58 protein-coding genes and 1 riboswitch (1 of these 59 cut by a window edge) are annotated in these 54248 nt (G+C 65.6%); of the genes, 25 read left to right on the top strand and 33 right to left on the bottom strand.

What is annotated here, in order from left to right; translation table 11 throughout:
• Positions 1-375, bottom strand: partial view of a glycoside hydrolase gene (locus F8G81_RS21635; protein ID WP_267276682.1) — the beginning only. 774 nt of this gene lie to the left of the window's left edge; 375 of the gene's 1149 nt are visible here — the first part of the coding sequence; its start codon is at positions 373-375; its stop codon lies beyond the left edge, outside the window.
• 110 nt (positions 376-485) lie between these two features.
• Complete coding sequence (locus F8G81_RS21630) at positions 486-3965, bottom strand: DEAD/DEAH box helicase (RefSeq protein ID WP_267276681.1); 3480 nt, start codon at positions 3963-3965, stop codon at positions 486-488.
• Between the two features lie 162 nt (positions 3966-4127).
• Between F8G81_RS21630 and F8G81_RS21625 the strand changes: the two genes are divergently transcribed.
• The 3 genes from F8G81_RS21625 to F8G81_RS21615 are packed head-to-tail and all read left to right on the top strand — an operon-like array spanning position 4128 to position 6747.
• Positions 4128-4922, top strand: coding sequence for an ABC transporter permease (locus F8G81_RS21625; protein ID WP_267276680.1), 795 nt, complete (start codon positions 4128-4130; stop codon positions 4920-4922).
• Positions 4915-5763, top strand: a complete 849-nt coding sequence (locus F8G81_RS21620) for an ABC transporter permease (RefSeq protein WP_267276679.1) — start codon at positions 4915-4917, stop codon at positions 5761-5763. Before F8G81_RS21625 ends, F8G81_RS21620 begins: the two co-directional genes overlap by 8 nt.
• Positions 5764-6747 (top strand): ABC transporter ATP-binding protein, encoded by a 984-nt coding sequence (locus F8G81_RS21615; protein WP_267276678.1) that lies wholly within the window; start codon positions 5764-5766, stop codon positions 6745-6747.
• A 34-nt stretch (positions 6748-6781) separates the two neighbouring features.
• Here the strand turns inward: F8G81_RS21615 and F8G81_RS21610 are convergent, their stop codons facing one another.
• The 5 genes from F8G81_RS21610 to F8G81_RS21590 all read right to left on the bottom strand — a co-directional run bounded on the left by F8G81_RS21610 (position 6782) and on the right by F8G81_RS21590 (position 11389).
• Complete coding sequence (locus F8G81_RS21610) at positions 6782-7405, bottom strand: DUF305 domain-containing protein (protein ID WP_267276677.1); 624 nt, start codon at positions 7403-7405, stop codon at positions 6782-6784.
• A 186-nt stretch (positions 7406-7591) separates the two neighbouring features.
• Entirely contained in the window at positions 7592-8131 is a 540-nt protein-coding gene (locus F8G81_RS21605; RefSeq protein WP_267276676.1) for a hypothetical protein, read from the bottom strand.
• Between the two features lie 106 nt (positions 8132-8237).
• Positions 8238-10376, bottom strand: a complete 2139-nt coding sequence (locus tag F8G81_RS21600; protein ID WP_267276675.1) for a heavy metal translocating P-type ATPase — start codon at positions 10374-10376, stop codon at positions 8238-8240.
• A 58-nt stretch (positions 10377-10434) separates the two neighbouring features.
• Positions 10435-10854 carry a heavy-metal-associated domain-containing protein gene (locus tag F8G81_RS21595; RefSeq protein WP_267276674.1) on the bottom strand — a complete coding sequence of 140 codons (420 nt, stop codon included), beginning with the start codon at positions 10852-10854 and terminating at the stop codon, positions 10435-10437.
• Positions 10855-11086: 232 nt separating this feature from the next.
• Entirely contained in the window at positions 11087-11389 is a 303-nt protein-coding gene (locus F8G81_RS21590; protein ID WP_267276673.1) for a hypothetical protein, read from the bottom strand.
• 335 nt (positions 11390-11724) lie between these two features.
• On the opposite strand from F8G81_RS21590, the gene F8G81_RS21585 reads away from it, so the two are divergent.
• Positions 11725-12576, top strand: a complete 852-nt coding sequence (locus F8G81_RS21585) for a DMP19 family protein (protein ID WP_267276672.1) — start codon at positions 11725-11727, stop codon at positions 12574-12576.
• Positions 12577-12638: 62 nt separating this feature from the next.
• On the opposite strand, the gene F8G81_RS21580 is transcribed toward F8G81_RS21585, so the two are convergent.
• A complete protein-coding gene (locus F8G81_RS21580) occupies positions 12639-13232 on the bottom strand; it encodes a DUF5655 domain-containing protein (protein WP_267276671.1) in 594 nt (197 codons plus the stop codon).
• 144 nt (positions 13233-13376) lie between these two features.
• Here F8G81_RS21580 and F8G81_RS21575 point away from each other — a divergent pair, with 144 nt between their 5' ends.
• The 3 genes from F8G81_RS21575 to F8G81_RS21565 all read left to right on the top strand — a co-directional run bounded on the left by F8G81_RS21575 (position 13377) and on the right by F8G81_RS21565 (position 15509).
• Positions 13377-14015, top strand: coding sequence for a protein tyrosine phosphatase (locus tag F8G81_RS21575; protein WP_267276670.1), 639 nt, complete (start codon positions 13377-13379; stop codon positions 14013-14015).
• Positions 14016-14143: 128 nt separating this feature from the next.
• The gene (locus F8G81_RS21570) at positions 14144-14722 is read left to right on the top strand and encodes an RNA polymerase sigma factor (RefSeq protein WP_267276669.1); all 579 of its coding nucleotides are present in this window, start codon (positions 14144-14146) and stop codon (positions 14720-14722) included.
• Complete coding sequence (locus F8G81_RS21565; RefSeq protein WP_267276668.1) at positions 14715-15509, top strand: hypothetical protein; 795 nt, start codon at positions 14715-14717, stop codon at positions 15507-15509. The genes F8G81_RS21570 and F8G81_RS21565 overlap by 8 nt, the downstream gene beginning before the upstream one ends.
• A 79-nt stretch (positions 15510-15588) precedes the next feature.
• Here the strand turns inward: F8G81_RS21565 and F8G81_RS21560 are convergent, their stop codons facing one another.
• The gene (locus tag F8G81_RS21560; RefSeq protein WP_267276667.1) at positions 15589-16140 is read right to left on the bottom strand and encodes a hypothetical protein; all 552 of its coding nucleotides are present in this window, start codon (positions 16138-16140) and stop codon (positions 15589-15591) included.
• A gap of 163 nt (positions 16141-16303) precedes the next feature.
• Between F8G81_RS21560 and F8G81_RS21555 the strand changes: the two genes are divergently transcribed.
• Together F8G81_RS21555 and F8G81_RS21550 are read left to right on the top strand one after the other, a co-directional pair.
• The gene (locus tag F8G81_RS21555) at positions 16304-16804 is read left to right on the top strand and encodes a sigma-70 family RNA polymerase sigma factor (RefSeq protein ID WP_267276666.1); all 501 of its coding nucleotides are present in this window, start codon (positions 16304-16306) and stop codon (positions 16802-16804) included.
• Positions 16801-17463, top strand: coding sequence for an anti-sigma factor family protein (locus F8G81_RS21550; RefSeq protein ID WP_267276665.1), 663 nt, complete (start codon positions 16801-16803; stop codon positions 17461-17463). The genes F8G81_RS21555 and F8G81_RS21550 overlap by 4 nt, the downstream gene beginning before the upstream one ends.
• 22 nt (positions 17464-17485) lie before the next feature.
• On the opposite strand, the gene F8G81_RS21545 is transcribed toward F8G81_RS21550, so the two are convergent.
• Entirely contained in the window at positions 17486-17980 is a 495-nt protein-coding gene (locus F8G81_RS21545) for an SRPBCC family protein (protein WP_267276664.1), read from the bottom strand.
• 42 nt (positions 17981-18022) lie between these two features.
• On the bottom strand, positions 18023-18865 hold the full coding sequence (locus F8G81_RS21540) for a DUF1206 domain-containing protein (protein ID WP_267276663.1): 843 nt from the start codon (positions 18863-18865) through the stop codon (positions 18023-18025).
• A 255-nt stretch (positions 18866-19120) separates the two neighbouring features.
• On the opposite strand from F8G81_RS21540, the gene F8G81_RS21535 reads away from it, so the two are divergent.
• Both F8G81_RS21535 and F8G81_RS21530 read left to right on the top strand, forming a co-directional pair.
• Positions 19121-20701 carry a hypothetical protein gene (locus F8G81_RS21535; RefSeq protein ID WP_267276662.1) on the top strand — a complete coding sequence of 527 codons (1581 nt, stop codon included), beginning with the start codon at positions 19121-19123 and terminating at the stop codon, positions 20699-20701.
• A 74-nt stretch (positions 20702-20775) separates the two neighbouring features.
• Positions 20776-21222, top strand: a complete 447-nt coding sequence (locus tag F8G81_RS21530; RefSeq protein WP_267276661.1) for a hypothetical protein — start codon at positions 20776-20778, stop codon at positions 21220-21222.
• Positions 21223-21224: 2 nt separating this feature from the next.
• Here the strand turns inward: F8G81_RS21530 and trmB are convergent, their stop codons facing one another.
• From trmB to soxR, 3 genes are all read right to left on the bottom strand, one after another.
• On the bottom strand, positions 21225-22148 hold the full coding sequence (trmB, locus tag F8G81_RS21525; RefSeq protein ID WP_267276660.1) for a tRNA (guanosine(46)-N7)-methyltransferase TrmB: 924 nt from the start codon (positions 22146-22148) through the stop codon (positions 21225-21227).
• 132 nt (positions 22149-22280) lie between these two features.
• The gene (locus F8G81_RS21520) at positions 22281-22685 is read right to left on the bottom strand and encodes a hypothetical protein (protein ID WP_267276659.1); all 405 of its coding nucleotides are present in this window, start codon (positions 22683-22685) and stop codon (positions 22281-22283) included.
• Positions 22686-22868: 183 nt separating this feature from the next.
• On the bottom strand, positions 22869-23357 hold the full coding sequence (soxR, locus tag F8G81_RS21515) for a redox-sensitive transcriptional activator SoxR (RefSeq protein WP_267276658.1): 489 nt from the start codon (positions 23355-23357) through the stop codon (positions 22869-22871).
• A gap of 118 nt (positions 23358-23475) precedes the next feature.
• On the opposite strand from soxR, the gene F8G81_RS21510 reads away from it, so the two are divergent.
• On the top strand, positions 23476-24885 hold the full coding sequence (locus tag F8G81_RS21510) for an MFS transporter (RefSeq protein WP_267276657.1): 1410 nt from the start codon (positions 23476-23478) through the stop codon (positions 24883-24885).
• Between the two features lie 112 nt (positions 24886-24997).
• On the opposite strand, the gene F8G81_RS21505 is transcribed toward F8G81_RS21510, so the two are convergent.
• A complete protein-coding gene (locus tag F8G81_RS21505) occupies positions 24998-25723 on the bottom strand; it encodes an SAM-dependent methyltransferase (RefSeq protein WP_267276656.1) in 726 nt (241 codons plus the stop codon).
• Positions 25724-26127: 404 nt separating this feature from the next.
• On the opposite strand from F8G81_RS21505, the gene F8G81_RS21500 reads away from it, so the two are divergent.
• The gene (locus tag F8G81_RS21500) at positions 26128-28062 is read left to right on the top strand and encodes a DEAD/DEAH box helicase (RefSeq protein WP_267276655.1); all 1935 of its coding nucleotides are present in this window, start codon (positions 26128-26130) and stop codon (positions 28060-28062) included.
• 203 nt (positions 28063-28265) lie between these two features.
• Here F8G81_RS21500 and F8G81_RS21495 read toward each other — a convergent pair whose 3' ends face one another.
• Positions 28266-28916 carry an MBL fold metallo-hydrolase gene (locus F8G81_RS21495; RefSeq protein ID WP_267276654.1) on the bottom strand — a complete coding sequence of 217 codons (651 nt, stop codon included), beginning with the start codon at positions 28914-28916 and terminating at the stop codon, positions 28266-28268.
• 103 nt (positions 28917-29019) lie between these two features.
• On the opposite strand from F8G81_RS21495, the gene F8G81_RS21490 reads away from it, so the two are divergent.
• Positions 29020-29955: an ABC transporter ATP-binding protein gene (locus F8G81_RS21490; RefSeq protein ID WP_267276653.1), complete on the top strand. Its 936-nt coding sequence runs from the start codon at positions 29020-29022 to the stop codon at positions 29953-29955.
• Positions 29952-30749: a hypothetical protein gene (locus tag F8G81_RS21485; RefSeq protein ID WP_267276652.1), complete on the top strand. Its 798-nt coding sequence runs from the start codon at positions 29952-29954 to the stop codon at positions 30747-30749. The genes F8G81_RS21490 and F8G81_RS21485 overlap by 4 nt, the downstream gene beginning before the upstream one ends.
• On the opposite strand, the gene F8G81_RS21480 is transcribed toward F8G81_RS21485, so the two are convergent.
• The 6 genes from F8G81_RS21480 to F8G81_RS21455 all read right to left on the bottom strand — a co-directional run bounded on the left by F8G81_RS21480 (position 30746) and on the right by F8G81_RS21455 (position 34778).
• Positions 30746-31762, bottom strand: coding sequence for an aldo/keto reductase (locus F8G81_RS21480; RefSeq protein WP_267276651.1), 1017 nt, complete (start codon positions 31760-31762; stop codon positions 30746-30748). The two genes, F8G81_RS21485 and F8G81_RS21480, sit on opposite strands and share 4 nt — an antisense overlap.
• Positions 31763-31874: 112 nt before the next feature.
• Positions 31875-32501, bottom strand: a complete 627-nt coding sequence (locus F8G81_RS21475) for a nucleoside/nucleotide kinase family protein (RefSeq protein ID WP_267276650.1) — start codon at positions 32499-32501, stop codon at positions 31875-31877.
• Positions 32502-32573: 72 nt separating this feature from the next.
• Positions 32574-32951, bottom strand: coding sequence for a DMT family transporter (locus F8G81_RS21470; RefSeq protein WP_267276649.1), 378 nt, complete (start codon positions 32949-32951; stop codon positions 32574-32576).
• The gene (locus tag F8G81_RS21465) at positions 32951-33274 is read right to left on the bottom strand and encodes a DMT family transporter (protein WP_267276648.1); all 324 of its coding nucleotides are present in this window, start codon (positions 33272-33274) and stop codon (positions 32951-32953) included. Before F8G81_RS21465 ends, F8G81_RS21470 begins: the two co-directional genes overlap by 1 nt.
• A gap of 9 nt (positions 33275-33283) precedes the next feature.
• Positions 33284-33349: riboswitch (guanidine-III (ykkC-III) riboswitch) on the bottom strand.
• A 146-nt stretch (positions 33350-33495) separates the two neighbouring features.
• Positions 33496-34026 (bottom strand): ferritin, encoded by a 531-nt coding sequence (locus F8G81_RS21460; RefSeq protein ID WP_267276647.1) that lies wholly within the window; start codon positions 34024-34026, stop codon positions 33496-33498.
• Between the two features lie 68 nt (positions 34027-34094).
• On the bottom strand, positions 34095-34778 hold the full coding sequence (locus F8G81_RS21455; protein ID WP_267276646.1) for a HutD family protein: 684 nt from the start codon (positions 34776-34778) through the stop codon (positions 34095-34097).
• Between the two features lie 136 nt (positions 34779-34914).
• Here F8G81_RS21455 and F8G81_RS21450 point away from each other — a divergent pair, with 136 nt between their 5' ends.
• Together F8G81_RS21450 and F8G81_RS21445 are read left to right on the top strand one after the other, a co-directional pair.
• Positions 34915-35511 carry a phosphoribosylanthranilate isomerase gene (locus F8G81_RS21450; protein WP_267276645.1) on the top strand — a complete coding sequence of 199 codons (597 nt, stop codon included), beginning with the start codon at positions 34915-34917 and terminating at the stop codon, positions 35509-35511.
• Positions 35512-35620: 109 nt separating this feature from the next.
• Positions 35621-36022, top strand: coding sequence for a YccF domain-containing protein (locus F8G81_RS21445; RefSeq protein WP_267276644.1), 402 nt, complete (start codon positions 35621-35623; stop codon positions 36020-36022).
• 36 nt (positions 36023-36058) lie between these two features.
• Here the strand turns inward: F8G81_RS21445 and F8G81_RS21440 are convergent, their stop codons facing one another.
• The 3 genes from F8G81_RS21440 to F8G81_RS21430 form a co-directional block, all read right to left on the bottom strand.
• A complete protein-coding gene (locus F8G81_RS21440) occupies positions 36059-36478 on the bottom strand; it encodes a VOC family protein (RefSeq protein ID WP_267276643.1) in 420 nt (139 codons plus the stop codon).
• Positions 36479-36595: 117 nt separating this feature from the next.
• Positions 36596-37465, bottom strand: coding sequence for a DUF4031 domain-containing protein (locus F8G81_RS21435; RefSeq protein WP_267276642.1), 870 nt, complete (start codon positions 37463-37465; stop codon positions 36596-36598).
• Positions 37466-37525: 60 nt separating this feature from the next.
• Positions 37526-38860 carry an FAD-binding oxidoreductase gene (locus tag F8G81_RS21430; protein WP_267276641.1) on the bottom strand — a complete coding sequence of 445 codons (1335 nt, stop codon included), beginning with the start codon at positions 38858-38860 and terminating at the stop codon, positions 37526-37528.
• Between the two features lie 179 nt (positions 38861-39039).
• On the opposite strand from F8G81_RS21430, the gene F8G81_RS21425 reads away from it, so the two are divergent.
• The 5 genes from F8G81_RS21425 (at position 39040) to F8G81_RS21405 (ending at position 42991) form a co-directional block, all read left to right on the top strand.
• Positions 39040-39450: a TOBE domain-containing protein gene (locus tag F8G81_RS21425; RefSeq protein ID WP_267276640.1), complete on the top strand. Its 411-nt coding sequence runs from the start codon at positions 39040-39042 to the stop codon at positions 39448-39450.
• Positions 39447-40280: a molybdate ABC transporter substrate-binding protein gene (modA, locus tag F8G81_RS21420; protein ID WP_267276639.1), complete on the top strand. Its 834-nt coding sequence runs from the start codon at positions 39447-39449 to the stop codon at positions 40278-40280. Before F8G81_RS21425 ends, modA begins: the two co-directional genes overlap by 4 nt.
• Positions 40277-41161, top strand: a complete 885-nt coding sequence (locus F8G81_RS21415; RefSeq protein WP_267276638.1) for an ABC transporter permease — start codon at positions 40277-40279, stop codon at positions 41159-41161. Before modA ends, F8G81_RS21415 begins: the two co-directional genes overlap by 4 nt.
• A complete protein-coding gene (locus F8G81_RS21410) occupies positions 41158-42222 on the top strand; it encodes a sulfate/molybdate ABC transporter ATP-binding protein (protein ID WP_267276637.1) in 1065 nt (354 codons plus the stop codon). Before F8G81_RS21415 ends, F8G81_RS21410 begins: the two co-directional genes overlap by 4 nt.
• A gap of 91 nt (positions 42223-42313) precedes the next feature.
• A complete protein-coding gene (locus F8G81_RS21405; RefSeq protein ID WP_267276636.1) occupies positions 42314-42991 on the top strand; it encodes a hypothetical protein in 678 nt (225 codons plus the stop codon).
• Positions 42992-43311: 320 nt separating this feature from the next.
• Here the strand turns inward: F8G81_RS21405 and F8G81_RS21400 are convergent, their stop codons facing one another.
• Positions 43312-43647 (bottom strand): YciI family protein, encoded by a 336-nt coding sequence (locus F8G81_RS21400; protein ID WP_267276635.1) that lies wholly within the window; start codon positions 43645-43647, stop codon positions 43312-43314.
• Between the two features lie 205 nt (positions 43648-43852).
• Here F8G81_RS21400 and clpB point away from each other — a divergent pair, with 205 nt between their 5' ends.
• A complete protein-coding gene (clpB, locus tag F8G81_RS21395; RefSeq protein ID WP_267276634.1) occupies positions 43853-46510 on the top strand; it encodes an ATP-dependent chaperone ClpB in 2658 nt (885 codons plus the stop codon).
• Between the two features lie 8 nt (positions 46511-46518).
• Here the strand turns inward: clpB and F8G81_RS21390 are convergent, their stop codons facing one another.
• Positions 46519-47448 (bottom strand): septum formation family protein, encoded by a 930-nt coding sequence (locus F8G81_RS21390; RefSeq protein ID WP_267276633.1) that lies wholly within the window; start codon positions 47446-47448, stop codon positions 46519-46521.
• 274 nt (positions 47449-47722) lie between these two features.
• Here F8G81_RS21390 and F8G81_RS21385 point away from each other — a divergent pair, with 274 nt between their 5' ends.
• Positions 47723-47956: a DUF3073 domain-containing protein gene (locus tag F8G81_RS21385; RefSeq protein WP_267279321.1), complete on the top strand. Its 234-nt coding sequence runs from the start codon at positions 47723-47725 to the stop codon at positions 47954-47956.
• Positions 47957-48279: 323 nt separating this feature from the next.
• Positions 48280-49059: a VOC family protein gene (locus F8G81_RS21380; RefSeq protein ID WP_267276632.1), complete on the top strand. Its 780-nt coding sequence runs from the start codon at positions 48280-48282 to the stop codon at positions 49057-49059.
• Between the two features lie 184 nt (positions 49060-49243).
• Here the strand turns inward: F8G81_RS21380 and F8G81_RS21375 are convergent, their stop codons facing one another.
• From F8G81_RS21375 to uraD, 6 genes are all read right to left on the bottom strand, one after another.
• Complete coding sequence (locus F8G81_RS21375) at positions 49244-49537, bottom strand: hypothetical protein (RefSeq protein ID WP_267276631.1); 294 nt, start codon at positions 49535-49537, stop codon at positions 49244-49246.
• A gap of 437 nt (positions 49538-49974) precedes the next feature.
• The gene (purM, locus tag F8G81_RS21370; RefSeq protein WP_267276630.1) at positions 49975-51141 is read right to left on the bottom strand and encodes a phosphoribosylformylglycinamidine cyclo-ligase; all 1167 of its coding nucleotides are present in this window, start codon (positions 51139-51141) and stop codon (positions 49975-49977) included.
• Positions 51138-52820 (bottom strand): amidophosphoribosyltransferase, encoded by a 1683-nt coding sequence (gene purF, locus F8G81_RS21365; RefSeq protein WP_267276629.1) that lies wholly within the window; start codon positions 52818-52820, stop codon positions 51138-51140. Before purF ends, purM begins: the two co-directional genes overlap by 4 nt.
• 69 nt (positions 52821-52889) lie before the next feature.
• Entirely contained in the window at positions 52890-53204 is a 315-nt protein-coding gene (locus F8G81_RS21360) for a hypothetical protein (protein ID WP_267276628.1), read from the bottom strand.
• A gap of 90 nt (positions 53205-53294) precedes the next feature.
• Positions 53295-53633 (bottom strand): hydroxyisourate hydrolase, encoded by a 339-nt coding sequence (gene uraH, locus F8G81_RS21355; protein WP_267276627.1) that lies wholly within the window; start codon positions 53631-53633, stop codon positions 53295-53297.
• Entirely contained in the window at positions 53630-54127 is a 498-nt protein-coding gene (uraD, locus tag F8G81_RS21350) for a 2-oxo-4-hydroxy-4-carboxy-5-ureidoimidazoline decarboxylase (protein WP_267276626.1), read from the bottom strand. The genes uraH and uraD overlap by 4 nt, the downstream gene beginning before the upstream one ends.
• Positions 54128-54248: the final 121 nt, after the last annotated feature.

Below are 54248 nucleotides of genomic sequence, written 5' to 3'. Positions count from 1 at the left end.
CGATCTCGCCACGCCTATTTCCGTGCCGTGCACCCACTCGACGCCGGTCAGGCCGGGCGCAGTCGCTCGGCGCTGCGTGTAGAACAGGACCCAGTCGCCGGTGAGGTGGTCCGGGACCAGGATGGGATCCGTGGGGCCGTCCCAGCGGGGATCACGATAAGGGACTGTGAAAGCATCGGGGCGCAGGGGAGTGAGCGGCTGGGCCGGTGCCGAGGTTTCCCCCTGTCCTGAGCTGTACGAACGCCCCTGGCCCGCAAAAGCGCTGCGGGCCCCCACCGCTTGAGCGGGGCCGGACCGCTCATACGCTGAGCCGCCAGGGAGGAGGGGAAGTGTATGGGTGGCGGGGCCTTCTTCGGATGGCTGGTGCTGGGGCACGTCTTCTCCAACGTTGTAGTTTCGGGCTGACTACAGCATAGGGGCGATTTGGTGTGCCGGCGATGGGTGCGCCGCTACGTCCACCCGCAGTTCCTACGCCTTGTCAGGGGCTATTCCTTGAACAGGCCCGCCAGGTCTTCGGCGGTGATGGCTCCACCGGAGAGGGCGTCGCCTTCCATCACATCCGCGAACAGCTGAGACTTCCGTGCCTTCAGAGCCATGACCTTTTCCTCGATGGTGTCCTTGGCCACCAGCCGGTACACCATCACGTTCCGCGCCTGCCCGATCCGGTGGGTTCGGTCCACGGCCTGGGCCTCGGACGCCGGGTTCCACCACGGATCCAGCAGGAACACGTAATCGGCTTCAGTCAGGTTCAGGCCAAATCCGCCGGCCTTGAGCGAAATCAGGAAGACAGGCGCAGAGCCGTTCTTGAACTCATTGACCACGTCGGTACGGTTCCGTGTACTGCCGTCGAGGTAGCAGAACTCGATGTTTTCCTCCACCAGCCGCTCGCGCACCTTGCCCAGGAACCCGGTGAACTGGCTGAAGATCAAAGCCCGGTGGCCTTCCGCTACGAGGTCCTCCAGCTGCTCAAAGAGCACGTCCAGCTTGCTGGACCGAACACCGGAAAGCGACGGATCCACCAGCGAGGCATCCAGGCTGAGCTGACGGAGCAGGGTCAGCGACTGGAAGATGGTGAAGCGGTTCTTGTTAACGTCCTCGATCAGGCCCAGGATTTTCTGCCGCTCGCGCTGCAGGTGGGTCTGATAGACCTTCTGGTGCCGCGGATTCAGCACCACTTCAAGGATCTGCTCCTGCTTGGGCGGCAGGTCCTGGATAACCTGGTCTTTGGTGCGGCGCATCATCAGCGGACGGACCCGACGGCGGAGCTTCTCCAGCTGCCCCTTGTCGCCGTTCTTTTCCACCGGCTTCTGGTAGTACTCGGCAAACCGCTTGGGGCTGGCGAAGAGGCCCGGCGCCACGATGGAGGTCAGCGCCCAGAACTCCATCAGGTTGTTCTCCAGCGGAGTGCCGGTGATGGCCAGCTTGAATGCTGCCGGCAGTTTCCGGGCGCACTGGTAGGCCTTGGACTGGTGGTTCTTCACAAACTGGGCTTCGTCCAGGACCAGCCCGGCCCACGTTTTGGACGCGTAGGAGTCGTAGTCGATCCGGAACAGGGCGTAGGAGGTGATCACGATGTCCACGCCGGCCAGCGCCAGTGCGGCATCCTTGCTGTTCTTCGCGAACGTTTCGCCGATGGTTTTCACCGTCAGGCCCGGGGCGAAACGAGCCGCTTCGGCTGCCCAGTTGCCCACCACGCTGGTGGGGGCCACCACCAAAAAGGGAGTGCCGCCGTCGGACGCTGTTTCCGGTGAAGGGCCTGGATCGTCAGCATCAGCGTGACCCGAGGAAACGCCGGCAGCGTGCTCCTTGGCCGCGCACATCAGGGCGATGGCCTGAACGGTTTTGCCCAGGCCCATGTCGTCCGCGAGGATCCCGCCCAGGCTGTGCCGGTACAGGAACGTGAGCCAGTTAAAGCCTTCCAGCTGGTACGGACGCAGCTCGGCGTTCAGGGAGTCAGGCAGCGGCAGTCCTTTGACGCCGCCTTCCAGCAGTCCACCCACGGCCGAGCGCCAGGCAGCGGCCTGCTCATCCACGATGCCCAGCTGGGCCAGCTCGTCCCACAGGCCGGCCTGGAAACGGCTGATCTGCAGGGGCGCGTCCTTGTTGTCCTGCAGCGAACGGGCCTCTTCGATCAGTGCGCGCAGCTGGTGCAGCTCAGGCAGGTCGAGTGAGAAGTAGGCGCCGCTGGGCAGCAGCATTTTGGTCTGCCCGGCCGCCAGGGCGGAAAACACCGCGGCGAAGGAGACCGGCTGGCCCTCAAGCGAGATCTGGATTCCGAGGTCGAACCAGTCGCGCTGCTCGGTGGCCTTGGTGGAAATGGACACCACCGGGGCTTCCTCGGCTTCGCGGTAGTCGGCGATGTCGCCGGAGGTGTCCACCACAACGTCCGGGGTGCGGCGGAGCATGGGCAGCACGTCCTCGGTGAACGCCAGGGTGTCCAGACCGCCCAGTTCGGCCGAAGCCGCCAGCCGCGGAGTGCCCCAGCCGCCGGTAGCGGACTCCCCGAGGGCAGGGACCAGGTCCCAGGGCTGGCCAACGCCTTCCAGGATCCGGGCCTCGGCGAGGTCATCACGGTAGCCGTGGTCGCCGGGGTGCCGCCACAGGGGCTGCGCCGTTACCAGGGTGCCGGACTTGTAATGCCATTCCCAGTGCAGCCGGACCTTGTGGTCGGCCCCGTAGTTGGCCAGCAGCGAGAGTGTGGGGACAGCCAGCGTGGGCAGCTCCACGGACTCATCCTTGGCCGTGACCCGGGCGGCCTGCTTGAGCTTGGGGTAGAAACCGGTGAGGAAACGAGTCTCGTCCTTCGCGGGGATGTGCAGGGTGCTGCCTGCGGTGACGAAGGTCAGCAGTTCCTCGCTCAGCCCGTTCTCCAGCGGCGCCAGGGTGATCACATTGTCCGCGGCAACACCGGGCAGGGCCTCCCCTCCGGTGGTCAGGAAGATGCCGTGCGCGGGCCGGCCGATGGTCCCCACCGCTGCGGGGTCAACCTCCACCCCCTCAACGGTGATGGTGGGAGCGAGCTCCAGCCCGCCGCCGTCGTCCGTCTTTTCAGTGTCAGCGGGCGGGCCGTCTGCGGCATTTCCGTTGGCCGGGGAGCCGTATCGGCTCAGATTAAGCCCGACGGCGGCGGGGGACTCTGCGAGCCGCACCGGCTCACTGCCGCGGCTGTGGACCAGGGCCAGGCCGATCTTTTGGGCATCTGCCAGCAGGCCCCACATGTTCTTTCCCGCGAAGGTGTTCAGCCCCAGCCAGAGGGCGGACGAGTTGTGCAGGCGGTTGGCGGCGGCGGTGTGGGCGGCCAGGAACGTCTGCATCCACTCCACGTGCGCCTCATTGCATTCGCGCCGGAAGTTCAGGTAGCTCAGGGTGTTCCACGAGACGTCGCCGCGGATCCACTTGCCCTTGGTGCCCATGATCACGGGCCGGGCCTTGAGCTGGCGGACGCTGCGGAGCGGGTCGCGGCGGCCTGTGTAGGAGAAGTGCGGGGCCGGTTCTTCAATCTCGAACTGCAGTGCCAGGGGGATGCCGTTGGTTGACTGGGTGATGCCGGGCTGGGAGATGAGCGGGCTCAGGGCCTGTTCCCAGTCGGCCAGCTCGAACGTGGCGGGCTGGCGGGAGAGGCGCGAAACCTCCGCCGGTGCCAGCAGCTGGACGCGGGTGGCAGGGTTGTCCTCCGCCGCGAAGAGCAGCGCGGCCACGTGCTTGCAGTCCTTGCGTACCGGGCAGCTGCACACACCAACGGTGCAGCTCCAGCCGCCGGCCTTGCGGACCAGCTTGGCGGTGGTGGAATAGGGAACGTCAGCGCCTCCCCGCACCTTGCCCAGCATGAGGCCGGTGGTGGCGTCGAACGAGATCCCGGAAACGCGGCTTCCCATGGCATAGGCCAGTCCGGCCGCGAGCGAGCGGTCGTTGATGGCGGGAGTCTGTATTGCCAGTGCCGCACTCTCGTCCGGTTGGGATGGCATGGTGTGCGCGCTACTTTCAGCAGGCCACGGCGGGGCCGTGTCCGATCGGAGGTTATCTGATCCATCTTAGTTCGCCCGGCGAGGGTCCGTGGCCCGGCGACCTCGCAGCGTTCCCCCGAATTCGACGGCGGCAGGAACCAGGTGCCCGGGTAGACTCGACCGGTGCGCGCGTATTGGGAGCTGGCCAAGTCATCCTTCCGCCGCCATTCCACGTACCGCCTGGCCGCGCTGTATGGCGCTTTCACCAATACAGTCTTCGGCCTGATCCGGGCCTCCCTGCTGCTTTCGGCCATTTCGACGGCGGGCGGCGCCATCGGGGGCTACTCGGCAATTGAGGCGGCAACCTATGTGTGGCTGGGGCAGGCGCTCCTGGCCCCGCTCGGGCTCTTCGGCAGCGCGGAACTGGCCGGCCGGGTCAAAAGCGGGGACATCGCCGTCGACCTTTCCCGGTCCGTGAACCTGACCGCCTCCTACTGGGCGCAGGACATGGGGCGGGCGGCCTTTGACGTCCTGCCCCGGGGAGTTCCGCCGCTGATCGTCGGGGCCATTGTCACTGGGCTCTCCCTTCCCACCGATGCCGGCCCGTACGTGCTGGGCTTCGTCTCCATCATGGCCGCCATCACCCTGAATTTCCTGGGCTTTTTTATGATCAACCTGCTGGCGTTCTGGGTGGTTGAAATCCGCGGCTACTGGATGCTGTACATGGTGGTGATGAACCTGCTGTCCGGATTCCTGGTTCCCGTGACGTGGTTCCCGCAATGGATGCTGGACTTCGCCCGCGCCACCCCGCTCCCCTCCATGCTGCAGACCCCGGTGGACATTCTGGCCGGAAGGACCGACGGCGGAGAGAGCCTTGCGCTGGTGGGTGTCCAGCTCCTGTGGCTGGCGGTGCTGCTGGCCGGCACCCAGCTGATGGTCCGGTACGGCTCGCGGAAGCTGGTGGTCCAGGGTGGCTGAAACTGAAACTGCCGGAGCGCCGGCACTGGACAGCACTCCGGTGACCAACGCCAAGCTGCTGCGGCTCCTGGTGTCTGCACGGTTGCGCTCGCAGACGGCGTACCGGGGAAGCTTTGCCGCCGACGTCGCCGGCCAGGTGATGCTGGCCCTCACCGAGTTTGTGGAGCTGTACGCCATCGTGCATAACGTCCCGGCCTTCGGGGGCATGACCTTTGCCCAGACCCTGCTGGTGTTCGGCTTCGCGTCGGTGGGCTTCTCCGCCGCGGATCTGCTGCTGGGCGAAACCGACTCCATGAGTGATGCCATCCGGATGGGAAAGCTGGAGGTCCTGCTGGTCCGGCCGCTGCCTGTCCTGCTGCAGCTGATGACCTCCGACTTCCAGCTACGGCGGGTGGGCCGGCTGGTCTTCGCGCTGGTGGCCCTGGCTGCGGCCCTGTTCCTGACAGACATTCAATGGGATCCGGGGAAGGTCGCCTTGTTCATCACAACGCCCCTGGCCGGTGCCGGGATTTTTGGGGCGCTGTTTGTCGGGGCGGGGGCGCTGCAGTTCTGGCTCCTGGACGGACGGCAGTTCGCGAATGCCTTTACCTACGGCGGCCGGTATGTGGCGTCGATGCCCGGCGCCGCACTCTTCCTTCCCTTGCAGGTCTTTTTCACGTTCGTGATCCCTGCGACTCTCGTGGCGTACGCCCCCAGCCTGGTTCTGCTCGGGCTTGACGGTCCGGCCGGAATACCCAGCTGGACGGGCTGGCTGGGACTGCCTGCCGCCGTCGTTCTGTGGGCGATTACATTGCTGCTGTGGCGGGCGGCCATCAAAAAGTACACCGGAGCAGGAGGCTAGATGATCATCGAAGCGGAGCAGCTGAGCCGGAACTTTACCGTCGCCGAACCGGGGACGGGGCGTGGGCTCAAACGGCTCAAACGCCGACGGCGGACAGTGCACGCCGTCCGGGACGTGAGCTTCACGGTGGAGCAGGGGGAAGCCGTGGGCTATATCGGCGCCAACGGAGCCGGGAAGTCCACCACCATCAAGATGCTCACCGGCATCCTGGTGCCTTCCTCAGGGCGCGTCTCTGTCTGCGGACTGCAGCCGGTCCCTCAGCGCCAGGCTTTGGCCCGAAAGATCGGCGTGGTGTTCGGGCAGCGCTCGCAGCTCTGGTGGGACCTGCCGCTCCAGGATTCCTTTCCCATCCTGGGGGCCATGCACCGCCAGCCGGAGAGCCGCTGGCGGCCCCGGTTCCAGGAACTGTCGGCGCAGCTGGCCCTTGAGCCGTTTCTCGGGACCCCCGTCCGCCAGCTGTCGCTGGGGCAGCGCATGCGCGGAGAGGTGGCGGCGGCGCTGCGGCACAGGCCCGAGCTGGTCATCCTGGACGAGCCCACCATCGGCCTGGACATGATCAGCAAGGAGAGCCTGCGCCGGTACCTGGATTTCGAGCGCCGCGAACACGGCACCACGCTGCTCCTGACCACCCACGACATGAGTGATGTCCAGCGGCTCTGCCAGCGCGTGCTGGTAGTGGACGACGGCGCCATCGCCTTCGACGGTCCCCTCACCGGGCTCGCGGAAGTTGCGGAGGCCCGGCGCACCATGGTGGTCGACTTCAGTTCGCCATTGCCAGCAGACGGCCTGGTCCTGCCCCACGGCGCCACCCACCTCGGGACTGAGGCGGAGGACATCCGGCACCGCATCACCTTCGACCCCCGCCAGCTCTCGGCCGCGGCGCTGCTGACGGCAGTTTCGGCAACGGCTGCCGTGGCCGACTTATCGCTCCACGAACCGGATATCGAAGACTTGGTGCGGCGGCTGTACACCGCGGCGCGGTAGAACCGGGGATTCCAGACGTTGAGCCAGGCCCGTCTCAGAGGGTGCCCAGGAGCTCCTGCATTTTTTTGATTTCGGCTTCCTGTGCGGTCACAATCTTTTTGCTCAGGTCTACTGCTTCGGCATTCTTGCCCTCACTTGTTTCGGCCTTGGCCATGGTCACTGCCCCTTCGTGATGGGCAATCATCTGGGTGAGGAACAGCCGGGCGGCATCGGTTCCCTGGGCGGCCTGAAGTTCCTTCATGGCCGCCTCGTCCATCATGCCGCTCATCCCATGGCCGCTCATGGAGTGGCCGGACGCCATCTCTGTGGGCTCATTCCAGCTCTTAAGCCAGCCGGTCATCGTGTCGATTTCCGGGCCCTGTGCTTCCTTGATCTTCGTGGCAAGGGTGGTGACGGAGGCGGGAATTTCGGTTTTGGCCAGGATCATGTCGCTCATCTCCACAGCCTGCGCATGGTGCGGAATCATCATTTGCGCGAACTTCACATCTGCGGCGTTGTGGTCGGCTGATGCGGCAGGCGCGGAGCTGCCATGGCTCATCCCGGAGCCGCCGTGGCTCATCCCTGGCACCGGTGTGGAGCCGGAATCGGCGGCGCAGCCCGCCAAGGTGACAGCGGCGGCGAAGGCGGCTGCTGAAAGGGTCAGGAGTTTTTTGTTCATGGAAAATCAGGTCCTTCAAGTTGTTCGGCCGCAAGGGGCCGGGGGTGAGCTTGTCATCGGGAATGCGGCAGACCGTGCCACACGCGGGACGCATGTCGGCGTGTGGGGTCAGCAAGGAGTACCAGGAGGAATTGCAGTCTGGCGGCCGTCCTAGCGCCGTCGCCGCGGTTGTTTATGTCCGGCTGTTTACGTCCGGCTGATGGACAGCTCACCGGGAGAAGGACCCTCCGGCAGGTAGCCGTAAGCAGCGGTGGGTGTACTGGAGCTTCCATGGCCCGTGTTGAAGGCCAGGGCCGCGGTTCCGGGGTGCGGTGCCGCCAGCGAGCCTGTTTTGGCCGAAGGGACGCACTCCATGCCCATGGCGTGGGCGCCGCTGCACTCTGTCTGGCACGTGCATTCTGTCGAGTAGGTGTAGGACTGAGGTTCCGACAGCGACGAGTGCTGGAATTCGGATCCGGTTGCCGTGTCATGGGCTGCTCCATGGGCACCCGGATGAATGTCTGCCGTGTCGTGGGTGTCTGCCGTGCTCTTGGCTGCAGCAGCTGGGGCCGGGGCCACAGTGGGGGAGTGCCCGGCATGATTGCCGCCGGTCATGACATGCATTCCGAAGATCCCCGCCGCGATGGCCAGAACCACAGCGATCAGGAAACCCCGTTGGAGCCAGGTTCGCTGAAAGCCTCTGCGTTGTAGGAAGGTCATCATGAGCCGGCGCCCAGCTGTGGTCATGCTGCTTCCCCTTCCGTTCGCTTGCTGTTTATGAGGGTACCGGCCGGACGTCCACCCGGCCGGTACCGCTCGATCAACGCTTGATTCTTTCAACCCGCAGTGGAGTTCAACTGACTGTGGAGGGATTTAGCCGTATCCTCCGCAGGAGTTGGGCGTTCAGGGCCACCACGATGGTTGACACGGACATCAGGACAGCGCCGGCAGCCGGAGACAGTACTATTCCAGCAAAGGCGAGGACACCAGCTGCCAGCGGAATGGCCAGGACGTTATAACCGGTGGCCCACATGAGGTTCTGCCACATCTTCACGTAGCTGGCCCTGGACAGGTCCACCATCGAGAGGACGGCCCGCGGATCATTCCCGGCCAGGACAACCCCTGCCGATTCCATCGCCACGTCGGTGCCGGCTCCAATAGCGATGCCCACCTCGGCCCTGGCCAGCGCGGGCGAGTCGTTTACGCCGTCGCCCACCATAGCCACTTTCAGGCCACGCGCCTGAAGTTCTGCCACCTTCTTGTCTTTGTCCGCAGGAAGGACCTCGGCGAAGACCTCATCGATGTTCAGGTCTTCCGCGACTGCCTGGGCCACCTGCCGGGCGTCGCCGGTGATCATCGCTACCTTGACACCCCGGTTCTGCAGGGCAGCCACCGCCTGGCGGGATTCAGGCCGGACAGCGTCTTCCAGGCTGACTGCGCCCAGGACCCTGCCGCCGTCGATGACGTGCAGCACCGCGGCGCCCCGGTTAATCCAGGCGTCGGTGGAGCGGGCAAGCTCATCAGGTTCGGCGGTGCCAAGCTCGCGCAACAGGGCAGGGCCGCCCACATGGACGGTCCGGCCGTCCACCTCGGCACGCACGCCGCGGCCAGTCAGCGAGCTGAAACCGGTGGCGGACGGGACGGTCAGGTTGCGTTGCCGGGCGGCGCGAACGACGGCACGCGCCACAGGGTGTTCACTGTCGGACTCCGCGGCCGCTGCCAGTGCCAGCAGCGAATCGGCATCAACACCCGGGGCAGCGGCGACGTCAGTCAGCTCGGGCTCGCCCTTGGTCAACGTGCCCGTTTTGTCGAAGAGGACGACGTCAACGGTGCGCATGCGTTCCAGAGCCATCCTGTTCTTGATGAGCACTCCGGCCCGGGCGGCCTGCTCCGTGGAAATGGCGATGACCAGGGGAATGGCCAGGCCCAATGCATGGGGGCAGGCGATCACAAGCACAGTGACCGTGCGGGTAACTGCCTCAGGGACACTGCCCAACAGGGTCCAGGCCACAAAGGTGATGATGCCAGCGGCAGCCGCGAGGTAGAACAGGAACGCCGCAGCCCTGTCAGCCAACGCCTGTGCCTTCGATGAGGAAGCCTGCGCTTCGGCGACGAGACGCTGGATTCCCGCCAGCGCGGTGTTCTCGCCGACGGCGGTCACACGCACCCTGACGCTGTTGTCCGTGGCCACCGTGCCGGCCACCACGGTGTCTCCGGCGCCCCGGGGCACTGTCTTGGATTCTCCCGTGATCATCGACTCGTCAAACTCGGCCTGCCCGCCCACGATGGTGCCGTCCGCCGGCATCCTGGCGCCGGAGCGGACAAGGACGGTATCGCCTTCGCGGAGGTCCGCGACCGGAATGATTTCGGTGCTGTCCCCCAAGATCCGCTCGGCTTCATCGGGCAGCAGGGCCGCCAGGGCATCCAGGGCTCCCTGCGCTGAGCCAAGGGCGCGCATTTCGAGCCAGTGGCCCAGGAGCATGATGGCAACCAGCAGGGCCAGCTCCCACCAGAAGTCCAGGTCGAACCCGCCGATGCCCAGGCTTGTGGTCCAGGATGCTGCGAACGCGACAGTGATGGCCATCGCAATCAGCAGCATCATTCCAGGGCGCCTGGCCTTCAGCTCCCGAAGGCCGCCAGTGAGGAACGGCTGTCCTCCATAAACGAAGATCGCCGTTCCGAGGACTGGCGGAATCCAGGCCGACCCAGGGAACGTGGGGGCCATGTAGCCCAGCAGGTGGCCCACCATGGGGCTGAAGTAGACGACGGGAACTGACAGGACGAGCGTCAGCCAGAACCGGTTCTTGAACATGGCGGTACTGTGCCCGGCATGCTGACCCTGGGTGTGGACTGCGTGGTCATCCTGGCCGCCGTGGCCGCCGTGCTGATGAAGGTCCGGCACGGTGTTTGCTGCAGGCGCCGGCGTATGCCTTTCAGTGACGGTCCCGTGACTGGCAGTGTGGTTGTGGTGATGGGGGTTGTGGTCTTCCATGATCAATCCTCAGGCGCGGCCTGTGACGGGCACCATGACCGTGGCCAGGCCGTAGTAGTCAGTGGCTGATGAGGGTGTATCCGGCTGCTGTGACAGCCTGGTTTATGTGGTTTATGACTGCTTCATCCGGTGTTCCGGCGATGACCAGCCGTGAGCGTCCACTTGGGACTAGTTCAACCGAGGCGGCTTCCACGCCTTCCACTCGGGTGACGGCCTTTTCCACAGTCTGGACGCAGTGCCCGCACGTTAGGCCCTCAAGGCCGAACTCAGTTCGTTCGGCAGCTACAACATTGGCAGCTTCAACATCGGCTGCCTTGACCTCAACGGCCTTCTCCTCGCCAGCTTTCATTCCGCCAGGTTTCAGCTCGTCAGCTTTGAGCTGGACAGGCTTGCCGTGTCCGCCTCCACTGTGCGGGGAGCAGCAGCTCTGGCCGGCGGTGGCCAACGGCAAGGGGGTCAGGTGTTCAAATCCACGCATGTCAGTTCCAATCCTTGAAGAAGGTGATGGGTGCTGGGGTTGAACGGCTGTGATGGCGGTGCAAGGCATCGCCGGGACATACCACTTCACTGACAACACTGAAAAATATACCCCCAGGGGGTATGCAAGTCAAGGGAACGGAAATGCTGCAAGGGAGGTCGTTATCTCAAACGTCCTTCTATTCGCAGGTGTCCTGCGGCCTGCCCGAATCTGCCCCAGATCTGCCGGCGAGTCAGGCCGGTTCGAAGCCAAGCCGGTCGCGGACCAGTTTCCCCACGACGGCAGCATGCTGTTTGTCCGCATGGTTTCCGGTGGGCAGCGTCGCCAGATAGGCCACGTACGTGGCCGTGCGGGTGTCATACGCCGCTGCGCGTGTTTCAAGCGCCAGGGCCAGCGTGGCGTGCGCCTGCGCGAGTGCCACATGGGCTTCGGTGCTGCCGGGATTTTCCAGCAGCGCCGCCTCGGCAGATGACAGCAGTGTGGCGGCCAAGTTTGCGTGTTCGTTAGCTGCGAGCTGGCCGAGATCGGGTTGCATGGGTTTGGCCTTTCAACAGTCAGGGACATGAAGGTGTGGCGGGCCGCGCCACGGACAGTGGTGCCGGCGTCGAACGGTTTCCTTCACCGGCGGATCCCCAGGGTGCGGCCATGCTCCGAACCTAAATGCGCGGGGCTGCTGCCGCAAGATGCCTTGGCATGTCGCCGCTGTAATCCATTCAGCAGGTACGCGCGGAGGCGCCGGTCCTGTTTCCACTTCCACGGGTCTCCGAAACTTCGCTTGACGTTCATGTCCTCCTCAACAGGTGGTCTGCCCCGCCCCCGTAGCGTGAAAAGTGTCCCAAGCACCACCGTTTTTCAGTAGTGAGGAATCCCATGACCACCAGCCAGCAGCCCGTCGTTCTGACCGCCGACAGCATCGAAGCAAGCAATGAGGAGGTTGTGGATTCCAATGTCCGGGTGGTTGATGCCATGCACCGGGAACTGCTGCACTCCAGCGAAATTTCCCCCGCGGCCCTCCGCAGCTACTACGTGGATTTCTACCTCACCCAGTCCCTGGAGGGCGGGTTCGCCCAGTACGTGTTCACATCCCCTGACCGGGCGGAAAGTGACACCCTGATCCGCGAGGGCCTGGCGGGCATGGGGGCCACCGCCCACCTGGACCTGTTCAACCGGACCGCTGAGGCATTCGATGCCCTGTCCGAGGAAGACGCCGAACGGTATCTCGACGGCGGGCTGGACGAAGATGAGGAAACCCCCGACGGCGTCCTCCGGATGGAAGAGCTCGACGGCGACTTCGAGGAGCTTCTGGAAACAGAGAACGTCACTGCCCTGAATGCCGCCTGGCTCCGCGGGCAGGACGCGTTGCTGGTGCTCGACGACGACGGCCTTACCGCCCACATTGAGCGCCTGGTGGCTCTCATTCCGGACCTCGCCCAGCGTCAGGCCCGGGCCGATGCCGAGGCCCTGGAGAATGCGCCGGACTTCGAGATTGTCATTCGTGAACTCTGCAACATCGCCGGCTACAGTCTCCAGAAGATCACCATGGGCGACCCCAACTACCTGCACCATGGGGACAAGACGCTGGCCTGGCACTTCAGCACGGACCATGGAGACTTCCTCATGGTGGAGGAAGGCGACGAAGCGTTCATGATCAACCCGGTCACCCAGGAAATCGTGGCCGCCGTTGAGTTCGAAGAGGCTGACGGGGACATGGTCGACGCGTAGGCCACGAGTTCGACGGCGGGGCCCGGCCCGGGCGGATTGCCGGGAACCCGCCGGCGGGCTTCTTAGCGGTTCTGGTCCAGGGCCGCGGCCAGGATGTCCAGGATTTCTGCGTCAACGTCATCCGCCGACGTCAGGCGGACGCGGCGGTCAAAGGCGTCGTCCGGGCGGACCTTGATGGCCTCCAGCCGTCCCTGCGCGGGGGCATCCAGGCGCAGGGTCACGTCCACGGCGGTGTTGGTGGTGCGGGTGATCTGCGCGAACTTGCGCCGCGGGCTGTGCAGGGAAACGTATCCCTTCCGCATCTGGATCCCCACACCGTCAGTGGCCGAGGCCCAGGCCAGGAGGGCATCCGCGATGGGGCGCAGCTCCGGGTGCTGGCTGTACTGGCCCTCAATCAGCTCATCGGCGTCCTGCAGCATGAAGTCCGGATAGCCGAAAAGTTCCCAGGACACGGCGTACTGCGCGTAGCCCGTGATGCCGTGCTGATCGCGCATCCAGTCGCGAAGCTGCGCGTCGTTTTGGATGCCTTCCGCGCGTGCCCGTTCCACCCAGTACGCGATGTCGTGCCCTGACTTCCGCAGGAGGAGGGCCTGGTTGCTTTCCACCATTGTCTGCCACGTTTTCGCGGTCTTTTGGGGCTCCGGAGTCTTGGGCATGCCTTGATCCTAATCCCGTCCTGCAGGGCGATGATCAAAGAAATTTTGGGACAACCGTAACTTTCCCGCTCCTGCCAGCGATGTAGGTGGTGATTGGCTCCCCGGAGCCGCATCCACATTGTTTCTAGCTTTTGGAGTGTCTTTATGTCGTTGTTCACTGTTCTCGCCACCAGCAAGATCGCAGCCGGAGTACTGGCCGCAGGCACCCTGGCAGTCGGCGGCACCGCCGTCGCCGCCACGTCAGGCGTGCTTCCCGCGGCTGCCCAGCAGACCGCCCACGAACTGCTCGGCGCCCCTGCCCCGAAGCTGGCCGACGACGTGGCTGCAGCTGCAAAGGCAGACGCGGATGCTGCCGCAGACGCCTCCGCCAAGACCGCAGTGTCCGGCGACGAGGTTTCCGCTGAAGCCAAGGCTTCCGCCGCAGCCGGTACCGCAGTGGACGCAGCCGGCGCCGCCACCTTCGGACTGTGCACCGCCTTCACCCACGGTGGCCTGAACGCCAACTCCGAGGGTTTCGCCTCCCTGGCCATTGCCGCCGACGGCGAAGCTAACATCGAAAGCTTCTGCACCGACGTCACCGCGAAGGCCAAGGCTGCCGCTGACGCCGAGGCTGCCGCCATGGGCTCCGCCGCCGTCAAGGCAGAGGTTCCGGCTGTTCCTGCCGTTCCCGCCGTTCCGGCCGTTCCTTCTGTTGACGGAGCGCCTGCGGTTCCCGCCGTTCCGGCCGTTCCTGCAGTTCCCGGCAACGTCGTGGACGCTCCGGCCGTTTCGGCCCACCACTAGCCTTCAGCTAGGGTGGTCTGCGGGAACCTGGCCCCCAAGGGGCGGGGTTCCCGCAGTCCATATGGCAGCCCAAGGAGGCCGCGGAGCAGTCCGCGCGGATACCGGGACGCGCGGGTCAGCTGCCCGGGATGGAGGAGCCGCTGGTGCTTGACACTTTGGCCGAAGACGACATCGAGATATTCGCAGACACAGCCGGCGCGGATCCGGCTGTGCTTTTTAGCGCTGTCTACCGTTTGTTCTCCGGCGCTGTGCTGGGCTACCTCCGCGCCCGTGGAGTTGATGACCCCGAAGCCGTCACCCAGGACGTCTTTCTGGCCTTCTTCCCCAAAATCGGCGATCTCACCGGCGGACTCCAGGGCGCAAAGTCGCTACTGTTTTCCATCGCCCACGCCCGGATGGTGGATTACTACCGCAAAGTGGAGCGCAGGCCGGAGTTCACGCCCTATGACCCGCTGCAGGACGGGCGCAGCACCGCCTCGGCCGAGGACCACGCGCTGGGCCACGACGGCGGGGCGGCTGCCTTGCTGGACGGCCTGGCTGACGACCACCGTGAAGTCCTTGCCCTGCGGGTTGTCGCAGACCTCTCCATCGAACAGGTGGCCGGCATCATGGGCAAGTCCCAGGGTGCCATCAAGCAGCTCCAGCGCAGGGCGCTGCAAAATCTCAAGGACCAGACGCTCAAAAGAAACCAGGCACATCATGAGTGACACCGCAGGCTCCCGCACTAACGGGACTGTTGACCAGCTGCTGCTGGAGGCAGAACTGGACGACGACGGCGCGCTCCGCCCGGTCCTGCTTGAGCTGCAGGCGCTGGGCGCCAATCAGCCCGAGCCCTCGGCCGCCGTGGCCGCCCTCATGGCCCCGGCAACTGCCCGGCTTGCTGCTGTCCAGGCAATTCAGTCAACTGCCGCTCTTCCAGCAGTCCAGTCAACACCGTCAATCCAGGAAACTTCCTCAGCCTCGACGGCCCAAAACGCTTCTCTTGCCACCACCGACTCCGGAAAAGTGACCGACGAACTGGCGGCACGGCGCCGGGCCAAACGCCGGATCGCGCTCACCACTCTTTCCGTGGCAGTTTCTCTGGCAGCCGGAGGAGCCGTTGCCGCGGCTTCGGACCAGGGCGTCCGCGACTCCTTTGGCCAGCTGAACCAGGCGGTGACGTCGTTCGTTTCCACCATGGGCGCAGGACCAGCGACCAAACCGGCCCAGGTTCCCGCGCCCGCGTCTGCCCAGCCCGGCAAGCCAGCATCGACCACTCCGGCTGAGCCAACTGCCCCGGTCCAGGATGCAAAAGTCCCGGAGACCGAAGCCACGCACGGTGCGGAGCACGATTCGGTTCCTGGCCCCTCAGCGAAGGTAACCATCCCGGAAGTCCACGTGCCGGATAACATCACGCCGGCGGTTCCCGGCGGGCCGCTCCATGGTGAGGGAAACACTCCGGCCCTGCCGCTTCCGGCCACCCCGCCTGTGCCCCTGCCCGGCCACACCCCTTAACCCGAGTCTGGGCCGCCCTAGCTCAAACTCCAAGGCACGGTCCTAACTCAGGCACTAACGCTGCTCAGCCTGCTGGGCCTCAGTACCCCGCCGACGCCCCCGTCTTGATCATGTCCCCGGACGGGCTGGCCAGGTACCAGACGTTGCTGAAGCCCTGCCCCTTGATGTCGCCGGGTTCCTTGTCTTCGGCGTAGTAGTACAGCGGCAGGCCGTTCAGGGTTACCTGCTTGGCGCCCTCCGGCGTCGTGATGGTGCCCAGCTTTCCTGTAACGCCCTCAGCAGCCGGCGATGATGCCGGGGTGATAACCGGTGGCCAGAGGGTGATGCACGATCCCGTGCAGGCGCTGGTGCCGGAGTCTTTCACATCCTTGGTGAAGAAATAAACGCTCATGCCCTTCGCGTCAACCACGATCTCTCCGGCGCTGGAGGATTCCGTCTTGAGATCGGCCGCGGCTGAGGCGCCTGGAGAACTGGTTCCCGGCGATGCGGACGTGGTGCCAGGACTGCTGGTGGTCTCCGGAGCCGCTGGCGCTGCGGGCGTTGTTGTGGTGGTTCCGGGACTGCCGCCGCAGCCGGAGAGGGCCGCCGCGAGGACCAGCGCCGCAAAGCCAGTGCCCAGATGCTGTTTCATATGAATGCTCCTTGGCTGGTGCCCGGCGTCTGATCACCGGACGCTAACTGGTACGACGCATCAGGGTAAAGAATGGTTCAAAAGTGAACCTTTTGCCGCCCCTGTACGTCGTATCAGCCGGATGCAGGAACAGCAGGAAAAGCTAGGACAGGAGAGGCCGGGCATGCCGCTGGACGAGGACGTGGTGGCCGCCATCTACCGGGAACATGGCACCGCCCTGCGACGCTTTGTGCTGAGCGCGTCCCGGGATCCCCAACTGGCCGAAGACGTGGTTCAGGAAACGGTGCTTCGCGTCTGGCAGCAGGCCCCTGACATCACCGGGAGCCTGCGCAGCTACCTGTTCCGGACGGCGAGGAACATCATGATCGACAATTACCGCAAGGCGCAGCGGCGGCCCGCTGAAGCGCTGGAGCAGGAGCTCACCGATCCCGCCGAGGCAGCCGAGCGTGTGGACGAACTCCTTAACCGGGTCCTCATGGAGGAGGCGCTGCTCCGGCTTAGTACTGAACACCGCACCGTCCTGGTGGCGCTTCACTACAGGCGCTTCACCGTCAACGAGGCCGCGGCGCAGCTGAACATCCCCAGCGGAACAGTGAAGTCGCGGGCCTACTACGCGGTGCGTGCTCTGCGAACCATCCTGGACGAAATGGGGGTGGAACGATGAGCGCCGAGCTGCATCAACTGCTCGGCGCCTACGTGCTGGGCGGCCTCGACGCCGCGGATTCACTCCGCTTCGAAGCCCACCTACGGGAATGCGCGGACTGCCGGGCCGAGCTGGCAGAACTGCAGAAACTGAGGCTCCTGCTGGACGCCCTGCCCGCCCCGGACGCGCTGGCGCTGACGGAAGGCGGCCGCCCTGCGTCCGCCGCCGAGCCGGCCACCACGGTTCCGGCGGCGGTCCTTGACGAACTGGCGGCCCGCCGTCGGACATCACGACGGCGTTGGGCAGCGCTCGTGGGAGCCGTGGCAGCCGCCTGCCTTGCCTTGGGCCTTGCGGCCGGACCGCTGCTTAACAGGCCCCCGCAACCGGACGCGAGCTACTCCGTTCAATCCGAAAACGGCCTCCGGTTCAGCATCGACATGGCAAAGAAGACGTGGGGCACCGAACTTGCCGTGGACGGCAGCAGCATGCCCCTGGACGGGACGCTTTCGCTGTGGATCCGCGACCGCGACGGCGGAGAGGACAGGGCCTGCGCCTGGACCGCCACGCCCAGCGGCAGGATCAAGGTCACCGGCGCCACCCCGGTTCAGCTCTCCAGCATCGCCAGTGTGGAGCTCCGTGACGGAACCCAGCAGGCGGTGGCGGTGATCAGCGTTCCGTAGGTGCCCTCACATGCCGGTGTAGTTATTGATTGCTGATTCCACTGCCGGCCCCGCGAAACTCCGCCACCAGAGCCGGATCCTCGCATGCACGGGCGAACGCTTCGATCCGCTTTTCGATCTCCCGGCCCAAGAGCCAGCTGCCAATCCGCTCAGCAACCGGCCGCAACCAAGCCGGCCGGCACGAAAAGGTGTACTTCCAGACTGCCCGCGTGCCGCCGTCGTCCGGAGTGAAACGCCAGCCGCCGCCAAAATTCGTAAAGAACCACGGCCCCGACACCATGGTCATGCCCACGTTCCTGGGCGGCGTGTAGGAAACGTACTCACTCACCATCACCAGGCCCAGCCGAGAGACTGTTCGGGTCCGGACGCCCTTCCCGGCCGCTGTTGCGCCGTCCAGGAAGCCCTGGGCGGAGATAAACGGGTCCCACTTCAGCCGGAAGGCGCCCGTGGTCTGGGAGAAGGCAAAGGCGGTTTCGGGGTCGAGGCGAATGAAGCGTTCGGCGCGTACCTGGGGCATGGGTCAACCCTAGCGGCACTGCCGCGGCTTACATTCTCCCGGCTACATTCTCGCCAGGCGTGCCCGCACCATCATGTACAGGCCGTAGCAGATCAGCCCGGCACCCACTGCGGCCAGCAGGTAGATCCCGAAGGGCTGGTCGCGGAGGGCCTTCAGCCCGCCGTCGAGCCCTGTGGAGTCCTCCGGGTGGGCCTGAAGCGTGGCGATCGCGATAAGCAGGCCTGTCAGGAGCAGCACAGCGCCCTTGGCCACGTACCCGGCCACGCCCAACGCCGAGACGGCTGTCCTGGCTGTGGGGGAGGAGGGGAGCCTGAGGTGCTTTTCGAAGGATTTCCTGATTCCCCGGACCGCGTACACCACCCCGGCTACGGCCATGCCTGTACCAACAAGGACCAGGAGGGCCACGCCGCCGGGTGCCTGCATAACGGAGATGGTGAGGTCGCTCGCGGACCGGCTGTTGTCCTCATCCGAGCCTGTGCCCATGGCGAACGACGCCAGTGTCAGGGCCAGCATGGTGAACACCAGGGCCTGGCCGGCTGCCTTGCCCTTCTTGAGCGCTTTGTCTTTGGCCGGCAGATAGTTGAAATCGAAGATGGCATCACCAACCTGCCAGAGGACCAGGGCCGCGCAGGCTGCAAAGCTGCTCCACAGCAGGAGCGGCCCCGCCGGCTGGCTCGAGAGTTCCGCTACCGCGCCGCTGACGTCGGCGCTGCCGTTGCCGCCCATGGCGAGGCGGATGGCGATGGCCCCTACAAGGAAATGCAGCAGGCCGCTTGCCGCGAACCCAGCCCTGGCCAGTACCTCCAACGCATGCGAGCTGGTGACATCCTCCGCCGCATCTGCGGCCTGTCTGAGTTCTCTTTTGATGGTGGTTCCTTTGTGCAAGCGCCTTGTGGTGCGCAGTCCTGCGTGCCCCCACCACAAGGCCAATCGTGCCACGGGAACCCCGCGGGCAACAGTCCGGGAGCCTCTCGGCTTTCGGTTGCTGCAGCGGGTTCCGTGCAGCATGAGGCACCGGCTGCGAGTATCGCTGCCGGCCCCGTGAGGATGGGGAGGGATGCCCATCGCGGGGACCCAGGCAGATGTGCAACGATTTGGGTCGGCGATACACCTTGATCGCCAACTTCTTTGGGGGACAGAATGACTTTTTACGGCGCTGACGTCAGCCAGTTGCGTGAGTTGGCCAAGGCCGCGGATAGGGCGGCCTCACTCCTCAGCAGCCAGGCCTCTTCCCTGCAGGGCCAGATTCAGTCCGCGCCGTGGAAGGGTGCTGACGGCGAGAGGTTCCGCCAAGAGTGGTCCGGAAGCCACCGCCCCAACCTGGAACAGGTGGCGTCTAACCTCCGTCACAACTCCAAGCTTCTTTTGCAGCACGCCGAGGAGCAGGAAAAGTCATCTGCCGGATCATCCGGAGGCTCGGGTGCCAGCCCGTTGGACAACATTAAGGCGAAGGCTAATGACGGCCTGAACTGGCTTGAGCAACGCGTCAAGGAAGCCGCAGATGCCGCAGCGCGGCGCCAGGAATTGGAACAGGACCTGGGCCGGATGGTGAACGCGAGCCCCGAAGAACAGGCCAAATGGTGGGACGGCCTGTCGGCGGAGGAAAGGCGGTACCTGATCGAGGGCGAAGCCCACAACGATCCGTTCGCCCGGCAGCTGATGAAGATGGAGGGCGGGATCCCGGAGTCTGCGCGGGAGCAGGCCAAGGCATTACTGACGGAGATGGGCTCCAGGGACATCCCCCGCCTCGTAGAGACAGACAAAGCGGAAGTGAACGCCAAGGCCGCCTGGTATCACGGCGGCGCGGCAGTGGGAGCCAAAGTCCAGGAGAACATGGATGGTTCGGCCACCATGAAGGTGTACGGAAATCTGGGCTTTGGCGTCAATGATCCCTCCGGAACCGCCGGGGTAACGCTGAGCGGTGAAGTGTCACGGGAGTACAAGTTCGATACCGCTGCCCAAGCACTGGCCGCCCGCGACCGGATGATGTCGGATCTTCCGCCTGATGAGTTGGGAGAGGTGACGCTCTTGGCGGGCAGCCCGCCCGTCTACCTTGCGGACACTGTCCACGACGCCGCCCGGGACAACGGGGCCACTGGCCATGATGACAAGGTCAAGGGAACGTACTCCATGAAAGTGCAGGGCGATTCAAGCGGCGCATCAGGTTCGGCCCAGCTCGACCTTGCCTATGAGCGGAGCATGACTCACGGCACGGCCACAGCCAGCGGCGAAGTGTCTGCGCAGGGCAAGCTGGATCTTAACGGAGCAGTGTTCCAGGCGTCCGGGAAGGCCGGGCTGGAGGTCAAACTGGATGCCGGCAACAACATGGAATCGATCTCCGTTTCCATGGAAGGAACAATGGCTTCCGGCGGCAGCGCAGGGCTGGACGGGCCGGGCGGCAAAGCCGAGTCAACCTTCACGGCAGGTACGCAGGGCACGGTGAAGATCGATGTCGATTACTCGGACAACAAGGAACTTGTGGACAGCTATGTGCGGAACATCGCCACGGGCAACTCCGCAGCGGCAGCCTCGGATGCCGCCAAGCTTTACCAGGCCGGCTCCGCAACAGTGCAGGTCAACCACGTCGCCACGGCCACCCATGAGGCCGGGCTCGACTTCAAGGCGGTCAAGGTGGAGGTCAAGACCGAGAACCAGGTGGTGGCCAATCAGTCCACGTACCATAAGGTGGCGAACGACTCCTCGCTCGAGCGGATGCCTTAACGTGACCGTCCTGCATCCCGTCCCAGCCCCATCGTCAGCCCACCCGGCCATGACCTATTGCTGAAGGAGCAACCATGTCAGTGCATATCGAATCCCCGCTCGGCTTCACCGCAGACTTCCCGGAGCACACCCAGGTTCTGGACAACTCAACCGCAGGACCCAACAGCGAACAGTTCGGGCTCCTGGGCAATGTCCTGGTGACCGTGGCCACGGATGACGCCACCGTTGATGGTCCCGCGCAGGCAAACGGCTGGGCGCATCTGATCTCCGAGTTCTATCTGGAAGACCGCGGGGGAACACTTCTGGCCGAGGGCGAATTGAACCTGCCGGGCAAGTCCTCGTACGCCCTGGTGGTGGGTTACACGGATGCTGACGGTTCAGCGAAAGTCGCAGCCCCCGTTGGTGTGTGGGAAAACAACCGCTTCATTGGCGTCCTGGCGATCTGGCCCTACGTTAACCCTGAGATCGAGCCGCGGCTCGGCATGCTCAAGGAGATTGTGGCCGCCATCAGCGTCAGCTGAGGCTACAGCCTGCGGTAGCAGAGGTCGAAAATCAGCCTGCCGGCATCATGGGCCTTCGCTTCAAAGCTGGTGCGGATCCTGCCTTCGAAACGCGGTGCCCAGCCGCCCGTTTCGTCTACGCCCTCGTTGGGGCCGGTATGTTCGGTGCTGACCGGGGCACGGCCTTCGCGGACCGGGGCGCCGCCCACCAGGGATTCGACGCCGGACTGCCACACCTGGGTGAGCGGGCTCTCGGGCCCATGGCGCTCGCCGGTGTGCAGGTTTTCGAAGTCTTCCGAGTTGGCCAGGACGTCGCGGACGTGAACGGCATAGTTGGACCAGTCGGTGGCGATCCGCCACAGGCCGCCCTTCTTCAGGGCACGTGCGGCGAGGCCGGCGAACGCGGGCTGGATGAGGCGGCGCTTGTGGTGCCGGGACTTGTGCCAGGGGTCAGGGAAGAAGACCCACAGTTCGGTGACCGACCCGGCGGGAAGCATGGTGGCCAGCACCTCCGGAGCGTTGGCCTCAACCACGCGGACATTGCGCAGTCCGCGGCTGTTGATCTTCATGATGGTGTTGGCCAGTCCGGGCGTATAGACCTCCACGGCCAGGAAGTCAGTGTCCGGGTTCTGCTCGGCGGCGTGGCAGATGGCGTCGCCCAGGCCGGAGCCGATCTCCACGATCAGCGGCGCCTTCCTGCCGAACACCGTTTCGGCGTCGAACGTGTAGTCCGGGTGGACGGAGGTGTTGGCAATATGGCGGGGAACATCCACAGCCCAGCGCTCAGCGTGCTCTTCCCATGCGGCCTGCCGACGTCCCTGCAGCCGGGTTCCACGGCGTACGAAGCTGACAGGCCGGCCACCGTAGGTGCCGAACGAGGCCTGGGTTCCGGGCGTAACCGGCCGCGGGTTGTGCGGGGGCTGGGGAGATTCTGGGGATTCACTCATCACTTCCAGAATAGAGGAGACTTCGCGGGGCCGGACCGCGGCACCATGGGATGGGCTGGCGCCGCCAAAACTTTGTCAGGCTGCCCTCGCTGCCACAGCGTGGCAGTAGTGGCAGCAGATGTGGGGTCAGGCTCAGAGCAGGAACATGAGGTCCCTTTTCAACAGTACGAGGGTAAGTCCCACTGCGAATCCTGCTCCGGATATCCAGAGCGCTGTCACTGCCTCTGACCGGCCACTTGAATGTGGCGGAAAAACCCGCAGGGCTGAAATGCCAAGCGTCACAGCCAGCAGACCAAACAGGCCGGGAAAGCTCCAGAGCACCAGGCCCGCAACCCAGTCCAGGTTTCCTTCGCCTTCGGATGGTCTGGTCAGCAGGGCTGCCAGAAGGCTGGGATAAATGGTAAAGAACATGCTGCAAGGGGCAATGATGCTAAAGACGAGGCTGGCTGTTCCTTCACCGCCGCCCTCGGCCACGGGCATGGGGAACTGCTCAGGGCTTTGCTCGATGGGTTGAGGGGGCGGTTCGGGAAGGCTCATGGTTCTCCCTCTTGCCGGGAAAGCTTGTTGGGAAAGCGTGATCGGAAAGGTCCTGGGGCACCAAGGATGGGGCTGGATCCATCGTAGGAAAGCGGCGAGGAAGCAGCAGCCCGCGGAAGGCTGTATGTGGATAAGTCACCCAGGTGGCTGGAAGCCATCGTCCAAGGCGTGCACAGGGCGGCGCTAAATGTCAGTTGATGAGGCTGCTGGCGGGGCAATCCCGGGCTTCCACCGGACTGCCCCCGTGCCGGAAGTGCCCAGCTGGTCCGCCGGGTTCTGCAGCCGGCAGGCCTTCAGGCTCAGGCAGCCACACCCAATGCAGCCATCCAGGTCGCGGCGCAGGTGTTCAAGCGCCTCGATCCGCGCGTCCAGTTCCGTGCGCCAGAGCCGCGAGAGCCGTGACCAGTCGCGCTTGGTGGGTGTGCGGCCTTCGGGCAGGGAATCCAGGGCCGCGCGGATGTCTTTGAGCGGGATCCCCACCCGCTGCGACACCCGGATGAACGCGACCCGCCGCAGGGCGTCCCGGCGGTATCGCCGCTGGTTGCCGGCTGTGCGTTCGGAGGAGAGGAGGCCGTTGCGTTCGTAAAAGTGAAGAGCCGACGCCGCCACTCCACTGCGGTCCGACAACTCGCCCACGCTGAGATGGTGCGCTCCGCCTGCTAGCTGTGGCATGCTTCCCCCTATTGGACCAACGGCGTTCCGGGCTGGACATTCCGGGCTGAAGGGCCAACTTCCGTTAGCTGGATGCGACCTTGACCTCAACCATAGTTGAGGTCCTACGGTTGCGTCCATGACAACTGATCAGGCCGTTACCGTGCACGATTCGACTCTTCCAGCCACCCACCCCGCCGCCGGAATCCTCCGGCGGCCGTATCTGTGGGTGACAATCGGCGCGTGTGCCCTGGTTTTCCTGGCCGCCTTCGAATCGCTCGCGGTGACCACCATCATGCCCCTGGTCAGCCGGGAACTGGACGGCGCCAGCCTATACGCCCTTGCCTTCGCCGGGCCGCTGGCCACCGGCGTCATTGGCATGGTGGCGGCCGGCAACTGGTCAGACCGCCGGGGCCCGGCCGTGCCGCTCTATTCATCGGTGGTCCTGTTTGTCCTTGGCCTGCTGATTGCGGGTACGGCAGCCTCCATGCCCGTGCTGGTTGCCGGACGCCTGGTGCAGGGGCTCGGTGGCGGAGCCATGACAGTGGCCCTCTACGTTGTTGTGGCCCGCGTATATCCGGCCCTGCTGCATCCGAAGATTTTCGCGGCCTTCTCAGCCGCCTGGGTTATCCCGTCCCTGATCGGACCGTTCGCAGCGGGGATCTTGGCGCAGGCGCTGAGCTGGCACTGGGTGTTCCTTGGAGTGGTTGGCCTTGTGATTCCGGCCCTGGTGATGATCGTGCCGGTACTCCGGGGGATGGCGGGCGAACAGAAGGGCGGCAGCGGGGCGGCCAAGCCGCCGTGGGCTGTTGGCCGGATGGGGTGGGCGGCGCTCGCCGCCCTGGCCGTTCTGGGACTGAACCTGTCCGCCGAGGTCCGGATCCCCGGCGTTCCCGCCGCCGCAGCAGTCCTGGCCGTCGCCGCCGTCGCCATTGCCTTGGCGGCTGTGCGTCCGCTGGTGCCGCGGGGAACCCTGACGTCCCGGCGCGGACTGCCCACAGTGATCCTCACGCGGGGACTGGCCTCGGCAGCATTCTTCGGCGCGGAGGTGTACCTGCCCTACCTGCTGATTGAGCAGTACTCCTTCCCGGCAACGTTCGCGGGGCTCACCCTCACGGGCGGTGCATTGGCCTGGGCGGGCGCTTCGGCCATCCAGGGCAGGCTCGGCACCCGGCTGTCCCACGGCGCGGCGGTGCAGATCGGATCGGTACTGGTGCTGGGCGCCATCGTCCTGGCCCTGGCAACCACCGCACTTAACTGGTCCGCCGCCGTCGCGATTGCAGGCTGGATCTTCGCCGGCGGCGGCATGGGGCTCCTGTATCCGCGGCTCAGCGTGATGACGCTGGCCCTGTCCGCCAAGGAGGACCAGGGCTTCAACAGCTCGGCCATGTCCATTTCCGATTCCCTCGGCGGGGCGCTGGCGCTCGCCACCACCGGCATCGTATTCGCGGCCTTCACGACTACGGCGGCGTCGTTCACGGGCGTCTTCGCCCTCGCCGCCGTGCTTGCCGCCGTAAGCGTGGCGGTGGCCCCCCGCGTCTCCCCCTGACCCGGAGTTTTTGTCCAGATGTAGCGACCTGCACGCCCTGGAAGTCGCCACATCTGGACAAAAACTCCGAGGGTGGTGGGGAGGTGCCAGGGGGTGGGGAGGGGTGCGGTGGTCAGGACAGCCGGGTAGCCCGGAGCACGGTATCGCCGATAACAGCTTCCTGCCCGTCAGGCCCGGCAACGTGGCGGTCACGCGTGGTGTTGACTTCCACCAGCCATTCCGGCGAGTCCAGGCCGAGTTCCTCCACCAGTTGGGCTGGCGTATAGAACATCTCATGCGAGGTGTGGTTGCCCCAGGGCGGCAGCCGGTCCGGGTGGTGGCCCACGATCAGCAGTGTGCCGCCGGGCTTGACCGCGGCGGCGGCTGTCCGCAGCGGCCCCTGCCACGCCAGTTGCGGCGAGTGCAGGAACTGGGAGGAGACGAGGTCGTACGTTCCCTCGGGCTTCCACTCCTCGAGGTCGCACTGTTCCCAGTGGATGCGGCTCGGAATCTCGCCGGGACCTTCGGCATGGACGCTTTCGCGTTCCAGCGCGGCTTTTTCGTGTGTGGCGGCGCGTTCCAGGGCGACGGCGGAAACGTCGACGGCGGTGACGGTCCAGCCCTGCTGGGCGAGCCAGATGGCGTCGGCACCCTCACCGCAGCCCAGGTCCAGTGCCTTGCCCGGCCGGAGTCCGCCTCCCTCGCGGACCAGTTGCGGGTTGGGCTTGCCGCTCCAGAGCTTCGGCTTGCTGCTGTACCGCTCGTCCCAGGCTTCAGCGGCACTTTGGATGGGTTCATCCGTAAGCCGGGTGCCGCCGTCGTCCGTCTTGTGGTGGTGGTGTTCGCCCTGTTCAGTCATGCCTCAAGCGTGCTCCAGGAGGGCGCCCGCTGGCAACGCCCGGCAGACGCGCCCCCACCCCAACTAGGTAGCGCTATCTGTCGTTCTGGGGCCTCAAAACGACAGATAGCGCTACCTAGTTGGGACAGGGTGACGAGCTCACGGCGGGGTCGGGCGCGGCGGGATGGTAAGCTTGGGGAACTTGATGTGCAGTGATGCCCGGGTTCCCTTCATTTAGGGACTGGGCTTTTTTCATGTGAGAGGCACATCCTGCGTCGATGAACGCGTTCTATTTGGTCCCGGCCGCCGCTTTGCATAAGTGGCAGCAGGCCGGTTGATCACCTGACTTTTCTTCGGCGAACCCTTGAGCCAACCGGCATCGGGGGCCGATATCCGTATGGATACCGCCTGAAAGACCTTTGACTTTGACTACATTTGCTGCCCTTGGCACGCCCAAAGCCCTTGCTGACACGCTCACCGCACAGGGAATCACTGAACCATTCCCCATCCAGGTCAAGACCCTTCCGGACACGCTGGCCGGACGCGACGTCCTGGGCCGCGGCCGTACCGGCTCCGGCAAGACCATCGCTTTCGCCATCCCGCTTGTAGCACGACTCGCTGAGCGGGAAGCCAAGCACTTCCGCAAGCCCGGCCGCCCCATGGGTTTGGTCCTTGCACCCACCCGTGAACTGGCCACCCAGATCAACGCCACCATCGAGCCGCTGGCCAAGGCCGCCGGCCTGAACACCACGGTGATCTACGGCGGCATCTCCCAGGCCCGCCAGGAAAAGGCGCTGCGCTCCGGGGTCGACATCGTCATTGCCTGCCCGGGACGCCTGGAGGACCTGATCCGCCAGCGCATCCTGACCCTTGAGGCCGTGGAAATCACTGTCCTGGACGAGGCCGACCACATGGCCGACCTCGGCTTCCTGCCCGTGGTGAAGAAGCTCATGGACATGACCCCCAGCCAGGGCCAGCGCCTGCTGTTCTCCGCCACGCTGGACAACGGCGTGGACAAGATCGTCCAGCGCTACCTGTCCAACCCGCTGACCCACTCCGTGGATGACCCGCAGGCCGCGGTGACCACCATGGAGCACCACGTCCTGGTGGTCAACGACCAGACAGTCAAGAAGCAGCTGATCGTGGAGCTCGCCTCCGGCGCCGGCCGCCGCGTCCTCTTTATGCGGACCAAGCACCACGCCCGCAAGCTGGCCAAGACCCTGACCGACGCCGGGATCCCCGCCGTTGATCTGCACGGCAACCTTTCGCAGAATGCCCGTGACCGGAACCTGGCTGAATTCTCCAACGGTGACGTCCGCGTCCTGGTGGCCACCGACGTCGCAGCCCGCGGCGTCCACGTGGACGACGTCGAACTGGTGATCCACGTGGACCCGCCCACAGAGCACAAGGCTTACCTGCACCGCTCGGGCCGTACGGCACGTGCGGGCTCGGACGGCACCGTGGTCACGCTGACCCTGCCGGAGCAGCAGTCCGACGTCAAGAAGCTGATGAAGGCCGCCGGCGTCGAGGTCAGCTTTGAGCGCGTCACCGCCAACTCCCCGCTGGTTGCGGAACTCGTGGGCGAAATGGCCGACAAGATCGATCCCCGCACCCGTGCAGCCTTGCTGGCCGCCAAGGCCAACCAGGGCGGCGGCACCTCCACTGGTGCCAACGCCGAGCGTAAGCGTGCGCGCCGCTCGGTCCAGGGCGCCCCTGCTGCAGGTGGCCGGGGCGGACGAGGCGGACGCGGCCGCGTTTCAGCCGAGCCCACCCGCTCCGACATCCCCCGCGCCGAGCGTCGTGCCGTGGCCTACGAAGGCCAGGCCGCAGCCCGCAACGCGGCAGACCGTGTCATTGAGCAGAACGAGGACCGCGCCATTGCCGCAGCCGCGGCACGACGCAATGCCCGTGGCCGTGGCACCGCTTCCACGCACCGCAACGACGTCCCCGCGGCAGGTGGCCGCTCATCGGCTGGCCGCGGTTCAGATGGCCGCGCGGCTGAAGGCCGTGGAGACTCCCGCCTCACCCGGAGCGACGCTCCCCGCGGCGGGACCGGACGCCCGGCTTCTTCCGGTGGCCAGCGTAACGGCCGCCCGGCAACCGGTCAGCGTGCAGCCGGAACCGGTGCCCGCACAGCTGCGGCCGGTGCCCGCACCGGCGGATCCGGCCAGCGTGCCGGTGGCGCCAGCTCCGGCGGCGCCGGTGGCAACAAGGCTGTCTGGTCCTCCAACACCGGTGGAACCTCCGGCGGATCCTATGCAGGCAACGGCGGCTCCGGCCGGTCCGGTGAAGGCCGTCCGGCCCGCAGCGGCCCCCGCCGCGCGTCGGCTCCGGCGTCCAACGAACGCCGCGGCCGCTAAGGTCAGCTAGATCCCCAACCGTTCCTAACCTCGCAAGGCCACACCGGCTCCCTGCCCTCGCAAGCTCGGGCCGGGTCCCTCGCCGGCGCGGATACACGGTCAGGGGACTCGGCTGTCGTGGGCCCTGGATTTCTGAACAAAAGGACGGCCGCACCCTGGATCCAGGGTGCGGCCGTCCTTTTTTGTTGCGGTGCTGGTAGCGGTTACCAGCCGCGGGCGCGCCATTCCTGAAGGTGGGGACGCTCCGCGCCCAGGGTGGTCGGCTTGCCGTGCCCGGGGTGGACCACCGTGTTGTCCGGGTAGACGTCGAACAGGCGTTCGCTGACATCTGTGATGAGTTGCTCAAACCGGGAAGCGTCCTTCTGGGTGTTCCCCACGCCGCCCGGGAACAGGGAATCCCCGGAAAAGATGTGCGCCGGCCCCTCGGGGTCCTGGTACACCAAGGCGATGGAGCCCGGAGTGTGGCCGCGCAGGTGCACCGCAGTCACCTCGAAACCGTCGAAGGCTTGGACGTCCCCCTGCTTGAGGAGAACGTCGGCGGGCACCGGGAGCTCCGGTGCGTCGTCCGTTCCGGCTGCCGTCCGCGCCCCGGTTGCTTCCACCAGGGCGGGCAAGGCGCGGACGTGGTCCCAGTGCTGGTGGGTGGTGGCAATCAGCTCCAGTTTCGGCGGGACAGCACTGTCCGCGGCGGACTCAGCAAGCAGCGCCTGGATGGCAGGGAGGTCGTCGGCCGCGTCGATCAGGAGCTGGGCACCGGATTTCCTGGCGGTGAGCAGATAGACATTGTTGTCCATGTCGCTGACGGAAATCCGGCGGACAGTAATGCTGTCTGAGGAGTGAATGAGGGTATCCATAGGCATCAGTCTACGAAGGGCGCAAGTCACGCCGTCGCAGCGCGCAACCGGCATTCTGTGTTAGGTTCCGCAAGGAAGTTACCTAGGGGGAAGGAACGCTTCATTGGCGTTACAGTCTGAAACCGCGTCCGGAATTGCCTTCATTGGCGTCACCAAGGCCTATGCCGGGAGGGCGGTGGTGGACTCTGTCAGCTTCATTTGCCCGCCAGGTTCGGTCACCGCGTTCCTTGGGCCGAACGGTGCCGGAAAGTCCACCACGCTGCGCATCGCTGCCGGCCTCAGCCGCGCCGACACCGGGGAAGTCCTCTTTGCAGGGCGCAGGCGTGCGGACCTGGAGCACCCTGGCCGGGCCATCGGTTTTGTCCTGGATCCCACAGCGCTTCACCCGGGCAGGTCGGTGCGCGAGACCCTGAAGCTGAACGCCCTGCTCCTGGGAGTGGCGGACGCGCGCATCGAGGAGGTACTTATCCTGACCGGCCTGGTGACGGTCCGCGGCAAACGGGTGTCATCCCTGTCGCTCGGGATGCGCCAGCGTCTGGTCCTGGGCCTGGCCATCCTGGCCGGGCCGCAGTTCCTGGTGCTGGATGAACCGACCAACGGGCTCGACGCCGATGGTGCCGTGTGGGTGCGCAGATTCCTGAAGCACTTCACATCCCAGGGCGGCACTGTACTTCTGTCCAGCCACCTGCTCCGCGACGTGCAGGCAGTGGCTGACCACATTGTCATGATCGACCGCGGCCGGGTGGTGGCAGCCGGCCGGGTGGCTGAATTCAGTGTCAGCGCCGGAACCAAGGTGTCCGCCGCCGATCTGGCACGCCTCCCGGAGGTCTTCGCGGCGCTGGGTTGGCAGTACAGCCGCACGGGTGACACGTTCATCGTGGAGGCCGCGCCCGAGGACATTGGCCAGGCATGCCTCACCCACGGAATAGCCCTCACCCACCTGTCCAACGTGACCGACTCGGCCTTGGAAGAGAAGTTCCTTGCCCTGACATCCGGTGAATTCGCCAGCCGAAACAACGCCCTGGAGCCCACAGCATGACGCACCGCACTGAGTCCACCCGCACTGAGTCAACCCCCAGGCTCCAGGCGCAGACGGCCAAACGCCAGGTCAGCTTCGCCCTCCTGACATGGGTGGAGATCCGAAAGTTGCTGGATACCCGGAGCTCGTTCGCCATCCTGGCAGTCCTGGCGGCCCTGGCCGCCGTACTGGTGGCGGGATTGGCACTGTTCAGCCAAAGCCAGGGCATGCCCATGACGTTCGCCGGGTACGCAGGAGGCATCGGCCTTTTCACGGGCCTGGCAATGCCGCTGATCGGGATCCTCGGGATGACCTCTGACTTCTCGCACCGCACCACCTTTGTCTATTACCCGTTGCTGCGCGGCAGGACCGGGCAGTTCTGGGCCAAAGTGGTGGCGGCCGTGGCGGTGGCGCTGACCCTGCAGCTCTTTGTGCTCCTCTGCTCGGCCGTCACCGCAGGCCTCACCATGGGGAACGCCGCACCCGCCGACGTCTTCCAGGATTCAGCCGGAGTCATCGGCAGGGGACTGGCGGCCTGCCTGCTGGGCACCATGTTCGGCGTCGCGCTGGCCGCTGCCATCCGGCGAACGGCTCTGACGATCGTCGCCGTCATCCTCATCACGCTGGTAGGCAACGGCCTCATCATCACCCTGCTGCCGGACGCCAGCGGCTACCTCAGCACCATTACTGCGATTGCCCATATCGCCGGCGGTCCCGAAGCCCCGTCCGTCCTTGAGGCGTGCACGTCCCTGGCCATCTGGTACGCGCTTCCCCTGGGGATCGGCTGGTGGATCACGGAACGGGGCGAAGCCTAGGAGGCTGCCTCCTCACGCCCCTCGGACACCCATTTGGGGTCAGCCGAGCGGGAGCCGACGACGGCGTCCGCCGCCAGGTCCAGCGCCTCCTGTTGCGCCGGGGTCAGGTCCAGGGCGAGGGCGCCCAGGTTCTCGTCGATCCGGTGGGTCTTGCGCGTGCCGGGAATGGGGACAACAGGAAGGCCGAACCTCCTGCCTTGGGCCAGCAGCCAGGCCAGTGCCACTTGGGCAGAGGTTGCGTCCAGCACCGTAGCAACCAGCCGGACGGCGTCCACAACGGCCTGGTTCGCGTGGGCGGCATCTGCGGCGAAACGGGGGATCCGGCGTCGGAAGTCATTCTCCCCCAGCTGTGAAGCGTCAACGGTGCCGGTGAGGAAACCCCGGCCCAATGGGGAGTACGGAACAAAGCCCACCCCCAGCTCGGCGGCGGCCGGAACAACGTTGCGCTCCACGTCCCGGCTCCAGATGGACCACTCGCTTTGCACTGCGGCGATAGGATGCACGGCGTGGGCCTCGCGCAGCTCCTCGGCTGTCACCTCGGACAGGCCCAAATGCCGGACCTTGCCCTGCTCCACGAGCTCCGCCATGGCCCCTACTGTTTCGGCGAGCGGAATCCGGAGATCCCTGCGGTGCATGTAGTAGAGGTCGATGGTGTCCGTTCCGAGCCGGCGGAGGCTGTTTTCCACGGCATGCCTGACATGCGCGGCATCACCGCGGATGTCCGAGTAGCCGGTGGCAGGGTTACCCACCAGCCCGAACTTGGTGGCCAGCTGGACCTCGTCCCGGCGGTCCGTGAGCAGGTGCGCGATCAGTTCTTCGTTGCTTCCGCCGCCGTAGATGTCGGCGGTGTCGATGAAGCTGACGCCCGCGTCGACGGCGTGATGCAGGGTCTTCAGCGCCTCGGCCGGCTCCATTCCGCCGTAGACGGGAGTGAGGGCCATCCCCCCGAACCCCAGCGGACTGACCTCCAGGCCCTGGGCCAGCTGTACCAATGCTGCGGGTGCGGGTTTCATAAATTGGCTCCGTTCGCTCTAAGTGGGTCTCCCAGCCAAGAACCTCAAGGCCCTTCCCAGTATTCCCCCTGGTCATAGCGGACGGCACAGCGTACAGTCACAGCGGACGCCGTCAGGACCAGGGAATGATCCTGTCAGCCAACTGCCGGGTGTTGTCGATGAGCACGGCGTTGGCTTCGTCCGGGCCGTGCGCCCAGGCCACCGCCGCGGAAGGCTCCATGCCAAACGACTCATGCCTGGCCACCAGCCGTTCCAGCCGCAAATCCGCAGGGGTGTCAACGAACCACACTTCGTCCAGCTGGGCCCGCACCTGCTTCCAGGCAGGGGTGTCCGCCAGCAGGTAGTTGCCCTCGGTGATGACCAGCGGAATGCTAGCCGGGACGGCGATGGAAGCCGCCACGGGCTCGTCAATGGACCGCCGGAATTCCGGCGCGTACACTACGTCCTCGTCCCGGCGCACCAGCCGCTGGAGCAGCGAAAGGTACCCGCCGACGTCGAACGTGTCGATGGCGCCTTTCCGCTGCCTCAGCGGGGTGCCGTCGATGATGGCGTTGCCCAAGTGGAACCCGTCCATGGGCACCACCACCGCCTGCTCCGGGCCGAACTGCTCCCGGATCCATTCGGCGAAGGTGGATTTACCGGATCCGGGGGCGCCCGTGATGCCCAGCAGCGTCCGGCTTCCCCCGGCTACTCTGAGCCGCAGCGCGTCCAAGGCCTGCAATATCTCGGAGGAGTCCATGCCAAAATCCTAAACCGCCCGCTGAAATCTGCCGGCTTTGGCGCTACCCGCGGCTACCCGGGCTACCGGCGGTCACCGGCCGCTGGCGGGTGCGGCGGAGTTGGCCGGTTTGGCAGGTTTGCCGCCCAACGACTTAAGCCCGGCCGCACACACCACAATTCCGCCAATGAACAGCACTTTGACAAAGCTGAAGGGCTCGGCGCCGGTGGCCATCGCCCAGGCCACAGTCAGCCCGGCACCGATCCCCACCCAAACGGCGTAGGCGGTGCCCAAGGGGATGCTTTTGACCGCGATGCCCAGGCCCAGCATGCTCAGTGTGGCGGTGACGGCGAAGACGGTGGTGGGCAGCGGCCTGGTGAAGCCGTCAGACTGTCCAAGCGCAGTGGCCCAGACGGCTTCCAAAATTGCGGACGCCAGGAGCACCAGCCAGGGGAGGGAGCGTTGCAGCATTACGCCACCACCTTCAGGCCAACCACGCAGGCGGCGATTCCGGCGAGCAGCAGCAGGCGCGCCGCCGTCGGCCGTTCCGCCTTGGTGATGATGGCGTACGCACTGGTCAGCACTACACCCACGCCCACCCACACGGCGTAGGCGGTCCCGGTGGGAATGGCTTGCATGGCGATCGCGAGTCCACCGGTGCTGGCCAGAACGGAGACCAGGAAGAGTGCGGCGGGCAGAGTCCGACGGCGGCCCTTGGCTTGGAAGGTTCGGTGGAGTGCGGCGGCCCAGACGGCTTCCAGCGCTCCGGAGAGGATGAGGATTAACCACGACATGACAGATCCTTTGGCCAGTCTTGTCGCGTGCCGGGTACTGATCCGTCGTCCGGAGGCCCCACGTCGGAACCTTGCTTCCCAGCCTAGCAACACCGTCCGGCGGGTGGCCGGGTTGGTGGCCAACCTCACCACCGGGCTCCATACCCAAGTAGGTCGCGCTAACTGTCCTTTTGAGGGCCCAAAACGACAGTTAGCGCGACGTAGTTGGGGGAGGGGTCGGACTAGAGGGCGCCGCCGGCAGCCGCAGGGGCTGCGGAGTCGCGGCCGCCGTCGCCGATGGACTCGCGGGCGATGAAGTTCTCGATGTCGAACAGGTTGTCCGCACGCTCCGCGATGTTCAGCAGCGTGGTCATGGAGGCCACTTCCTCCACCTGCTCCTTGAGGAACCACAGCATGAACTGCTCACCCAGGGCATCGTCCTCGCCGCGGGCCGCACGGAAGAGGGCTTCGATGTTGGCCGTGACTTCCTTTTCCTGCTGCAGCGCAAGCGCCAGCGGTTCGGTCACCGAGGAGAAATCGTTGCGGACTGCGGGGACGCCGGGAATGGTGAAGGCGATGTCCCGGTCCAGCATGTACTGCACCATCATCATGGCGTGGTTCCGCTCTTCCACTGACTGCCGGTAGAAGTAGCGTGCCAGCTGCGGGAGGTCCTGGTTGGCGAACCAGGTGGCCACGGCGATGTACTGCTGCGAGGCGGTGAACTCGTTGCCGATCTGGGTGGACAGGAGCGAATTAAAGGATGTGGAGGTCATAGCCCGAGTCTATGGATGGAACCCCGCGTGTGGCCAGTGTGGAAAGGCTCAGGTAACCAAGGGTCGCTTTACCCTGCTCCCTCGCCCGCCACCCGGTCAATCGAGACCACCGCCAGGAATCCGCGGCCCAGGATTTCGGGAGAGCGCTCATCAGAACCCACGACGGCGTCGTAACGGCTGAGTGCCTCCGGTTCCGGTGCCGGGACGGCAGCGACGTCCTGTTCGGCAACGTTTTGTTCAGCACCGTCTTGTTCGGCACCAGTTTGTTCGGCACCGTCTCCCGCTTCCTCTGCTGCTCCCGCGCTGACGGTGGCCTGGCCCTGCAGCAGGACGCCCAGCTGGCCCTCAAACAGGGGGTGGGCGCGCTTCTTGGACAGCTCGATGATAGACGTGTAGCCCTTGAAGGAACCGGTCCGGGTAATGACGTTCAGGTCCCGGATGTCACCGGTGGGCAGTGCGCCGTGGCTGGCCGCTTCGCCGGAGAACCGGAAGGGCCGGTACTTTTCCAGCGGGTGCTCGGCGCCATCAACGGTCAGGAGGAGGAGTTCGCCGTCGATGACTGTCAGCACGCGTTCCATCCCAGGGAACCCCGAGAAGTCGCCTGCCTTGCTGACCTCGGCGATGCTGACGCGCCAATCCCAGGCGCCATCCTGGGCGGAGGCTGCCTTCGGATGGCTGGCCAGCTCCCGGGTCACACCACCGCCGTTGCGCCATGGTTGGGGCCTGAGCTCTGCATAACGGATGATCTCCATCCGTCCAGCCTACTGAAGCACTGAGCCAACTGACGTTCAGAGATCCAACTGTCGTGGCGAGAGCAACCCTCTTAATGGCCCTTCCCTGCTAACCTCCTCCGGGGGACAATGTGGAGTCTGCCTTAAGGAGAACGGAATGTTCGTCAAAGTCTGCGGGCTGAGTACGCCCGAATCTGTCCGGGAGGCCGTGGCCGCCGGGGCGGACGCCGTCGGCTTTGTCCTGACGGCCAGCCCGCGTGTGGTGTCGCCGTCTCAGGTTTCGGGGCTCCTGGGCGAGGTTCCCGAAGGCGTTACGGCCGTTGGCGTCTTCCGGCACGAGCCTGCCGCGGACGCGGTGGCCATTGCCCGCGCGGCCGGTCTGCAGTGGGTCCAGTTGCACGGGGAGCGCACCCCTGAGGACGTCACCACCGTCCACGACGCCGGCATGAAGCTGATCAGGGCCGTCACCATGGGTGCGGGGCAGGACGCCTTCGGCAGCTGGGGCGAGGAACTCCTCCTGGTGGACGCCGCGGTTCCCGGCTCCGGTGAGGCCTGGGACTACGGTTCGGTCAGGACGGCGGGACTTGAGGGCCGTCACTGGCTGCTGGCCGGCGGCCTTGACTCCGCCAACGTCGCCGATGCTTCCGCTGCAGCAGGTGCGTGGGGAGTTGACGTGTCATCCGGCGTCGAGGTTTCCCGAGGCGTGAAGGACCTGGCGAAGATCCGCGCCTTCGTCCACGCCGCCAAGGGCTAGTTCCTCACGTCAGCCTGGCTGAGCCTTCCGCCAATCAGGCTGAGCGTTCAGGGGCCAATCAGGGCAGTCCCTGAGGTTTTTGTCCGACCCCTCGGGGCACAATGGACAAATGAAGACACTGCTCAACATCATCTGGCTGGTTTTTGGCGGCTTCTGGCTTGCCTTGGGCTATTTCCTGGCAGGAATTATCTGCTGCCTGCTCATCATCACCATTCCGTGGGGGATCGCCTCATTCCGAATTGCTGCGTACACGTTCTGGCCGTTCGGGCGCACCGTGGTGGACAAGCCTGGCGGAACCGGCATCTTCTCCCTGCTGGGCAACGTGATCTGGCTGCTGGTGGCTGGGATCTGGATCGCGATCGGGCATGTTGTCACCGCCTTTGCCATGGCCATCACCATTATCGGCATCCCGCTGGCCATCGCCAACCTCAAGCTGATCCCGGTGTCCCTGATGCCACTGGGCAAACAGATCGTACCCACTGACGCGCCGTTCGTGACCAGCTACCGCTAAATTGCCACACGCTCCGAGTGTGGCCGGCGACGTGCCCTAAGGCTTTGCTTCAACGCCCGGCACCAGTCCCTGGGCTTCCAGCTCCTCCGTCCGGAGGGCGCGGAGGATGCAGAACTCGTTGCCGTCCGGGTCAGCCAACACCACCCAGGTCACGTCGTCCCCTTGGCCCACCGATACGCGGCGGGCGCCCAGGTCCTCCAGGCGCTTGACCTCCGCGGCCTGGTCTTCCGGGCGAAGGTCAAGATGCAGCCGGTTCTTAATCTCCTTGCGCTCTGGGACCTTGAGGAACAGCAGGTCCGGTGAGACGCCGTCCTCGGGGCTGCCTGCCGGAGGTTCGAGGACGATTTCGTCCTCCACCTCGTACGTCCGGCGCCACCCCAGGGCTTTCTCCCAAAAATCTGCGGGCACCTTGGGATTCGTGGAGTCGATGCAAACGGCTTGGATTCGCAGGTTCATCCGAGCAGTCTTGCACTGGCTGTGCCGGCCCGTAAAGGCATGGGCCTGGCACGTTCGGCCGGATTAGGCGGCCGAACGCGGCCGGCGTCGCCGCGGTAAAGAGCAGGCAAGAGCCGGTCAGGCCAGCTCGCCCTGAAGGTTGCGTCGCGCGGCGTCCAGCCACAGCTCCTGTGCCCGCTCAGTGTGGAAGAGCGGGTCCAGGTCCAGCAGGCGCCGTACGACGGCGGCGCGTCCGGCCGCGAAGTCGGCGTCGCCGATGTGCGCATAGTCTTCCCGGACAGCCGCCAGATAGCGAGCGTAGGACTCCGGTTCACCGCCGAGGACCGAAAGGTCCGCATCGCACAGGAGGGCGCCGTCGTCGTCCCCTTGTCCCGGGCAGTGGTCCGCGGTCAGCCGCACCAGGCGGGCCACCTCCTCGACGTCCGCGTCCGGAAGTCCGGCCTCAGCCAGCCTGCCCTCGGCGAGCCGGGCGGATTCCTCCTCATCCTGGCCGGCAATGCCGCGGTACACGGCATCGTGGAACCAGGCTCCGAGGACCACGTGGCGGGGCGGCTCTGCGGGTTCGCTGAGCAGGTCCAGGGCCTCCAGCACGGCGAGCAGGTGCGTGCGGCCATGGTACTTGCGGTGTTCCTCGCCCCAGCGGTCCAGCAGGTCCAGAAAGAGTGCGTCATGGCCCGGCATAACGGAGTTCCAGCGGTTCAGCAGCGGCACTTTCAGAGACTTGTTGCGCTGTCGTGCCGGGATGCGCAGCCCGCTGGAGATGAGCTTCCGCACCAGGATCCGCCCCTCAACCGGAACGGCTCCGGCGGCCACCAGGTCCTCAATGCGGCGCTCTGGGACGTCGTAGTGGTCGCAGTCGAACGCCCGCTCCGGAATGCCGGCTGCGGAGGCAAAGGCGTGGAGCTCCTCGAGCGAACTGTCTGAGATGAGGTGCGAGAAGTGGGTTCCGTGGGCAGGCCAAAGGGGCGGGTCCAGAAAAATGGCCATGGAGGAAGTGTAGTCCGGGCAATCCCGGGTGGGGGTGCAGCTTCGCCAGCCCGAGCCCCGTCAGCCCTCTGCCGGCAGGATGTTTTGGTTTCCGCGGAACACGTTCTGCGGATCGAACTCCCGCTTGACCCGCGCCAGGCGCGCATAGTTCTGATCGCCGAAGGCCGCACGAATCCGTTCCTGGCCTTCATTGCCGATGAAGTTGAGCCACACCCCGCCCGTAGCGTAGGGAGCGATTTTTCCGCGGAAGTCTTTCACCCAGGTTTTGGCCAGCTGGCCTTCCTCGGGCGTCGGCGAGATTCCGTAAGGATGGCTGACCCACGCCGCGTTCCGGTTGATAAGCGGAGTGGCGGCGGCAGCGTTTCCTCCGACTGCGCCGCCCCAGCGCGCGATGAGCTGCTGCGAAGTGGCATCGGGGAGGTGTAGGGCCGAGTCCACAAAGACGTCCAGCGCTTCGTCCGGCAGGTCGTTGTGATAGTCGGCACTCCAGTAGTTGTAGTGATCGGGAGGATCATCGAGGGAGCACTGGAACTCGGCATAGGTGGTGTCTTCCACCAGGTCAACGGCCGGTCCGAGCTCGCGGAAGGGCCTCGCGTGTTCGGAGCCTTCCTCGGGGTCGCCGGCGTACAGGTAGACGATGAGTGTGGCCATCTTTCCCACCATCTGCTCGGGCATAAAAGGCTCCGGCGGTGCCGTAAAGTACACGAGCGCCAGGCCAACGTTGTCCGGAGCTGCAACGGCAAGATCCCTGAAGGCACGGGAGACGTCCGTGGCGGCCTCAGCGGGCCACAGCCACATCCCGGCGTGGACCACCGGACCGAGTCGGTGGGCTTGGAAAGTGAAGGACGTGGCCACTCCGAAATTTCCGCCGCCGCCATGGAGCGCCCAGAAGAGTTCCGGATTCTCCCGCGCGCTCGCGGTGACGCGGTCGCCGTCGGCGGTCACCAGGTTCACTGAGACGAGGCTGTCACAGGCGAAGCCGAAGGAGCGCTCCAGCCACCCGGAGCCCCCGCCCAGGGTGAATCCGGCGATTCCAGTGGTAGAGACTCTCCCCCCGGTAACTGCCAGGCCATGTGCCTGCGTTGCCCTGTCAAACTCACCACAGGTCAAACCCGCGCCGGCGGTGACTATGCCGCTTTCCGGGTCCACCTGGATGGACTTCATGTGCCGCACATCGATGACTATGCCGTCGTCGTTGGTGGACATTCCGGCCACTGAATGCCCGCCGGCGCGGACGGCGATGGGCAACGAGTTTTCGCGGCCGTACCGAAGGGCCTCGGTCACGTCGGCATCATTGAAACACTGGGCGATGACGGCCGGCCTCCGGTCGATCATGGCGTTGAAAACCTTCCGGGCCTGGTGGTAGTCCGGGCTGTCACGCTTTATCCACTTCATCAGGAACGCTCCTCAACGAGTGAGGCCCTCCCCCAAGAAAAGCGTAGGACCAGGCGTCGCTGACCACTAGGGTAAATCCTTTCCCGGCCAGTTCTGCCACCGCTGGCGGCCCAAGTAGGGAATCGGATCTGCGGAACATTCATCCAAGTTGAGCCGTATTTGAGGGCTAGACTAGGTGAATGTCCAGTATCCGCGTTGCCGAAGCTGCCCGGTTCCTTGGCGTCAGCGACGACACCATCCGCCGCTGGATGGAGAACGGCAGCCTGACCCCCGTCAAGGACGCTGCCGGCCGGCTCTCCGTCGACGGCCTGGAGCTGGCGCATCACGCACAGAAACTCGCACAGCTCCCGGACGAGCCGCACAGGACAGGAAGCTCGGCACGCAACAGGTTCGTCGGCCTGGTCACTGGCATCACCATGGACACCGTTATGGCCCAGGTAGAGCTGCAGTGCGGGCCGTTCCGCGTGGTGTCCCTTATGAGCAGCGAGGCAGTTCGCGAGCTGGGCCTGGAGCTTGGTTCCGTGGCCACCGCCGTGGTCAAGGCCACCACCGTGATTATCGAGACGCCGCACGGAAAGGGCTCCGCATGAGGCGGCCCGCCGTTGCAGGAAAACCCGCCATTGCAGGAAAACTCCTGGTCGTGGTGCTCGCCACCGTCATCCTGGCTGCCTGCACGCCGTCCGGGCAGGCGGGACAGGCCGGACAGGGCGGAGCCGACGACGGCGGCGCCTCCGGATCCGGTGGCACCGTCACGGTTTTCGCCGCGGCCTCGCTCAAATCCCCCTTCACACAGTTGGCGAAGCAATTCGAGGCCGCCAACCCGGGAACCAGGGTCACGCTGAATTTCGCCGGCTCGGCAGACCTGGCTACCCAGATCTTCCAGGGTGCCCCGGCGGACGTCTTCGCCTCAGCGGACAACCGGAACATGGGCAAGCTCCTGGACGAGGGACTTGTGGAGGATGAGCCGCGAGACTTCGCCACCAATACGCTCACCATCGCCGTCCCGCCCGGCAACCCCGCCGGCATCTACGCGTTCCACGACCTGGAAAAGCCCGGCACCAAGGTGGTGGTCTGCGCCAGCCAGGTGCCATGCGGCGCTGCGATCCGCAACATCGCCGAAGAGACCGGCACCTCGCTGACCCCTGTCAGCGAGGAAACCTCCGTCACCGATGTCCTGGGCAAAGTCACGTCGGGGGAGGCCGACGCCGGGCTGGTCTACGTCACGGATGCACAAGGTGCCGGCGGGAAGGTGGAGTCAGTGCCCTTCCCCGAGGCTGCCCAAGCCGTCAACAGCTACCCCATCGCCACCGTGAAAGGCGCCAGGAACAAGGCCGCGGCACAAGCGTTCCGTGAACTCGTCCTGGGCAGCGGGGGCCAGGCGGTGCTGGGCGCCGCCGGCTTCGGTGCCCCGCAGCCATGAGCCCCCGCAAAGCCCCCACCTACACGGGCGTTCCCGCGTGGATCTACGCGGTGGCCGCTGCCGGCGGGTTGCTGGTGCTGCTCCCGCTGGCCGCCATGGTGGCCCGGGTCAACTGGCCGCAGTTCCTCCCGCTGATCACCTCCGACTCCTCGCTGACAGCCTTGGGCTTGAGCCTGCGCACGTCTGCGGCCAGCACCGCGCTGTGCCTTCTGCTGGGGGTTCCCATCGCCCTGGTCCTGGCGCGGGGCAGCTTTCCGGGCCAGCGGCTGCTCCGATCCCTGGTGCTGCTCCCGCTGGTGCTTCCGCCCGTGGTGGGCGGCATCGCCCTGCTGTACACGTTTGGCCGGCAGGGCCTGCTGGGCCGCACCGTTGAGGTCCTGGGCCTGCAGATAGCGTTCTCCACCACGGCGGTGGTCCTGGCCCAGACGTTTGTGGCCCTGCCGTTCCTGGTGGTCAGCCTCGAGGGCGCCTTGAGGACGGCAGGCCCCCGGTACGAGGCCGTGGCCGCCACCCTGGGCGCCCGGCCCAGCACGGTTCTTCGCCGGGTCACGCTGCCGCTGGTGCTTCCCGGCCTGGCCTCGGGCGCCGTGCTGTCGTTCGCCCGCAGCCTGGGCGAGTTCGGCGCCACGCTCACCTTCGCCGGGAGCCTGGAGGGAGTCACCAGGACATTGCCGCTTGAAATCTACCTTCAGCGTGAAACGGATGCCGATGCCGCCGTCGCCCTTTCCCTCGTCCTGGTGGCAGTAGCGGTCTCGGTGGTGGCCCTTGCGTACCGCAGCCCGCGCCCCTCCGGCCGCACCTTTGCAGGAAGTATGACTGCACAAAGTACAACTGCAGAAAGTGCGACGCCGCCACGCGCCACCCGCGGGGGAGTCCAGTGACGTTCACGGTCCGGGCAGCGGTGGAGGCCCGGGGCTTCGATGTCTCCCTCACGCTGGGGCCGGCCGAGACAGTGGCGGTGATGGGCCCCAACGGCGCAGGCAAGTCCTCCCTGCTGGCCGTCATAGCGGGTCTGCTGCACCCGGACTCAGGCAAAGCGGAGCTCGACGGCCGGGTCCTCTTTGACCTCGCGGACGGCCGGGGCGAATGGACAGCTCCGCACCGGCGCGGCACGGCACTCCTGGCACAGGAGCCCCTGCTTTTCCCGCACCTCAGTGCGCTGGACAACGTGGCTTTTGGACCCCGCAGCACGGGTGCCTCCAAGCACCATGCCCGGGAATCGGCCAAGCGGTGGCTGGCTGAAGTGGAAGCCGAAGGGCTGGCCCTGCGGCGACCGGCGGAACTGTCCGGCGGGCAGGCGCAGCGGGTGGCTGTGGCGCGGGCGCTGGCAGCGGATCCAGGGCTTCTCCTGCTGGACGAGCCCATGGCCGCCCTGGACATCCATGCTGCCCCGCTGCTGCGGCGGCTGCTCAAACGGGTACTTGCCGGCCGGCGGGCCATCATCATTACGCATGACGTGCTGGATGCCCTGATGCTGGCGGACCGGGTGATGATCCTGGAGAACGGCCGGATCAGTGAGGCAGGCCCGACGCGTGAGGTGCTCCAGCGCCCGAAAAGCCGGTTCGCCGCCGGTCTGGCCGGGCTGAACTTCATCCCCGGCAGGATCACGGTGCATGGCCTGGAGTCCGGGACGCTGGCCATCTACGGACAGCACGATGACTTTCCCGGCCCGCTGCCCACCGGGCAGCCCGGCGTGGCGGTGTTCCCGCCGTCGGCCGTTTCAATATTCCCCCATGAGGCGCACGGCAGCCCGCGGAACTCCTTCGCCGTGACCATCGCCCACCTGGAACCGCACGGGGACCTGATCCGGGTCCGTGGCGGCGAAGGCGGGCATTTGAGTGCCGACGTCACCCCGGAAGCGTCGGCTGACCTGGGGCTGGCACCGGGAATGCAGGTGTATTTTGTGGTCAAGGCCGGCGCGGTGGCCATCTACCCCGGCTGAAAATCATCCCGTGGCAGGAGCGCGGCCGCCGCTGGTCTGGCTAGGCTGGTCAGCGTTGGCTGAACGGGGCCGGCCATATGGGGGAGTGTTAATGAGCGGGTTGGGCAGGAAATTGACGACGGCGGCTGCCGCGCTGGCGCTGGCGGCGGGGCTGAGCGGGTGCAGCCTCTTTCCTTCCCCTCCGCCTCCATTGCCACCGAGTCCCACATCCCTGGGTGCGCCCGGCTGCCCCTTCCTGGGCGAGGAGGACGTGGTTCCGGTCAGGATCCCCAGAGGAACTCCGAAGGAAGCCATCGGCGGGGTGCTGAACTCCTATGAAGCCTGGCTGAACGCAGGCTCGGAGGTTCTGACCTCGTGGACGGCGGCCGGAGCTGTGCCCTCCAAATGCGTCGATGAGCTGGCGGCCCGGAACGCGGAGGCATATTCCACCACAATCTTCACCTCGCACTCGGACGTGGCGTGGCAGCAGTACTTTGGCGCCGTGGAGGCCATGAACGCCCGGACCCTGCGGGCTGTTGCGGCGGCAGAACCTGGCCAGGGCGGCCGCGGAACCTTTGAATTGCTGCAGGAGATCGATTCCAGTGCCACGGCAAACGGAACCTTCCTGAAGTTCGACGCCGTGTACCGGCCACGCCCGGGTGGCGACGCTTCAGGAGCCTCCTGGGAAGGCTGGGAGACACGCACCCGGTGGTACGTGGAGCTGGTGCCGGCTGGCGACTTCCTGGTGATCAACTACATCGAGCAGACCCCGGCCGTCCCCCAGCCCTGAGTTTTTGTCCATTTGTGGCGACTTCCCCCGATGGCAGGTCGCCACAAATGGACGAAAACTCCAAGAAAAGTTGGTGACAAATCTTGTCATTTTAACGTGACAGGGGTCGTGACTGGCGGTAAGGTCACGAGTGGGCCGCCGCACCTGACGGCGGGCCCGCCACTTGAAACCGACCATGGCTGTCCGCCGAGCCTGGGTTGAGAGGTGTCCCCGGTTCCCGGCGGGGGCAATGGGAGCCTGGTGGGCGGTTCGCTGGGGAACCGCCCACCAGGTTTGTCTTATGTGTCTTCGGGGCTGGAACCCGGCGGCGCGTGGAGGAATTAGATGCCGGGCAGGTCAAGGGATTCGTAAACCTGGATGCTGGCCCCCGGCATCATCAAGTGCGGGTGGTCCTCCAGCAAGGCCTGTGCGCCGTCCAGGTCCTCGGCCTGGAGAATGCCGTAACCGGCCACGTTTGTGGTGGTCTCGGAGGCTCCGGACGTGGTGATTTCCTTGCCGGCCCCCAGCGGATTCCCCATATCAACCAGGCCGTCACCCGCGCGTTCGGCCCACTCCATCCAGGCTTTCATGCCTTCCTGGGCGGCTTCCGGGGAACTCTCTGCCATCTGTGCCTGTGCGGACTGCGGTGCGATGTAAAGAACGACAAATTTCTTCATTTCGGTCCTCGTCTCGAGTGCGCCGGCGGAACAGTGATCCCCGGTCACCTACCGATCCTAGGGTGATCCCCCTGCCGGCGATACAGTGCAGGGGAGGGAATCATGCGGTTCGCTGTGGGCAAACATCGCGCCGGAACGAGTGCCTTGCAAAGTTGAGCGTAGTAGACTCAACTTAGCTAAAATGTATCCCCGGAAGGAGCTCCCTTTGGACGTCAAATTCACCACCAAGAGCCAGGAGGCGCTTTCGGCGGCTGCCATGAACGCCTCCACGGCGGGCAATCCACAGGTGGAACCCGCCCACCTGCTCAAGGCGCTGATGGACCAGCGCGAGGGCGTCGCCGTCGCGCTTCTCCGCGCCACCGGCGCGGATCCGGACGCCGTCAGCGTCCAGGCGAGCAGCGCCATCAAGGCGCTGCCGGCAACGTCGGGCAGTTCCACCCAGCAGGCCCAGCTGTCCCGGCCTGCCCTGCAGGCCATCCAAAACGCCAAAAATGAGGCGGATCGGCTGGGTGACACCTTTGTCTCCACTGAAGTCCTGTTGCTGGGACTCTCCGCCGGGAGTGACGCCGTCGGCCGGTTAATGCGCGACGCCGGTGCCTCCCATGAGGCGTTGCTCGCCGCCCTGCCTGGTGTGCGTGGGGACCGTAAAGTCACCAGCCCGGATCCGGAGAACACCTTCCAGTCACTGGAGAAGTTCGGGACCGACCTCACCGCGATGGCTCGCTCCGGCAAGCTGGATCCGGTGATCGGCCGCGACAACGAAATCCGCCGGATCATCCAGGTCCTGAGCCGCCGCACCAAGAACAACCCCGTGCTCATTGGCGAGCCTGGCGTTGGCAAGACGGCCGTCGTCGAAGGCCTGGCCCAGCGCATCGTCGCCGGAGACGTCCCGGAGAGCCTGCGGGGCAAGACCCTTATCGGCCTGGACCTCGCCTCTATGGTGGCAGGTGCCAAGTACCGGGGCGAGTTCGAGGAGCGGCTCAAGGCTGTCCTGGAGGAGATCAAAAACTCGGAAGGCCAGATTGTCACCTTCATCGACGAGATCCACACCGTCGTGGGGGCGGGAGCCACGGGGGAATCCTCCATGGACGCGGGCAACATGCTCAAGCCCATGCTGGCGCGCGGCGAGCTGCGCCTGATCGGCGCCACAACCCTGGACGAATTCCGCGAAAACATTGAGAAGGACCCGGCGCTGGAACGCCGTTTCCAGCAGGTGTACGTGGGCGAGCCAAGCGTAGACGACACCATCGGCATCCTCCGCGGCCTCAAGGAGCGCTACGAAGCCCACCACAAGGTGACCATCGCCGACGCCGCCCTGGTGGCCGCCGCGACGCTCTCCAACCGCTACATCTCGGGGCGCCAGCTGCCGGACAAGGCGATCGACCTCGTGGACGAAGCCGCGTCGCGGCTCCGGATGGAGATTGACTCAGCGCCGGAGGAGGTCGACCAGCTGCAGCGTGTTGTGGACCGGATGACCATGGAAGAACTGGCCCTGCAGGGCGAAAAGGATGAAGCCTCCGTGGAGCGCCTGGCTGCCTTGCGCGCCGACAAGGCTGACAGGGAGGAGGAGCTGAACGCTCTCAAGGCCCGCTGGGAAGCCGAGAAGGCAGGGCTCAACCGCGTAGGTGATCTGAAGGCAAAGCTGGATGTGCTGCGCTCCGCTTACGACAAGGCTGCTCGTGAAGGCGACCTGGAGACGGCCTCACGGGTCCTCTATGGCGAGATTCCCGCGCTGGAACGCGAGCTGAACGCCGCCGCTGCCGCCGAAGCAGAGGTAACGGACAAGCCCGCCCAGATGGTGGCCGAGCAGGTCACCGCTGACGACATCGCCGAGGTCATTTCCGCCTGGACCGGCATTCCTGCCGGACGCATGCTGCTGGGCGAAAGCCAGAAGCTGCTGCATATGGAGGAGGAGCTGGGGAAGCGGCTGATTGGCCAGTCCAAGGCCGTGGCCGCGGTGTCCGACGCCGTCCGCCGTGCCCGTGCCGGCATCAGCGATCCCAACCGTCCCACCGGCTCCTTCCTGTTCCTGGGGCCCACCGGTGTTGGCAAGACGGAGCTGGCCAAGGCCCTCGCGGACTTCCTCTTCGACGACGAACGCGCCATGGTCCGGATCGACATGTCCGAGTACAGCGAAAAGCACTCGGTGGCACGGCTGGTTGGTGCACCCCCGGGCTACGTCGGCTACGAGGAGGGCGGCCAGCTGACTGAAGCCGTCCGCCGCCGGCCATACTCCGTGATTCTCCTGGACGAGGTGGAGAAGGCCCACCCCGAGGTCTTCGACATCCTCCTGCAGGTCCTCGACGACGGCCGGCTCACCGATGGCCAGGGCCGCACCGTGGACTTCCGGAATGTAATCCTGGTCCTGACCTCGAACCTGGGCAGCCAGTTCCTGGTGGACCAGACGTTGGACGCCCAGGCCAAGCGGAATGCCGTGATGGCCACCGTGAACAATGCCTTCAAGCCCGAGTTCCTGAACCGTTTGGACGAGGTGGTGCTGTTCGATGCCCTGACTGTGGAAGAACTCGCGCGCATCGTGGAACTGCAGGTGGCCGAACTCGGCAGGAGGCTGTACGAGCGCCGGCTTACCCTCGAGGTGACCGATGGCGCCCGCGCCTGGCTGGCCATGTCCGGTTTCGATCCCGCCTACGGTGCCCGGCCACTGCGCCGGCTGGTCCAGCGCGAGATCGGCGACAGGCTTGCCAAGGCCATCCTCTCCGGCGACATCGTGGACGGCGATACGGTGCTGGTGGACACGTCCGCTGACGTCAACGAACTCACGGTTGAGGGGCTGGAGGCGATGGCAGCTGCCGGCGCGGGCGGCCCTGCCGGCAGCGGCCTGTCAGTCCGGCGGAAGGACTAGGGGTTCTGCTACGGCAGCACGCTCGCGTTGATGACATTCCCGCCGTCGGCCATGACGTAGCAGTCCACGCGGCGGTCGCCCGATTCCCAGCTGCTGCTGCTCGGGTAGGCGCGCCGGAAGTTCAAGGTGTACTCGTCGGCGGCAGGGGCCAGCCGTGCCGCCTGGCAGGCCTCCAGTGCCTTGGCCTGGAGGGCCTCGCTGCCCGGATAGGGGTCACCTGCCGGATACCGGTAGATCGCCACGAGTTGGGCGGAGTGGCCGGTATCGCAGGCCACCAGGGTTGAGGACAATGCTTCGGGATCAAAGTCCTTGAAGCAGTCGCCCAGCCTGTACTCGGCGGGAGCCACGCCTTCGCGGGGCAATGGAAGCGGGCTCGGCAGCGGGGTCGGAGAAATCTCCACAACGCCGGGGACATCATTTCCGGCGGACGGCTGTTGGGCATTGGAAGTGAGCCACATGACAAGCCACACCAGGACTCCCACAACAGCCAGCAGCACCACGGCAAAGGCAGCCCTCAGAAGGAAATGACGGTTGCGGCGGGGTTTGAGGAGGAACTGTTTGATCCGGCCCGGTTTCACGACCGGCGGTTGCTTTGGGAAGGGTGCTTCCGGGGCTGGAGCGGGAGGCGCCGCTGCTGGCTCGCGGGCGGATCCTGACACTGCGGGCCCTGACTCGCGGACTGATCCTGTTACGCCGGGGGCGCTCGGCCGGGCGGGGCTCGCCTCGGCGGTGCGGGCCTGGTGAGGAGGCGCAGCCGGTGCCGGTGGCACCTTGCCTGCGGGAGTTCCGGCGGACGCGGGTGGTACGTGCGGCAGGCCCGCCGTCGGCGGCGAGGAAGGCTTGGGCGGGAGGTGTCCCTGGCCGCTGCCGGCGGGACTTCCGGAAGGCTTTCCCGGCCCCTTTTCAGATGGGCGCGCCGGGTTGTCCTGGTCGTTCACTGGCAGGCACCTCCTGTGTTCTCTCCGCGTCGAGCAGCCGGTCCGGGGTGCCGGTCTCAGCAGTTGTTAAGTGACTCTACCTAACAAAAAAGCTGGCAACCCCGCGGTTCATGGCAGGAATGGTCCCCAACATCGGGTCTGGAGGCCCCAATCGGGGAGCAGGGGGCGCCGAAAGCATGTAATCTAGGTGTACGACAAATTGACCAAACATTCCGGGGCCTCACCGATAGCCAAGGTGACCACCTCCGGTCCAAGTACAAAAGGGGGTCACGCCATGGGGCGCGGCCGTCAAAAGGCAAAAGCTACCAAGCAGGCTCGGGATATTAAGTACTATTCCCCGAACACTGACTATTCGGCACTTCAGCGTGAGCTGACGGGTCCGGGCAGTCGTGCCACGAGCCATTTCGCGAATGAGCCGGTTGAACCGGACTATTCGGCTTATGTGGATAAGTACGCGGACGATTTGGAAGAAGACGACGACGAGGTAGACACCCGTCGGATCGGCTAGTTGTCGCGAGCCGGTGTGGCCTTAAGGCACCGGCCCAGTGACGCCGCAGTACCCTCGAATGCCGCAGTTTGTACGCGCAGCTTGTTCGCGCGTTTAGTCGGTGGTTTCATTCGACAGTACAGCGCTTCTTTTTCAGCACCCGGATCCGGATGGAACCGGTGTTGACCTCAGTTATCAGGCCCGTTGCCTGTGCCGGAACTCCGGTGCGGGCGGCGGGCCTTTTGGTGTTGACTGGTGGTGTTGAGGCGCGAACGAACACTTAGGACCCTTTCCCAAGGGCCACAACTGTACGTTCGCGCGTTCCCGCTGCGGAAGGAACCCACATGCCCCACAACTCCAGCCCACGCTCATTTCGACATGGCGAACCCTGCTGGGCGGACGTCCAGACCCGCGATGTTGAGGCCGGGAAGGCCTTTTACGCTGCAGTGTTTGGGTGGAGGTTCCAGGACCTGCCGACGCCGGACGGCCGCAGCTACGCGCAGGCCTTCCTGGGTGATGACCTGGTGGCCGTGGTGGCACCCCAGAATCCGCAGCAGGAAGCCGCAGGCACGCCCGCGCAATGGAACATCTACTTCGCGGCTAACGATGCCCGCGCGGTGGCCGAGGAGGCGCCCCATGTGGGCGGGACCCTGCAGTTCGGGCCCGAGGCGGTGGGGGACACCGGCGTGATGGTCTTCGTGGATCCACCCGGCGGTGGCACCACAGGCGTTTGGCAGGCCGGAACGCATACCGGCACCGCCCGCTACAACCAGCCCGGCGCCCTGTCCTGGTCGGAACTCCTGACCCCGGAGCCGCAGGCCGCCGTCGGGTTTTTCCAGCAGTTGTTCGGTCATGAGGTGACCGAGTATCCACAGGACGACGGCGGGACGTACACAACGCTGATGGTGGACGATGCGGAGGTGGCGGGGATCGCGGCCACCGAGGAGGCGGCCAGCTGGCAGATCTACTTTGGGGTCTCCGAAGTGGCGGACACCGTGCGGAGGGCGGTGGCAGCGGGTGCAGAAGTGCTGATTGCGCCTGAGGCAGAGGATGAGGAGGCGCCAGGCGCCACGGCCACGCTCAAGGATCCGCAAGGCGGTGTGTTCAGCATCCTGGAGGTTTAGTCAACGGTGGCGGGCTGTGCTGCCTCCATCGCCGTACCGGGACCTGGATCATCCTCCCGGGGCGCGCCGGTAGCCGCCTTGCCTGGCTGCCTGCAGACGAAGAATGCCCCGGCCGCCTTGTCGGAGGCCGGGGCACTTCTTGGTTTTTCCTGCTGAATGACTAGTTCTCAATAATTCTGGAAGGCTAGTCAGTAATCGTCACATCGTTCCTTTGGCCCCGCTGGTCGCAAACTACTGCCGTGGTGTCCGTGGCATCGACTTCCTGGGCGAGCAGGATGACGGGCCCAACCTTGATACCACAGAGCTGAGCGGCGACGTTGGCGGCGACTGCGACGTTGACGTCATTCAAAATCTCCACGTTCCCCACGCTGACATTTACCAAACCATCCTGGTCAACGTCCCGAACAGCCTGCGACGGAGTAGCGACGGCTCCCAGGATCAACAGTGATCCAAAAAGTGACGCGGTTGCTTTTTTCATGACTGACATTGTGTTCGCTCCCTTGATGTGAGTCCGGGATCTAAACCTTGGCAATCCGTCGTCGACTCGTGGATTGCGTCAGGCGCGTGGAATCGCGCGGGAACCCGGACGCCCCTATGGTTGCTTCTTTTGATTTCCGCCGGCGGCGGTGGAAGACAGATCCAACCTGGCTGCGTTAAAACGCAAACCAATGATGGGGGCCCTTACTGCAAGCCCCCGGAGAAGCCCAGACCGACTCCGGCACTGCCCTTCCATAACTACGAGCCTAAAGGTAAGTATGCTTAGCAGTCAAGGGAAATGAGTGTTCTGCATCACATTGGGTAGGGCATTAGGGGATTCCGGGCAGCACCTGAAGTGAACCCCTTAAATGACGTCGAGTGCTCCGTAGCGGCCCTTATGACTGTTCTAAAGGGCCGTTACGGAGCACTCGCTCAGGGTTAAGCGTAGGCGTTGACCAGGCGGACAGCGCCGCCGTCCACTCCCTTGGCACCTTGGATGTAGTCCGGGCCGGACTTGAGGATGGAGTCCGAATCCGCGGTCACCGTGCCCATGATCCAGGACGGCAGGCCGCGGTCGTTCAGGCGCGCTACGGCGGCATCGGCAGCTTCCGGGGACACAATGGCCACCATGCCGACGCCTAGGTTCAGGGTGCGCTCCAGGTCTGCCAGCGGGACGTTGCCCAGCTCAGAGACCAGCTTGAAGATGGCCGGCAGCTCCCACGTGGCGCGGTCAACGGTGGCCACCAGGCCCTGCGGAAGCACCCGTGCCAGGTTGGCTGCCAGGCCGCCGCCGGTGACGTGGCTGAAGCCGTGCACGGCAGCGCCCGAGCCGCCAGTTACCGGGAAGGTGCGGGCCAGGTCAAGGCAGTCGGCGGCGTAAACGCGGGTGGGTTCCAGGAGTTCTTCGCCCAGCGTGCGGCCGAGCTCGGAAACCTGGCGGTCCAGGGCCCAGCCGGCGTGGTTGATGACCCGGCGGACCAGGGAGTAGCCGTTGGAGTGCAGGCCGGAGGACGCCATGCCGATCACAACGTCGCCGGCGCGGACACGGTCCGGGCCCAGCAGGGCATCAGCCTCGACAACGCCGGTGGCGGCGCCCGCGACGTCGTATTCGTGCTCGCCCAGCAGGCCGGGGTGCTCGGCGGTCTCGCCGCCCACCAGGGCGGTACCGGCAACGGAGCAGGCCGCTGCGATGCCGCGGACAATGTCAGCGATGCGCTCCGGGACCACCTTGCCGCAGGCGATGTAGTCGGTCATGTAGAGCGGCTCGGCGCCAACCACCACGATGTCGTCCACCACCATGCCCACCAGGTCAAACCCGATGGTGTCGTGGATGTCCATGGCCTGCGCAATGGCAACCTTGGTGCCCACGCCGTCGGTGGACGTGGCCAGGAGCGGGCGCTTGTAGGTCAGCAGCCTGGAGACGTCGTACAGTCCGGCGAAGCCGCCCACGCCACCAATCACGGATGAGTTGTGGGTTGCCTTGACGGCGCCCTTCATCAGCTCAACGGCGCGGTCGCCGGCTTCAACGTCAACGCCCGCGGAGGCATAAGTGATGCCGCCGGCCGGGTTGGAGAGGTTGCCGGCGGCGGGGGTTGCGGAAGTCATAGTGACTCTTTCTTGTCAGCGCCGATGGTGGCTACGTGTACGTCTGGAACAAGGTCTGCCTCGGTCAGCAGGTTCTCGAACTCGGAGTCCGGTCCGGGGTCGCAGCCTGTGGCGCCGCGCTTGTTGGCCGGATCCTCGCCGTCACCGACGGCGGGCACCAGCAGGGCCGCTGTTTCGCCGGGCAGGGCAGAGGGCGACGGCGGGAGCCCGCCAAGGTCTGTGCGCTCCAGCAGGTTCTTGCCCAGTTTGTCCGAGCCGGGGAGCTCAATGGGGTACTTGCCGGTGAAGCATGCGGTGCAGAGGCGTTCACGCGGCTGCTGGGTGGCGCCGATCATGCCGTCTTCGGAGATATAGGCGAGGGAATCGGCGCCAATCGCCTGCGAGATTTCCTCGATGGTGGCGCCGTTGGCGATCAGTTCGGCGCGGGAAGCGAAGTCGATGCCGTAGAAGCAGGGCCACTGCACCGGCGGGGAGGAGATCTTGACGTGGACTGCTGCCGCACCGGCTTCACGGAGCATCCGGACAATCGCCCGCTGCGTGTTGCCGCGGACGATGGAGTCGTCCACCACCACCACACGCTTGCCGCGGATGACGGATTCCAGGGCGTTCAGCTTGAGCCGGATGCCCAGCTGGCGGAGCGTCTGGGAGGGCTGGATGAAGGTGCGGCCCACGTAGGAGTTCTTGACGAAGCCGTGCGCAAACGGGATGCCGGATTCCTCGGCGTAGCCCACCGCGGCCGGCGTGCCGGATTCCGGGACGGGAATGACGATGTCCGCAACCTGGGTGTTTTCGCGGGCCAGCTGGCGGCCCATCTCAACGCGGGACTCGTAGACAGAGCGGCCGGCGATGGCGGCGTCCGGACGGGCCAGGTAAACGTACTCGAAAACGCAACCCGCCGGCGTCGGCTCCGCGAAGCGCTGGGAGCGCACGCCGTCCTCGTCGATGGCGATGAATTCGCCGGGTTCGATTTCACGGATGAAGCTGGCGCCCACGGTGGCGAGCGCGGATTGCTCGGAGGCCACCACCCAGCCGCGTTCCAGCCGGCCCAGTACCAGCGGGCGGATGCCATAAGTGTCGCGGGCAGCGTAGAGGGTGCCCTCGTCCATAAAGACGAAGCAGAAGCCGCCCTTGATCTTGGGAAGCAGCTCGATGGCGGTCTGTTCGAGGGTCTTGCCCTCCTCGCCTTCCAGCAATGCCGTGACCAGTGCGGTGTCTGAGGTGTTGCCCTGCTTCATTTCGCCGCTGAGCTGGCCGCCGTTGCGCTCCATGATCATGGCGTTGAGCTCGGCGGTGTTGGTCAGGTTGCCGTTGTGCGCCAGGGCCACGGTGCCGGTGCTGGTGGCGCCGAGCGTGGGCTGGGCGTTGGCCCAGTGGCTGGCTCCGGTGGTGGAGTAGCGGCAGTGTCCCACCGCCAGGTGCCCGGTCAGGGTGTTCAGCGTGGTCTCGTCGAAGACCTGGGAAACGAGTCCCATGTCCTTGTAGACGTTGATCCGCTTGCCGTCGCTGGTGGCAATACCAGCCGACTCCTGACCGCGGTGCTGCAGTGCATACAGCCCGTAGTAGGTGAGTTTTGCTACTTCTTCACCTGGTGCCCAGACCCCAAAAACGCCGCAAGCGTCCTGAGGGCCTTTTTCGCCAGGGAGAAGATCATGAGAAAGTTTTCCATCGCCGCGTGCCACTGGTCGATTATCTCACGATATGGGGTAAGACTTTTCCGCCCGGTCCTTTGTGACTGTGTGTGATTGCGGTTACGGCTGTGTGCCGTCGTCAGGTTCCGAGTCCGGAACGGCCTCCACAACGGCGCGTTGCTGGCGCTTGACACTCCGCCGGTCCAGGACCAGGGCGGTTGCTGCACCCAGGATCGCACCGAACGCCCCGAACATCACCAGGAAGAAGCCGAACACCGAACCCCTGTCGAAGCTTGCGTCGCCGGGCAGCGCGTACGCCACCACAGCCGCAGCGGCAACACCAATAAGTGCGCCCAGAATCAGGAAGGGTACGTATCTGGGTGCCCGCCGTACGGTTACGTCGCGGCGCTCAGCGGGGGTTTCTTCAAAAGACATGCCATCAAGCCTACTGCCCTGGAGTTTTTGTCCGGATCTGGCGACTTTAAGCCGTTCCAACCCGCCGTATCTGGACAAAAGCTCAGGGGGTTAGCTGCCGCGGTACGTGGAGTAGGCGAACGGGCTCAGCAGCAGCGGCACGTGGTAGTGCTCGGCGCCGGTCACCTCGAACACCAGGTCCACCTCAGGGAAGAACGTAGCCGTGCCTAGCCCGGCGTAGTAGTCGCCGGTTGCAAAGTTCAGGCGGTACCGCCCGGCTGCCAGCGACTCTGGCCCCAGGTCTTTCGCCCGGCCGTCCGCATCAGTTGCCGAACGGGCCAGCTCCTGCCAGCCTCCGCCGTCGTGCTGGTAAAGCACGACGGCGACTCCCGCCGCCGGACGTCCGGCGCCGGTATCTAGGACATGGGTGGTGACATGGGACGGGTTCATTCGCTGATCACTCCTTCAAGCCGCAGCAGGGCTATTTCGCGCAGCTGCTGGGCCACAATCGTGTCTTCTTCACTGGGGGAGTTGGACAAGCGGGATTCGAGGGCCGCCAGGATTTCAGGGGCGGTTCTTCCGGCGGCCCGGATCAGGAAGACCCTGCCGAACTTCTCCTCGTAGTCGCGATTGCCCCGGGCGAGTGCTTCGGCAACGCCGGAGTCCGACGGGTCCACTCCGGCCTGTTCGGAACGGGACATGGAGGCTTCCGCAGTGCTGGCGGTGGGCCGGTCGCCGATCCGCGGGTGGTGGGCCAGGGCGGCTTCCACCTCTGCCGGCGTGAACGGCTCAGCCGCCTGGGAAGCAAACTCCAGGAGGGAGGCCTTGGACGGAAAGGGACGTGCGGCCGTGACGGCCTCCACCCAGCGCCCGACGTCGATGCAGGGCTTCAGGACGTCCCTGGCGCGTGAGGGTTCCACGCTGTTGAATTCGGCAAGCTTCATGCTGCTGTTCCTCATGTGACGGTGCTGGCATCCATGGTGACGGCTATGCGGAGGGCCGGTTATCCGACGGTTTCCAGGTTTACAGCAAGGAAACCTTCCGCATCATGGAACTGTTATTTCA

The sequence above is a fragment of the Arthrobacter sp. CDRTa11 genome (assembly GCF_026427775.1).
In the GTDB taxonomy this organism is placed as follows: domain Bacteria; phylum Actinomycetota; class Actinomycetes; order Actinomycetales; family Micrococcaceae; genus Arthrobacter.
The sequence above is the reverse complement of the archived record's forward strand: the minus strand, read 5'-3'. Positions and strand labels throughout refer to the sequence as shown.

What these genes read in the sequence shown, in the direction of transcription:
- F8G81_RS21630 (WP_267276681.1), bottom strand. Translation starts at nt 3,965, where the DNA reads ATGCCATCCCAACCGGACGAGAGTGCGGCACTGGCAATACAGACTCCC.
- F8G81_RS21615 (WP_267276678.1), top strand. Translation starts at nt 5,764, where the DNA reads ATGATCATCGAAGCGGAGCAGCTGAGCCGGAACTTTACCGTCGCCGAA.
- F8G81_RS21610 (WP_267276677.1), bottom strand. Translation starts at nt 7,405, where the DNA reads ATGAACAAAAAACTCCTGACCCTTTCAGCAGCCGCCTTCGCCGCCGCT.
- F8G81_RS21605 (WP_267276676.1), bottom strand. Translation starts at nt 8,131, where the DNA reads ATGACCACAGCTGGGCGCCGGCTCATGATGACCTTCCTACAACGCAGA.
- F8G81_RS21600 (WP_267276675.1), bottom strand. Translation starts at nt 10,376, where the DNA reads ATGGAAGACCACAACCCCCATCACCACAACCACACTGCCAGTCACGGG.
- F8G81_RS21595 (WP_267276674.1), bottom strand. Translation starts at nt 10,854, where the DNA reads ATGCGTGGATTTGAACACCTGACCCCCTTGCCGTTGGCCACCGCCGGC.
- F8G81_RS21590 (WP_267276673.1), bottom strand. Translation starts at nt 11,389, where the DNA reads ATGCAACCCGATCTCGGCCAGCTCGCAGCTAACGAACACGCAAACTTG.
- F8G81_RS21585 (WP_267276672.1), top strand. Translation starts at nt 11,725, where the DNA reads ATGACCACCAGCCAGCAGCCCGTCGTTCTGACCGCCGACAGCATCGAA.
- F8G81_RS21580 (WP_267276671.1), bottom strand. Translation starts at nt 13,232, where the DNA reads ATGCCCAAGACTCCGGAGCCCCAAAAGACCGCGAAAACGTGGCAGACA.
- F8G81_RS21575 (WP_267276670.1), top strand. Translation starts at nt 13,377, where the DNA reads ATGTCGTTGTTCACTGTTCTCGCCACCAGCAAGATCGCAGCCGGAGTA.
- F8G81_RS21570 (WP_267276669.1), top strand. Translation starts at nt 14,144, where the DNA reads ATGGAGGAGCCGCTGGTGCTTGACACTTTGGCCGAAGACGACATCGAG.
- F8G81_RS21565 (WP_267276668.1), top strand. Translation starts at nt 14,715, where the DNA reads ATGAGTGACACCGCAGGCTCCCGCACTAACGGGACTGTTGACCAGCTG.
- F8G81_RS21560 (WP_267276667.1), bottom strand. Translation starts at nt 16,140, where the DNA reads ATGAAACAGCATCTGGGCACTGGCTTTGCGGCGCTGGTCCTCGCGGCG.
- F8G81_RS21555 (WP_267276666.1), top strand. Translation starts at nt 16,304, where the DNA reads ATGCCGCTGGACGAGGACGTGGTGGCCGCCATCTACCGGGAACATGGC.
- F8G81_RS21550 (WP_267276665.1), top strand. Translation starts at nt 16,801, where the DNA reads ATGAGCGCCGAGCTGCATCAACTGCTCGGCGCCTACGTGCTGGGCGGC.
- F8G81_RS21545 (WP_267276664.1), bottom strand. Translation starts at nt 17,980, where the DNA reads ATGCCCCAGGTACGCGCCGAACGCTTCATTCGCCTCGACCCCGAAACC.
- F8G81_RS21535 (WP_267276662.1), top strand. Translation starts at nt 19,121, where the DNA reads ATGACTTTTTACGGCGCTGACGTCAGCCAGTTGCGTGAGTTGGCCAAG.
- F8G81_RS21530 (WP_267276661.1), top strand. Translation starts at nt 20,776, where the DNA reads ATGTCAGTGCATATCGAATCCCCGCTCGGCTTCACCGCAGACTTCCCG.
- trmB (WP_267276660.1), bottom strand. Translation starts at nt 22,148, where the DNA reads ATGAGTGAATCCCCAGAATCTCCCCAGCCCCCGCACAACCCGCGGCCG.
- F8G81_RS21520 (WP_267276659.1), bottom strand. Translation starts at nt 22,685, where the DNA reads ATGAGCCTTCCCGAACCGCCCCCTCAACCCATCGAGCAAAGCCCTGAG.
- soxR (WP_267276658.1), bottom strand. Translation starts at nt 23,357, where the DNA reads ATGCCACAGCTAGCAGGCGGAGCGCACCATCTCAGCGTGGGCGAGTTG.
- F8G81_RS21510 (WP_267276657.1), top strand. Translation starts at nt 23,476, where the DNA reads ATGACAACTGATCAGGCCGTTACCGTGCACGATTCGACTCTTCCAGCC.
- F8G81_RS21505 (WP_267276656.1), bottom strand. Translation starts at nt 25,723, where the DNA reads ATGACTGAACAGGGCGAACACCACCACCACAAGACGGACGACGGCGGC.
- F8G81_RS21495 (WP_267276654.1), bottom strand. Translation starts at nt 28,916, where the DNA reads ATGGATACCCTCATTCACTCCTCAGACAGCATTACTGTCCGCCGGATT.
- F8G81_RS21485 (WP_267276652.1), top strand. Translation starts at nt 29,952, where the DNA reads ATGACGCACCGCACTGAGTCCACCCGCACTGAGTCAACCCCCAGGCTC.
- F8G81_RS21480 (WP_267276651.1), bottom strand. Translation starts at nt 31,762, where the DNA reads ATGAAACCCGCACCCGCAGCATTGGTACAGCTGGCCCAGGGCCTGGAG.
- F8G81_RS21475 (WP_267276650.1), bottom strand. Translation starts at nt 32,501, where the DNA reads ATGGACTCCTCCGAGATATTGCAGGCCTTGGACGCGCTGCGGCTCAGA.
- F8G81_RS21470 (WP_267276649.1), bottom strand. Translation starts at nt 32,951, where the DNA reads ATGCTGCAACGCTCCCTCCCCTGGCTGGTGCTCCTGGCGTCCGCAATT.
- F8G81_RS21465 (WP_267276648.1), bottom strand. Translation starts at nt 33,274, where the DNA reads ATGTCGTGGTTAATCCTCATCCTCTCCGGAGCGCTGGAAGCCGTCTGG.
- F8G81_RS21460 (WP_267276647.1), bottom strand. Translation starts at nt 34,026, where the DNA reads ATGACCTCCACATCCTTTAATTCGCTCCTGTCCACCCAGATCGGCAAC.
- F8G81_RS21455 (WP_267276646.1), bottom strand. Translation starts at nt 34,778, where the DNA reads ATGGAGATCATCCGTTATGCAGAGCTCAGGCCCCAACCATGGCGCAAC.
- F8G81_RS21450 (WP_267276645.1), top strand. Translation starts at nt 34,915, where the DNA reads ATGTTCGTCAAAGTCTGCGGGCTGAGTACGCCCGAATCTGTCCGGGAG.
- F8G81_RS21445 (WP_267276644.1), top strand. Translation starts at nt 35,621, where the DNA reads ATGAAGACACTGCTCAACATCATCTGGCTGGTTTTTGGCGGCTTCTGG.
- F8G81_RS21440 (WP_267276643.1), bottom strand. Translation starts at nt 36,478, where the DNA reads ATGAACCTGCGAATCCAAGCCGTTTGCATCGACTCCACGAATCCCAAG.
- F8G81_RS21435 (WP_267276642.1), bottom strand. Translation starts at nt 37,465, where the DNA reads ATGGCCATTTTTCTGGACCCGCCCCTTTGGCCTGCCCACGGAACCCAC.
- F8G81_RS21430 (WP_267276641.1), bottom strand. Translation starts at nt 38,860, where the DNA reads ATGAAGTGGATAAAGCGTGACAGCCCGGACTACCACCAGGCCCGGAAG.
- F8G81_RS21425 (WP_267276640.1), top strand. Translation starts at nt 39,040, where the DNA reads ATGTCCAGTATCCGCGTTGCCGAAGCTGCCCGGTTCCTTGGCGTCAGC.
- modA (WP_267276639.1), top strand. Translation starts at nt 39,447, where the DNA reads ATGAGGCGGCCCGCCGTTGCAGGAAAACCCGCCATTGCAGGAAAACTC.
- F8G81_RS21415 (WP_267276638.1), top strand. Translation starts at nt 40,277, where the DNA reads ATGAGCCCCCGCAAAGCCCCCACCTACACGGGCGTTCCCGCGTGGATC.
- F8G81_RS21405 (WP_267276636.1), top strand. Translation starts at nt 42,314, where the DNA reads ATGAGCGGGTTGGGCAGGAAATTGACGACGGCGGCTGCCGCGCTGGCG.
- F8G81_RS21400 (WP_267276635.1), bottom strand. Translation starts at nt 43,647, where the DNA reads ATGAAGAAATTTGTCGTTCTTTACATCGCACCGCAGTCCGCACAGGCA.
- F8G81_RS21385 (WP_267279321.1), top strand. Translation starts at nt 47,723, where the DNA reads ATGGGGCGCGGCCGTCAAAAGGCAAAAGCTACCAAGCAGGCTCGGGAT.
- F8G81_RS21380 (WP_267276632.1), top strand. Translation starts at nt 48,280, where the DNA reads ATGCCCCACAACTCCAGCCCACGCTCATTTCGACATGGCGAACCCTGC.
- F8G81_RS21375 (WP_267276631.1), bottom strand. Translation starts at nt 49,537, where the DNA reads ATGAAAAAAGCAACCGCGTCACTTTTTGGATCACTGTTGATCCTGGGA.
- purM (WP_267276630.1), bottom strand. Translation starts at nt 51,141, where the DNA reads ATGACTTCCGCAACCCCCGCCGCCGGCAACCTCTCCAACCCGGCCGGC.
- F8G81_RS21360 (WP_267276628.1), bottom strand. Translation starts at nt 53,204, where the DNA reads ATGTCTTTTGAAGAAACCCCCGCTGAGCGCCGCGACGTAACCGTACGG.
- uraH (WP_267276627.1), bottom strand. Translation starts at nt 53,633, where the DNA reads ATGAACCCGTCCCATGTCACCACCCATGTCCTAGATACCGGCGCCGGA.
- uraD (WP_267276626.1), bottom strand. Translation starts at nt 54,127, where the DNA reads ATGAAGCTTGCCGAATTCAACAGCGTGGAACCCTCACGCGCCAGGGAC.